Below are 54,894 nucleotides of genomic sequence, written 5' to 3' on the forward strand. Positions count from 1 at the left end.
GGACTCTAACCAAAAGCATGCATAATAATAGAGAGCATGTTTATCCTGGAACAGCAAGGATTATATGCTTATTCTTTAGCGCATAATTTGAGTAAATTTCACAAAATTCATTAACCTGACAACATTGGAGGTTATCCACCCAATAGCTTGGCGAATGATGTGTTTTCTAATATAATATAAAGCAGATATAGAATAGTACAGTTGTTTGTTGGAAGAGGTTGGAAAGGGGAGAGTTTAGTGAAACAGGAAAAAGAAACAAAGCTCGTTATTATTACGGGAATGTCAGGAGCCGGGAAAACAGTTGCGGTACAAAGCTTTGAAGATTTAGGTTATTATTGTGTAGATAATTTACCTCCTGCACTTCTTCCCAAATTTTTAGAATTAATGAAGGATGCTTCCAATACCATTCAAAAAGTGGCACTTGTCATGGATCTCAGAGGAAGAGAATTTTTCGATTCCTTATATAAGGCTTTAGACGCGATAAGCCATAAGCCATGGATTCAGAGCCATATCTTGTTTTTAGATGCTGCAGATGAAACATTAGTGTCGAGGTATAAAGAAACCAGACGTTCTCATCCTTTGGCGGTTGGCGGACTCCCCTTAAATGGAATCCATCAGGAGCGGGTGATTATAGATGAATTGCGAGGCCGTTCTCAACGGATTATTGATACATCAGATTTGAAGCCAAGAGATTTACGTGAGAAAATTCTCCAATTGTATAAAGAAGAAAAACAGGAAGTATTTTCGGTTCACTTCGTATCGTTTGGCTTTAAATATGGCATTCCGATTGATGCCGATTTAGTTTTTGATGTACGTTTTTTGCCAAATCCGCATTATGTATCTGCGCTGAAACCTTTAACCGGTTTAAATCAGGAAGTGGATTCCTATGTGTTTAAATGGTCAGATACGCAGCTGTTTACAGAGAAATTAAATGATTTATTCCGTTTTATGTTTCCCCAGTATAAAAAAGAAGGAAAGTCACAGTTAGTCATTGCTGTCGGCTGTACAGGCGGACAACATCGTTCCGTTGCTTTGGCTGAATATTTTTCAAAGCAATTCAGCGATGATTATATTACCCATGTTACTCATAGAGATATTGCAAAAAGAAAGGATCCATCGTCATGAGTGATGTTCCCAAAATTACAGCTATTGGCGGAGGGACAGGGATGCCGGTTTTACTTCGGGGGTTAAAAGATCTGCCCGTGGATTTGACAGCTATTGTCACCGTTGCGGATGACGGCGGCAGTACAGGCAGGATTCGTTCAGAAATGGAAATGCCTGCACCTGGAGATATTCGAAATGTCATTGCAGCTTTATCGGACGCAGAACCGATGCTGTTAGAGTTGTTCCAGCACCGGTTTCAACAAGGGAATGGATTGACAGGTCATTCCTTAGGCAATTTATTACTAGCAGCCATGACATCGATGACCGGCAATTTTAATCAAGGCATCAAAGAGATTTCCCGGGTGTTAAATGTAAAAGGGAATATATATCCGATATCAAATGAAAATATGTCTTTACATGCGATTATGGAAGATGGTGAGATTATCCACGGCGAATCAAATATCCCGCTGTCTGGTAAGAAGATTAAGCATGTCTTTTTAGAACCGCAGCCTCTGCAGCCGTTACCTAACGCTGTGGCATCGATTCAAAAGGCAGATTTGATTGTTATTTCTCCAGGAAGTCTCTATACTTCTATTATGCCGAATTTAATTGTTCCGGAAGTGAAGGAAGCATTATTGAATACAGAAGCTAAAATTGTATATGTTTGTAATATCATGACGCAGGACGGAGAAACAACCAATTATTCTGCAGCAGATCATGTGCAGGCGATTCATGATCATGTCGGCGATACTTGTATTGATTACGTAATCGTCCATGATCAGCCGATAGATGCAGAAACGCAGGAAATTTATAAAGAAGAGAAAGCAATTCCTGTAGAAGCGGACATTGGGCGCTTACAATCGATGAATGTAGAGGTCTTTCCCGGAAACATTGTTGTGAAGCATAAAGATGGAACACTCCGTCATAATAATGATAAAATAGCTGAGATGCTTTATCAGTTTTTATAGTATAGAGAGTGGGACGGCATACATCTCCCGCTCTTTAACGTGCAAAGTGCTCAAAAGGGGAAGGAGTGTGATACGATGTCCTTCGCATCAGATATCAAGAAAGAACTAACCGCTATTCAATCGGATTCTTGCTGTCAGTTTGCCGAGCTGGCTGCACTCGTTCGAATGAATGGCGTTATTTCTATATCAAAGCAAGGTTATGGCTTGGATGTCCAGACGGAAAACGCAGCAATTGCAAGGCGTATCTACACATTAATCAAACAAAACTATACGCTGCCGGTAGAACTGCTGGTACGTAAAAAAATGAAATTAAAAAAGAATAATGTTTATATTGTCCGTATGAAAGACGGTGTGCAATCTTTATTAGAGGATTTAGATTTAATTGAAAATCAATATCAAATCACGCGTGCTATTTCTCAAAAATACATCGATAAAGATTGCTGTCGAAAGGCTTATCTTCGCGGCGCCTTCCTGGCCGGCGGATCAATGAATAATCCGGAGACATCTTCTTATCATTTAGAAATATTTAATTATTATGAGGAACATGCGGAAGCGTTGAAATCCATACTTAATGAATATGACTTGCATGCCAGAACATTAGAGCGGAAAAACGGCTATATTGTATACATGAAAGAAGCGGAGAAAATTACTGCTTTTTTAAGCGTGATTGGGGCCCATCAGGCGTTATTAAAATTTGAAGATGTACGTATCGTCCGAGATATGAGAAACTCCGTAAACAGGCTTGTAAATTGTGAAACGGCAAATTTAAATAAAACGATCGGTGCAGCATTCCGCCAAGTAGAAAATATTAAATTGATTGAACGGACTGTAGGATTAGAACAACTTCCGGAGAAATTACAAGAAATCGCCAAATTGCGGGTTCAATATGAAGAGATTTCATTAAAAGAATTAGGTGAATTGGTCAGCAGCGGAAAGATATCTAAATCCGGTGTGAATCACCGTCTGAAGAAAATTGATGAATTTGCAGAAAAGATCAGAAGAGGAGAGTTACAGCTTGGTAATTAATGCTAGCATCCGCAGAATATGATATAATGCAGAGAACAGCATAATAAAACACCGCCCAAAATCAGATGCAGATGTTTATCTGCATGCAAAAAAATGGAGGCGTTTACTTACAGACAGGAGAGTGAATTTGTTGGTTGAAAAAACGGTGAAGATTGAATTGGATTCGGGACTGCAAGCGAGACCTGCTGCCTATTTTGTGCAAGAGGCCAATCGATTTGATTCACATATATTTTTAGAGAATGATCAAAAAAAAGTGAATGCTAAGAGCATTATGGGATTGATGAGTCTGGCTCTGACGAAAGGGGTAGAAATTAAGCTTATTATCGAAGGAGAAGATGAAGAAGAGGCGATGGAACATTTAACCAGCCTTGTCCGTGAGAAAGTTTGATAAAAGCATATGAATGAAGTGAACCGGTGTTAAACCCTTCTCTAAGAGAAGAATTCCTTTTTGCACCTTCTTGTGAGAAAATGCACGAGTTTTTTAAAGGGACATACTTTATTCAAATGTAAAAGATTGTACGTGTGTGACGTTGGTGAAAGAAATCTTGAACCTATATTAATAAGGGGTGGGATGAACATTCGCCAACGTCATTTCTTTTTTGTGATGTAAACAAATTGTATAATGATGATGAAGTTGTTTAATTTAATGCTTATAGAATTACAGACTGCAAACTGATGGAAGGGATAATAAATGGATTTAAAAATTAAATCTTTAATATCGCATCACTAATACAAAAATTACCATAAAAAAGAAAAACAGTATATCATTTTTAATCGTTGTTTTATTTTCAGAAAAAAATAAACGAATAATAATAATAGAGACAACCGGTACAACAATAATTCCTAAATAAAACAAAAATCCTTCTAGTTTTATACTGACAATGAACAAGCTGACAACCGAAGAAATTCTAAAAACTGAAAAAACCCAACTTGTTTTTACTTTTTCATCAAAAACAGAGTATACCACTTCAAGAATAGTAACATATATGATAATTATGATATAAGACATGATACGCTTCCTTACCTTACAATAATAACTTTTAATAAATTTGTGCCGTACTTTTGGCATCAAGGTACTGTTTGTAATAACCATTTGATTCATAAAGTTATTATTTGCTATACTTTGAGAAACGGCAGGTTGTTCCAATCTTAGTTTTTCTGTCTAATTCAGAGGATACCCCACCTCTTTTTTCTCAAATATACTATATCAACGGTTTTTCCTTACCTAATGACTCCGTTTTGAAGACCTCTCTGATTCAATTTAATAGGGGTGAGTTATAATACCTCTTCATCCATAATAAAAGAATCATTTGTATCATGAGAAGGGAATCTATTTAAATAATTTTCGAATCGATTTTCCAGCAGCACGCCCCGTTACACGTCTGCCGATTCGTTTTCCTACTTTTCCTTTTTTGACTGCATCAACATCATTCCATATACGCAATATCTTATAGATACTTGACTTTAGACTCATCATTTTTCCTCCTTCCGTATGGCATTTTCTTTCATGAGTTACGTATAGTATGACATTTACGTCGCCATGGGACAACTATTCTGAGAGAAATGGGGGAGGATTTAAATAAGTCAAAAGAACTTTTCACCAAAATATAGAAAAGGGCTTGTCTCCAAAGGGATTCATATGTATAATGAAAGTTGTGTTTTTAATAAATATCATGCGCCCATAGCTCAGTTGGATAGAGCACTGGTTTCCGGTACCAGGTTTGTCGGAGGTTCGAGTCCTCCTGGGCGCGCTTAATGAAGTTTAGAAAGACAAGGGATTGAGATGTTCTTATCCTTTGTCTTTTTTTATCCCTCATGTTTAACAAACATAAAATCGGGAATGATGGTTAAAGTATAAATTTGGCGAAACTTTTTGTTTGACCTTTATTGACCAATAAGCTATCATATGAAGTATAGAAAAAATCATCAGCCATTAAAATTGGCAACTTAAGGAGGATTTTTAAATGAATTTAGTACCTACAGTTATTGAACAAACAAATCGCGGTGAACGTGCATATGATATTTACTCCCGTCTATTAAAAGACCGGATTATTCTGCTTGGCAGCGGCATTGATGATAACGTGGCCAATTCCATTGTAGCACAGCTTTTATTCCTAGAAGCAGAAGATCCAGGAAAAGACATCTCGTTATATATTAATTCTCCTGGTGGTTCTATCACAGCTGGTATGGCCATTTTTGATACAATGAACTTTATTAAATCAGATGTATCTACTATCTGCATTGGTATGGCAGCTTCTATGGGAGCGTTCTTGCTTAACGCCGGCGAAAAAGGCAAACGTTTTGCATTGCCAAACAGTGAGATTATGATTCATCAGCCTCTAGGAGGTACGCAAGGTCAAGCAACAGACATCGAGATTCATGCTAATAGAATTATTGAAATTAAAAGACGTATGAACCGCATCATGTCTGAAAATACTGGTCAGCCTTTAGAAGTTATTGAGCATGATACAGAGCGTGATAAATTCATGAGTGCAGAACAGTCTAAAGAATATGGCTTGATTGACGACATCTTTGAGCGTAAAGAACAATAAGATAATAGCATAAAAAATAAGCCAAGGTTTTCAAACTTTGGCTTATTTTTATGCGCTCTTCGCTTTTACATGCAATCATTCATAAAGCTCCCAAGCTAATTTTAAGGACGCTACAATATAATCAGCCACTTCTTCTATTTCCTGGTTATCCGTTATAACGCGGGAATGATGTTGTTCATAAATTGGCTGACGGTCATCAAAAAGCTTTCTGATTTCATCCATATTTTTACCTTGTAAAACAGGGCGATTGTCCATTAATAAACTTATCCGTTCTTTCCAGTTTTCCCAAGACAAATCGAGGAAGAAAACAGTAGTAGTAGCAAAACAAATATCCTGAACTTCTTTTTGAAGAAAAGCACCGCCGCCTAATGAAATAACTTTTAATCGTTTATGGCATATTTCAGAAATGATTTCTTTTTCGTATTGACGAAAGGTTGCTTCTCCATGTTTTGCAAAAATTTCTTTGGGATGCATCTGAAATCTGCGTTCAATTTCTTCGTCAATATCAATAAAATCTCGGTATAGTTTTTGGGCAACAGCTTGACCAATCGTTGTTTTTCCAACTCCCATAAAACCAATTAATACAATGCTTTGTTCTTTCAATGGTATGTTCCTCATTTTACATTCCTCCCCTGCACGTCATCCTGCGCATCACGATGTTTGTTGGTGGATTGCTTTTCGTGCCAGTTGATCTGCTTTGCGGTTTTCTTTCTCGGGAATCCATTTAATAAATAAAAATGGAAAATCTGATGTTTGCGCCTGGATGGTTTCCAGTAAAGGAAGAAAGTTCTTGTTTTTTGTCTTTCCTTTATCGACCGCTTCTGCTGCTATCTTGGAATCTGTCCGGAAAGACAGGATTTCGCCCTTAAATTCTGTTTGGCAAATGGTTAATGCTTCTATGATAGCATAAAATTCTGCTTCATGATTGGACATATATGGCAGAGGAACAGCGTATTCCAGCTTCTTTTCCCCGGACTTTATATAAATGCCGGCGCCGCTTTTTTCTATTTTTTCGTTGGTGGCTCCGTCCGTGTACACCTGGATCAACATATATCCCTCCACTTGACTTTCTCGTTCATAGTATAACGAATTCTAAGTCAAAAAGGAACGTGCATCAGCTAGCAGAGTGAAATATATCCCTTATTCCTCTTCCTGCTCATCGTCGTCCTCATCAGTGCCGTGTTCGTGATGCTCGTGATCCATTTCGTCATGGGCATCTTCTTCAGATGGTTCGGCATCACCTGCGATAACAGTTTCTAAAGGCATAATATGCTGCCCTTCTGCGGTGGTGTGTGCATACATTTCGTAAACTGCTTCTTCTTCAAAGGTAAAACTTGCTGTATAGGTGCCGTTCTCTTGATGATCTCCTTCGAATTCTACACTGTCATCAGCGTTTCCTTGCGTCCAGATTTCGAATAATACTTCATTGGCATCTTCAACGGGCTCGTCGTCAAAGCTGACATGTGCAGTTAAATCAATTGTTTCTCCGACTTCTACATGTTCAGGAACATCAAAATCTACTTCCAAAGCGGCTAGTTCTGGTAACTCGTCGTCATCGTCTTCTGCTGTATCAGCATCATTACTTGCGCAAGCGGCCAGCATAGCCGTTAGAATAATCACGATAAAAAATAATTGCTTCTTCATTGGTTGTATCCCCTTTCTTTTACGTTTTCCCGATTCCCAGTATAGCACGAAAACACTCGAATAAGGTTGAAAAAATTATGACATATCTATTTACCGCAGTGTAACTGGCTGTAAGACTCCCACTTTAAAAAGTGAATGAAAATTATATCTCTAAGTGGGAGATCCAACACCCAGTAACGGCCCGATTCGCTCAACTAACCTTCCGTGGGGAAAGAACCCCCACGGAAGGAAGTTTCACTTTATTTCCCTGGGTTATCTCGACTATAATAAGAAGAAGGGAGGGAAAAAGATGAAATTAGTAGCCTATCAGAAAGAGAAAAATGAAAATTTGCGTGTTGGTGTTGTAACGGATTCGGATGCTGTTGCAGATGTGGAAAGGTTATCTGAACAATTTGGAGAAACAACGCTTCCTGCAGATCCGACTGCTTTTTATGCGCAGGCAGAGGAACATATCGAAGCATTACAAAAAATAATGCCTAAAGTAGCAGAGTATGAAACTTTTTCGCTTCAAGACGTCCATTTGGGTATGCCGCTTGGAAAAGCTAAAAAAGTCATTTGTGTCGGTAAAAATTATCAAGAACATGTCCATGAGATGCAATCGGATATTCCGGACTATCCCGTTTTATTTGCGAAGTTTGACAATGCGATAATTGGACCGGAAGATGCTATCTATTATCCGTCAATTACTGAAAAATTAGACTATGAAGTGGAATTGACTGTGGTTATCGGAAAAACAGCTTCTAAAGTCAGCAAAGAAGATGCTTTTGATTATATTGCTGGATATACACTTGGCAATGATACCTCGGCGCGGGATATGCAAAAACGGACACCGCAATGGCTGCAGGGGAAATCGTTGGATCATACAACGCCTGTCGGGCCGTGGATCGTTACCCAAGAAGAGGTAGACAATCCGCATACATTAGATATCCGTTCGTATGTCAATGGCGAAGTGCGCCAGTCTTCGAATACTGAGCATCTTATTTTTGATATTCCTTTCTTAATCAACTTTATTTCTGAAATCATGACCTTGGAGCCGGGGGATATGATTTTAACAGGGACACCAGATGGTGTTGGTTTGGCAATGGAACCATCCGGACTGCTTCAGGCAGGGGATTATGTAAGGTTAGAAGTTGAAGGAATTGGAACGATGGAAAATCAGGTAAAGAAAGTATAGGAGTTGTATCGTTCGGAAAGGCATATGATAACAATTCAATAGCATAATCTATTGAAAAAGGGAGGGGGAAGCATGCAGCAGAGCCTGGTATTACAGCAAGCACTGACCTGGAAAATGAATCAATCGCTCCACCAGTCTATTGAAATCCTTCAATTGTCTGGTATTGAATTATACGATTATGTACAGAAAATGGCGGAGGAAAACCCATTGATTGAAGATGTCCAGCCGATTGATAAGCAGGTCCTGACGCAATTTCATGGGGAAACCGATGCATTTGAAAATATGAATGCCTCGAAAAAAAACATGTACGAGCAGTTAAAAGAGAGTCTGTATATGCTGTCTATTCCAGAGGAAAGAATAAAACAAGCTGTTTTGTTCGGGATCGATTCTTTGGATGAAAATGGCTATTTGGATATATCAATGGAAGCATGGGCGGAAAGCTGCCAATTATCTATCGAAGACATAGAGCAGGCGCTGTCCTATTTGCAAGCGCTGGATCCGCCGGGAATCGGGGCCAGAAGTTTACAAGAATGTATTCGTTTGCAGTTGAAAGAAATGGATTGCGATTATCCTTTTCTGGATGACTTATTTGAAAATAACTTGTTTCTGATTGCAGAAGAGGATATCGACACTTTAGCTGAAACGTATGCGATTACAGCTGACGAGGCCGGCAGGTTGATTGCGAATATGAAATTATGTCATCCGAATCCTGGAAAACTATTGGATCAAGAAGAGACAGCGTATATTATTCCGGAAGCAGCTGTTTTTAAAGAAGATGGGGAATGGCGTTTATCCTTTTTTAATTGGTCAAGCCCGACCATTCAAATTCGGGATGATATGTTACAGATGACTATGCCAAAAGATGGAGCGGCTTATTTAAAAGAAAAGAAGAAAGAAGTAGAGATGCTGAAGCAGGCAATTCAATACCGCGGGAAAACGCTGGAACAGGTTTTGCGCATTATTGTAAATAAACAGCTGGGCTTTTTTGAAGAAGGCATAGCTGCTTTAAAACCTTTAACATTGCAGGAAATTGCGGATGCGCTGAACCTTCATGTTTCTACTATCAGCCGGACCATCAGCCATAAATATTTGCAGACAGATGCGGGTATTCTCCGGGTCAAATACCTCTTGCAGCGTGAAGCACGGAAGGGGGAAGGGGTTGCCCGCGTGGTGGTGAAACAGCATGTCCGCCAGATTATAGCTGAAGAAGACGAGACAAGCCCGCTCTCCGATGAAAAAATTCGTGAAAAGCTGGAGACGTTGTATCATATGTATGTAGCGAGAAGAACCGTAATGAAATACCGGGAAGAGCTGGATATTCCATCTTCCGCAAAGCGTAAAAGGAGAATGGATAGAAGAGATGATTAAGTTTTATACAAAAAAGAATTGTCCCCTATGTGTCGAAGCCCTTGAATTATTAGATGTACTGAATACGGATGACATACCTGTGGAAGAAATAGATATTTACCAATCAGATGCTTTACTGGAAACATACCAGCTGCTGATTCCGGTTATCGCTTATAAAGGAAGCGAAGTATATGGAAATGAAATAAACATAGAAAATATCAGCAGGCTGTTGACGGAATAATGAAGAGGCATTTTCTTTGAACGAATGGAATCGTTTTAAGGGAAATGTCTTTTTTATGTTGGGTCAATTTATGACCAGCTGTTTCTTAAGCGGGAGATTTTGTGTTTAAGTTCGCAGGCAATGGGAATAAATAAAGTGGGTGTACTTAATCATCATAAGGACTTTTCTTTGCTTTCTATAGAAGGTATGTTATAATGAAAAATGAATCGGGACATAAAACAACCACATGGGACGTTTTCGAACCCGTTGGAGGAGACTGGTTTAAATGGAATCCATCATGGCCCTGCAGAGAAAAATCGTACCTGAATTGGTCAGCGTAATGCAGGAAAGGTACACATTATTACAGCATGTGCACTTGCATCAGCCAATTGGCAGGAGGGCTTTAGCAGAGAGTGCAAATTTAACAGAGCGGCATGTTCGTGGAGAAATCGATTTTTTGCATGGACAAGGTTTGGTTGAAGTTACCGCAAAAGGTATGTTTATAACCAATGAGGGAAAAGTAGTCTTGGATCAGCTCGCCGCTTTGATTGGAGATTTGTCCCGGTTGGAAAACTTGGAAGACCAGTTAAAAAGCACTCTGTCTATCGATAATGTCATTGTAGTGCCTGGTGATAGTGACCATAACCCTCAAATAAAGACAGAGATGGGAAAGGCCTGTGCGACTTATCTGCAGTCCATTTTGCAAAGCGACAACACAGTTGCTGTAACAGGCGGAAGTACCATCGCAGCGGCAGCAGAGGCGATGAAGCCATTGCCTGAAGGAACGGATGTATTATTTGTTCCGGCAAGAGGCGGCATTGGGGAAAAAGTGGAGAATCAAGCATCCCGTATTGTTTCGGAGATGGCCAGAAGATCGAACAGTCAGTACAGAATGTTATATGTACCGGATCCGATCAGTGATTCCACTTATGAGTTAATCATGCAAGAACCCCATGTCATCGATGCACTCTCGGTTATAAAAAATGCTGACATTGTTTTGCACGGTGTCGGAGATGCACTGCGTATGGCAGAAAGAAGGAGATCTCCCCAAGAAGTTATCGATTTATTAAAAGAAGAGCAAGCTGTTTCAGAAGCTTTTGGTTATTACTTTGATGTCGATGGCCACATTGTTTATAAAGTGAAAACAGTAGGTCTGCAACTGGAAGATATCGATGCCTCTAAGCATGTTATCACTGTTGCCGGGGGAGCTTCGAAAGGGCATGCAATTGCCTCTTACTTTAAACAGAGCAAGGGCAATATGTTAATCACCGACCAAGGTGCTGCAGAAATGATATTAAGAGGATAGCCTCTTTATATAAATAAAAAATCAAGAAATTCTTAGGAGGAATTTAATATGGCTGTAAAAGTTGGTATTAATGGCTTTGGAAGAATTGGACGTAACGTATTTCGTCAAGCTTTAAATAATGATCAAGTGGAAATCGTAGCAATCAATGACTTAACAGATGCAAACATGCTTGCACACTTATTGAAATATGACTCTAACCATGGAAAATTAGAAGACGAAGTAAGTGTGAACGGCTCTAATATTGTTGTGAATGGAAAAGAAATTACTGTACTTTCTGAAAAAGATCCGGCAAATCTGGGCTGGGGAGACCTCGGCGTAGAAATCGTGATCGAATCTACTGGTATCTTCACGAGCAAAGAAGGCGCTGAAAAGCATATTCAAGCAGGAGCGAAAAAAGTTGTTATCTCTGCACCGGCTAAAGGCGAAGATTTAACAATGGTTATGGGTGTAAATGAAGATCAATATGATCCGGCTAAACACCATGTTATATCCAATGCTTCTTGTACAACAAACTGCTTAGCACCATTTGCGAAAGTATTACACGATAACTTTGGTATTAAGCGTGGCCTGATGACTACTATCCACTCTTATACCAATGACCAGCAAATCCTTGATTCACCGCATAAAGACTATCGTCGTGCACGTGCAGCTGCTCAAAACATTATCCCTACTTCAACAGGGGCTGCTAAGGCAGTTGGACTTGTATTACCAGAACTTGACGGTAAATTAAACGGTAACGCCGTACGCGTTCCAACTTCAGACGGTTCTTTAACAGACTTAGTTGCTGAACTTGATAAAAACGTAACTGCTGAAGATGTAAACAATGCAATGAAAGAAGCTGCACAAGGAGAACTGAAAGGAATCCTTGAGTATACAGAAGACCCAATTGTTTCTTCTGATATTGTAGGAAACACACACTCTTCTATTTTCGATTCTCTATCTACTATCGTGATGGAAGACAACCTTGTGAAAGCTGTTTCTTGGTATGACAACGAAATGGGCTATTCCAGCCGTTGTGTAGATTTAGCTGTATTCATGGCTGAAAAAGGACTATAAGTTTATAAATGACGTTCGTTGTAAGGTGAGCCTCTCCGAACGGTGTAAATAGAGGAGGGAGCGGATTCCTCCTCTATTTTCATTTTTATACGATAGAATTAGTAGTGAAGTAAGATAAAATGGTATAATAGCGAGAGTCGTATAGACCAAATTAGGAGGGATTCCGTTGAATAAGAAAACCATTTCTGATTTACAAGTAGAAGGAAAACGTGTATTTTGCCGTGTTGATTTTAACGTGCCTTTACAAGACGGTGAAATTACGGATGATACGCGTATTCGTGCTGCATTGCCGACGATTCGTGAGTTAACGGATAAAGGGGCGAAACTGATTTTAGCAAGTCATTTAGGACGCCCAAAAGGAACTGCTGTAGATGAATTGCGTCTGGATCCGGCAGCAAAAAGATTGAGTGAATTACTGGACAAAGACGTTCTGAAAACGGATGAAGTCTACGGAGAAGAAGTCAATAAAGCGATTGACCAACTAAACAATGGCGACATTTTACTCATTGAAAATGTTCGTTTTGAAGCTGGTGAAGAGAAAAATGATCCAGAACTCGTGAATGCATTTGCTGATATGGCAGATGTTTATGTGAATGACGCATTCGGAGCAGCACACCGTGCGCACGCTTCTACAACTGGTGTTGCAACAAAACTTCCTGCCGCAGCTGGTCAATTAATGGAAAAAGAAATAGAAATTCTCGGAAATGCACTGGAAGATCCGGAACGTCCATTCACAGCAATTATCGGCGGTGCAAAAGTAAAAGATAAAATTAACGTCATTGACAATCTGATTGATAAAGTAGATAACCTGATTGTCGGCGGCGGATTGGCATATACGTTTGTCAAAGCACAAGGGTATGAAATTGGAAAATCTTTATTAGAAGAAGACAAAATCGAGATGGCAAAAGAATTTATGCAAAAAGCAAAAGACAAAGGCGTGAACTTTGTTTTACCGGTAGATGCCGTTGTAGCTGATGATTTTGCAGAAGACGCCAATACAAAAATTGTAGCTATCGATCAAATCCCTGCTGATTGGGAAGCATTGGACATCGGTACGAAAACGCGCGATAAATTTACTTCGATTATCAAAGATTCCAATTTAGTGATTTGGAACGGACCGATGGGCGTATTTGAATTAAACGCGTTTGCCGGCGGTACCAAAGCAGTTGCTGATGCTGTCGCAGAAACAGAAGGATTTTCTATTATTGGCGGCGGAGATTCTGCAGCAGCTGTGGAAAAATTCGGCCTGGCAAGTGAAATGAATCATGTATCAACAGGCGGCGGAGCTTCCTTAGAATTTATGGAAGGGCAAGTGCTTCCTGGTGTTGATGCGTTAAACGATAAATAATAAAACAGATGAGGTGAACGTATGCGAAAAGTAATTATTGCAGGAAACTGGAAAATGAATAAATCATTGGCCGAGGCTACTGATTTTATGGACGCTGTCACTCCAAAGACACCGGACGGCAATACAGAAGCAATTGTTTGTGCACCTTTCGTACATTTACCTGCGCTTGTCGAAAAGGCTAAAGATACAAATGTAAAAGTAGCAGCACAAAACATGCACTTTGAAGAATCCGGAGCTTATACCGGAGAGGTAAGTCCTGCTATGTTAACGGATATTGGTGTTACCCACGTTGTTATTGGACACTCCGAGCGCCGTGAGTTATTTGCAGAAACAGATGAGTCTGTGAACCAGAAAACCAAAGCGGCTTTTGCACATGGCTTAACACCGATTGTTTGTGTAGGAGAATCGCTGGAACAACGGGAAGCAGACGAAACAATGGATGTTGTCGGCGGCCAAGTGAAAAAAGCATTAGCTGGATTATCCGATGAGCAAGTAGCACAAACCGTTATTGCGTATGAACCTATTTGGGCCATTGGAACTGGAAAAACAGCTACAAGTGAAGAAGCGAATGAGGTTTGTACGAAAACACGTGACGTCATTGCAGACATTACTTCCAAAGATATCGCAGATCAAGTCGTTATCCAATACGGCGGAAGTGTCAAACCGGCGAACATTGATGAACTGCTTTCGCAATCCGATATTGATGGCGCACTTGTCGGCGGCGCAAGCTTAGACCCTGAATCTTTTGTTCAATTAGTGGAGGCAGGTACAAAATGAGTCAAGATAAATTAGCTGCATTAATTATTCTGGATGGTTTTGCTATCCGTGATGAAGAAAAAGGAAATGCAGTCAAGCAAGCGAAAACACCAAATTTTGACCGTTATTGGAATGCTTTTGCCCATAATCAGCTGACAGCATCAGGAAAGTCTGTTGGCTTACCAGACGGTCAAATGGGAAATTCCGAAGTCGGCCATTTGAATATCGGAGCCGGTCGCATTGTTTACCAAAGCCTGACACGAGTGAACTTATCGATTGAAGATGGCGACTTTTTTGAGGTAGAAGAACTTGTGAATGCTGTAAAACATGCAAAAGAAAAAGGTAAAGCATTGCACCTGTTCGGTTTGTTATCCGATGGCGGCGTGCACAGCCACATCAACCATCTTTTTGCTTTATTGGAACTGGCAAAAAGTCATGATTTACAAGAAGTATATGTCCATGCCTTCTTGGACGGCCGTGATGTCGGTCCGCAAACAGCTGATGAATACCTGCAGCAGACAGAGGATAAAATGAAAGAGCTTGGTGTAGGTAAAATTGCAACGGTATCCGGCCGTTATTATTCCATGGACCGCGATAAACGTTGGGACCGTGTGCAAAAAGCATACGATGCAATGGTTTATGGTAAAGGTCCTTCTTATCGTCATGCTTCCGAAGTGGTAGAAGACAGCTATAAGAACGACATCTATGATGAGTTCGTCATTCCTTCTGTCATTACAGATGAAAATGATGAACCTGTTGCTACGATTGAGGACGAGGATGCTGTTGTTTTCTATAATTTCCGTCCGGACCGCGCGATTCAGATTTCCAGAACATTTGCGAATGATGATTTCAGAGATTTTGACCGCGGTGAAAATGCACCAAAAAATCTGGAATTTGTTATGATGACGAATTTCAGTGAAACAGTAAACGGAGATGTTGCATACAAACCGGTAAATCTGGACAACACAATCGGAGAAGTACTGGCACAGAATAATCTGAACCAGCTGCGTATTGCAGAAACAGAAAAATATCCACATGTGACGTTCTTTATGAGCGGCGGACGTGAAAAAGAATTTGACGGTGAAAAACGTGTGCTAATCGATTCGCCGAAAGTAGCAACCTATGACCTGCAGCCGGAAATGAGTGCGTATGAAGTAACGGACGCGTTATTATCAGAGCTTGACGGCGGAGAGCAAAATGCTATTATCTTAAACTTCGCCAATCCGGACATGGTTGGTCACTCAGGTATGCTGCAGCCGACAATCGATGCGATTGAAGCAGTGGACGAATGCTTGGGTAAAATTGTAGATAAAATTACAGAACTAGGCGGACATGCTATTATCACAGCGGATCATGGCAACTCCGATGAAGTTATCACATTGGAAGATAAACCAATGACAGCTCATACAACCAACCCGGTGCCTATCATTGTCACCAAAGATGATGTCGCATTACGAGACGGCGGTATTCTTGCTGATTTAGCTCCAACGTTATTAGATTTACTTGATGTAGAAAAACCGGAAGAAATGACCGGGTCATCTTTAATAAAAAAATAAAAAAACTTATAACCTACATGTAAAGGAGAGAAAAAATAATGCCATATATTACGGACGTTTACGCACGAGAAATATTAGACTCGAGAGGAAATCCTACTGTTGAGGTAGAAATTTTCACTGAATCTGGAGCATTCGGCTCGGCAATCGTACCAAGCGGTGCTTCCACAGGGGAATATGAAGCGGTAGAATTACGTGATGGTGACAAAGATCGTTATCTAGGAAAAGGTGTTGAAAAAGCAGTAGAAAATGTGAATGAAAATATCGCTCCTGAATTAATCGGTTTAGATGTTACCCGTCAAAATATTATTGATGCCTTAATGATTGATTTAGATGGCACGGAAAATAAAGGTAAATTAGGTGCGAATGCAATCCTGGGCGTATCCATGGCAGCAGCCCGCGCAGCAGCAAATCACCTGGAAGTTCCTTTATACAACTATCTTGGCGGATTTAATGCTAAAACACTTCCTACACCAATGATGAACATTCTAAACGGCGGAGAGCATGCGGATAATAATGTGGATATCCAAGAATTCATGATTATGCCTGTAGGTGCAGAATCTTTCAAAGAAGCATTGCGCACGGGTGCTGAGATTTTCCATGCCTTGAAAAAAGTATTGGGATCCAAAGGCTATAATACTGGTGTCGGCGATGAAGGCGGATTTGCTCCAGACCTTGGTTCCAATGAAGAAGCACTTCAAACCATTGTAGAAGCAATTGAAGCTGCCGGTTACAAAGTCGGGGAAGAAGTCAAGCTGGCAATGGACGTCGCTGCTTCTGAAATCTACAGCGATGGCAAATATAACCTAAAAGGTGAAGGCGTAGTACGTACTGCGGAAGAAATGGTGAACTGGTATGAAGAAATGATTTCTAAATACCCTATCATTTCGATTGAAGATGGTCTGGATGAAAACGACTGGGAAGGCTTCAAAGTACTGACAGAACGTCTCGGCGATAAAGTACAGCTGGTAGGAGACGACTTGTTTGTTACAAATACCAACAAACTTTCCAGAGGTATCGAGGAAGGAATCGGAAACTCTATCCTTGTAAAAGTAAACCAAATCGGTACACTTACCGAAACGTTTGAAGCCATCGAAATGGCGAAACGCGCTGGCTACACAGCAGTGATTTCCCACCGCTCCGGTGAAACAGAAGATACAAGCATTGCGGATATCGCAGTGGCTACCAACGCTGGTCAAATCAAAACAGGTGCGCCATCACGTACCGATCGTGTAGCAAAATACAATCAGTTACTTCGAATTGAAGATGAACTAGCTGGCATGGGTGTATATGGCGGATTAAGTTCTTTCTATAACTTGGCTGATAAATAATACATTTGTTTAAAATGTACGACCCTCTGCTTACGATGATGCATGCATTGTAGGCAGGGGGTTTTTAATGTCTTGTTTTTAGTTTTTAGGAATAGAGAGTTTACTGCAAAGTGCATGGTTCTCTGGTAGCTGTTGGAGGTTTATATCTTTTGAACAAATCAGGATAAATTGATATTACATTCATAGCGTTTAACAGAGGTTTAATGGTAAAATAACTGACATAATTTGCTGAAAAGGATGAGCAAAAATGAACGAACATTATCAAATAAAGTATCAAACACCAGCCATAGAAGCTTTTAATCAACTCCGTGTCGAGGCAGGGCTGAGCAATAAGGAAAAAGCGGCGATTGAAATCGGGCTTCCTAATACGTTATTTGCCGTCACAATATATGATGAGGAAACCTTAATTGGCATGGGGAGAGTTATCGGCGATGGAGGAATTGTATTTCATGTAGTAGATATTGTGGTAAAACCGTGCTATCAGGGAGAGGGACTCGGTAAAAAAATAATGGAAGAGATCACAACCTATTTAGATGAACATACATATAAAGGCTCTTTTGTCAGTTTAATTGCGGATATTCCTGCAGATAAATTATATGAACAGTTCGGATTCCGTTATGCAGCTCCGAATTCTGTAGGGATGTATCGGTTATATGAGTGATAAATATACAATATATATTGACTCAGGATGAAATGGAAGTAGAGGGGCCCCAAGAGTACCAATGAAAAGGTTTGGTGCTTTTGGAGCCAATACTGATAAGCTTTTTATGCTGAAATAACAGTGGATGGCTCTATTTTTGTAATGGAGGTCATTCCCATTGCTTCCATGATGCTTTGTATACGCTCAATGGTTGCTCCAAAATATTCGTTTTTCTCGTCACGTGAAACCTGAGAAGGGGAAACATCTAATTTTTCCGCCAATTCATTTTGGGACATACCAATATAAATTCTGAATGCTATTAAGGTTTTGCCAATTGTGTGTAAATTAATAACTGTTTCAAATTCTCCGCGTTTAATACATTCATAATAATCTACTTCTTCTTTCAATTGTTCATGAAATGATACATAGGGTTGGAGGGCCAATTCTATATGTTCATTTTCAAGGCCCATTTTTTTAAATTTTTCCTTTTCAGAAGCTATAAATTTCTCATCTTGTTTTAATTTTAATACGGCTTCTTTATAAGCATTTTCCGTTTTTATCATAAATATCCCTCACTTTAAAAGTTTAATAAATCCCTTAGGTCTATGCGAGTCTCTCGTCTGTCTAAATGCAGAAGAGAATAATAAGCTATTTCCATATTTATCAGAGATTCCAGTTTGTGGACCATCTCCATAATGCGGATATAATTCAACTCTGTATTTATGCCACATAGGCAATTGCTTTTTGGTATAACCTTTATAAGGTTTCCGAGTTTGACTATCCCATGTCCAAATCTTGTCTGGTTCCATTATATTTAATTCTCTTATTATTATTGGTAAATCCACAACATTACATTCAAACTATCCATCAATATCATTAGGATGTGCCTTATTTTCTACAAAAGATCCGTCAATAAATATTTCACTAATGCCTACGTTCCATAGTTGCTTAACCATTAATTCCAGTTGTCTAACCAAATGTTTTCTCCATTTTTTATCCCAAATTGTTCCATTTTGTGGGCCATTAACCAATAAAGATTCCTTTAATTCTTCTATAGTAAGCTCGTAATCATCTGGCGGCAATAATCCAAAACTGTTAAATTTCATTTATAGGGCACTCCCTTTTATAACATATATGTTTAATTAACTTATTTGTTAACTTGATTTTAGCATGAAAAGTTTATTTAAACAATAACGGTTGTAAAAAGGACAAAGTATAAATATCATTGCTTTATGAGACTCTTCAGCAAAAACGATAGGTGAGAAGTGGCTATATTGTTTCTTAGAAGCAACCGTTAAAAAAATTATGTTATTGCAAAAGAAAGAGGCTGTGAATTCTTTAAGAAATCACAGCCTCTCCAATAGATTTAGTTGTTCTCACCCAAGTGGTTGCAAAGAATTTCCGTTACCACCGAATGAAGCGTTCTTGACTTATTTATTAATCGTCTTTTCCGCCAATGCAAGAACTTCATCCGCAGTGCTTGCGGATAAGAATTGCTCTTTCAGGTTGGAAAGTTCTTTTTTATCCAGGTTGAGAATCTGCGTTCTTGCCGGCAGGATAGAAGTGGCACTCATGCTGAACTCGTCCAGGCCAAGGGCAAGGAGCAATGGAATCGCTGTAGAATCTCCAGCCATTTCTCCGCACATGCCGACCCATTTTCCTTCTGAGTGAGCCGCTTCAATCACGTTATTGACCAGATTCAAGATTGCTGGATGGTATGGTTGATACAGGTAAGAAACTCGTTCATTCATACGGTCAGCAGCCATAGTGTACTGGATTAAATCATTTGTGCCGATACTGAAGAAATCAACTTCTTTCGCAAATTGTTTGGCAATTACTGCTGTAGAAGGGATTTCTACCATGATACCGACTTCAATGCTGTCAGAAACTTCTACGCCGTCATTTTGAAGGTTTTCTTTTTCTTCAAACAGTAAAGATTTAGCTCGACGGAATTCTTCCAATGTAGCGATCATCGGGAACATGATTTTTAAATTGCCGTAAGCACTTGCACGAAGCAGTGCACGCAATTGCGGACGGAATACATGTTCATTTTCCAAGCAGAAACGGATGGCGCGGTACCCTAAGAATGGGTTCATTTCTTTTGGCAAATCTAAGTAACTGATTTCTTTATCGCCGCCGACATCAAGTGTTCTTACAACGACAGGCTTGTCATCCATTTTTTCTAATACGGATTTATACGCTTCAAATTGAACATCTTCTGAAGGTAATTCGGAATTGCCCATGTATAAGAATTCTGTACGATAAAGGCCGACACCCTCGCCACCATTGCTTATGACACTTTCCACATCGTTTGGTGTCCCGATATTTCCAGCCAAATCTACTTGTTCGCCGTCTGCAGAGAAAGTGGGTTCGTCTTTTAATTTTGCCCATTCTTCCTGCTGTCTGGCAAATGCAGCTTGTTTTTCTTCATATACTTTAATCTCTTCATCGGTTGGGTTAATAATAATTTCACCGTCAATGCCGTCTACGATAATTGGATCATCTTTTTTCACTGCGCCGGTAATTTCTTTGGTACCCACCACTGCAGGGATTTCTAAGGAACGGGCCATGATAGCAGAGTGAGAAGTTCTGCCGCCGATATCCGTTGCAAACCCTTTTACAAATTCGCGATTTAACTGTGCTGTGTCAGAAGGAGTTAAGTCTTTTGCCACCACAACAACCTGTTCATCGATAAGTGCCGGGTCCGGGAAAGAAACTCCCAGCAGATGAGACATCACACGTTTTGTTACATCGTTGATATCCGCTGCACGTTCGCGCATGTATTCGTTATCCATGTCTTTGAACATGCCGATAAACATGGTAGCGACTTCATCTAAAGCAGCTTCTGCATTGACTTTATCATTATTTATTTTATCTTTGATAGGACTGATAAGCTCCGGATCATCTAATACAAGTAAATGTGCAGAGAAGATTTCTGCATGTTCTTCGCCAATTTCTTTTAAAGTATGTGCTTTAATTTTCTCCAGTTCTTGTCTGGAGATTGCGAGTGCGCTTTCAAGACGCTCGATTTCTTGTTCTGGATTATCTACTGAGATCTTGTTAAAGTTTAGCTCGGGTTCTTTGAGTTCATATACTTTAGCAATGGCAATTCCACTAGAAGCAGCAATTCCATTCATTTTTTTCATGATAAGAGCATCCTTTCTTTAATAGAACTATAGTTATAATTATAACATACCTATCTTAAAATAGCCTGTGACAAATATGCAAGAATGGAGGGGACAAAATACCTGATAGAAGTTGTCTCTATTTTCCTCCATTCATAAGCCAATCTCCAATAAACGCAAATACCTCGTCGCGGCAGGTATCATGTAATAATTCATGTTTCCCGCCCTCATAAACTTGAACGAGGATATTTTCCAGTCCGCTTTTTTGAAAAAGAGCAGCTGTTTTCCATATACCTTTTCCGAATTGACCAATTGGATCCTCATTCCCGCTGATGAGAAGCAGAGGAAGGTTGTTCCGTATATGTTGGTAGCGGTATTGTTTTCTGGTTTGGTAAATACCGTCTAATAAATCATAGAAAAAACGGGCAGTCGGAATAAAACCGGTATAGGGATCTGCTTCATAAGCTGCTGCATCTGCTTTATCTCTCGTCAGCCATTCGTGCTTATGAAGTTTATCTTGTTTCCTATTCCGTCCTAAAACAAGCCAATTCATAAAAGGAGAGGTTTTCTTGGGCGGCAGAAGGGAAGCAATCATTTTTCCTGCTGTTGCGAGCACTTTGGAATAGTGCCCCGTTCCCATCAGTATTAATCCATCTACTTCGGTATTATGATGCTGAATGAATTGTCGCATTAAAAAAGAACCCATACTGTGCCCAAAGCAATAATAAGGAAGAGACGGAAAAGCTTTCTTGCCGTATTGCATAATTTCGTACAGATCTGTGACCACACGCTGAAAACCATTTTCTTCTGTGAAATACCCTTGTATTTCTGCATCACCAGTTCTGCCATGACCGCGGTGGTCATTGCCAATGACGATAAAACCTAACGAAGTACAATAAGAAGCGAAATCGTGATAACGTTCTATGTGCTCCACCATACCGTGGGCAATTTGCAAGATACCGATGGGTTTGTTGTCGGGTAACCATTGTTTGATAAAAATGCTTGCGCCGTCAGAAACCTCCAGCCAGTCGTTTTTTATTTCCACAAAAATCTCCCTCCTTTGGTAAGGTTGCAGGCAGGCTTCCTATTTTCATTAACACGTCATTTCTAATTTCATTATACGTGGAGGAGAGGTTTTGAACAAACGGGAAAAGGGAAGAAAAAAAACTGTTATCAACATGGATGAAGAGGATGTTCTCCAACTCCATCTTGCGCGATAAATGAAAAGTATGGTAAAGTATATGATAGCATTGTCGGAACATAGGAGGAGTTTGAAAACATGTGGTTAACTGTGGTTAATGTTTTATTAGTGGTAGATGTTATCGTGATGATTACGCTAGTGTTACTGCAGTCTGGAAAAAGCGCAGGCTTATCAGGTGCGATTTCAGGCGGTGCAGAGCAGCTATTTGGAAAGCAAAAGGCGCGCGGACTTGATTTAGTGCTTCACCGTTCAACAATTGTTACGGGTGTACTGTTTTTTATATTAGCTTTCATAGCAGCATACGTATTGCAATAAATACTACCCTTATCGCAGTTTTGTGATAAGGTTTTTTTATTTTCGCTTTTCGTGAAGCAGGGTATACTAGAAATAGAATAGGCTAAAATGATTTATGGAAGATGAAGGGAATGGATAATTGTGAAAATAAACTTACCACAACCGTTTACATTTGAAGCAGGTGAACGGGCTGTCTTATTATTACATGGATTTACCGGACACTCCGCAGATGTCCGTATGCTGGGACGTTTTCTCGAGAAAAAAGGATACACGAGCCATGCGCCAATTTATCGCGGACACGGGCTCCCGCCGGAAGAATTAATCAAAAGCAACCCGGATCAGTGGTGGGCAGATGTGAAGGCTGCATATAACCATTTGCGAGAGTTAGGTTATAAAGAAATTGCAGTGGCTGGTCTTTCTTTAGGCGGCGTATTAGGTTTAAAACTTGCCTATTCGGAAAACATTAAAGGGATGGTGTCGATGTGTGCACCGATGTATTTTGACAATGAGAAACAGCTGACAAAAGGTTTCAAGAAGTTTTCCAGGGAGTTTAAACAATTCGAGCAGAAGGACGAAGCGGTTATTGAAAAAGAAATGGATGCGCTTATAGAGCAATCAGAGAATCTCTTTCAAGGAGTAGGTGAAACCATAAAAGAAGTGAAATCAAATATTGATATGATTTATACACCTACCTTTGTGATACAGGCGGAGAAGGATGAAATGATTAATACCGATAGTGCGAATTACATTTACGACAATGTAGAAACTGCCGATAAAGAGATAAAATGGTATGCGAATTCCCACCATATTATTACGATGGATAAAGAAAAAGAACAACTGCATGAAGATATCTATAGGTTTTTAGAAAGCCTCGATTGGGAAGTATAGAGTATAAAGCAAAAAAGTTAAACAGAAAGAGGTGAAATAATGAAAGAACGCATTTTAAATTATATTAAAGAAAACAGCACCAAACCTTTATCTATACAAGAATTAGAAGAAGGTTTGGCACTAGAAGATGCGACAGAATTTAAAGAATTAGTTATTGCTCTAAATGAATTAGAATTAGAAGGAGAACTGGTTCGTACAAGGAAAAATCGGTTTGGTCTTCCCGATAAAATGAACCTTATCAAGGGAACGATTCAAATGCATGCTAAAGGTTTTGCTTTTCTTATTCCAGAGGATGAAAATAAAAGTGATGTGTATATTCATGCGAATGATATCGGTTCAGCAATGAATAAGGACACCGTACTTGTTCGTCCGGAAAAGAAAGACTCAGATGAAGGCCGCCCGGAAGGAAAGGTTATCCGTATTTTAGAACGAGCTGTCGTTACTGTAATCGGCACGTTTGAAGATAACCGTTCCTTTGGATTTGTTATCGCGGATGATAAACGGATTCCAAATGATGTTTTTATTTCAAAGGAAAGTATGCATGGAGCTGTGGATGGTCATAAAGTGCTTGCGCGCATCACCAAATATCCGGAAGGAAGGAAAAGTGCAGAAGGAGAAATTGTTCAAATACTAGGTCATAAAAATGACCCGGGCATTGATATTCTTTCCATCATTTATAAGCACGGCATCCCGATAGATTTTCCGGAAGAGGTTATCGAACAGGCAAATAACGTCCCTGAAGAAATTGATCCCGCTGATATACAGGGGAGAAAAGATTTACGGGACGAAGTGATTGTGACGATTGATGGCGCAGATGCCAAAGATCTGGATGATGCGGTAAGTGTTAAGCGTCTGGATAATGGCAATTACCAGCTTGGAGTCTATATTGCGGACGTCAGTCATTATGTAGAAGAAGGAACACCGCTGGATAAGGAAGCTTTCGAAAGAGGAACGAGCGTTTACTTAGTGGATCGCGTGATTCCAATGATTCCTCATCGTTTATCAAACGGAATATGTTCTCTGAACCCGCAGGTCGATCGTTTAACACTTGGCTGTCAAATGGAGATTGATACGAACGGACAAGTCGTGAACCATGAAATATTCCAAAGTGTCATTAATTCAAATGAACGCATGACCTATTCGGATGTAAACAAGATTTTAGTGGATAAGGATGAAGCACTGCGCAAAAAATATGAGCCGCTTGTTCCGATGTTTGAAGATATGGAACAGCTTGCATCTATCTTGCGCAAAAAGCGTTTTGATCGAGGCGCTATTGATTTTGATTTTAAAGAAGCCAAAGTACTCGTCGACGAAAAAGGACATCCAAATGATGTTATCATTATCGAACGCTCCGTCGGGGAAAAATTAATTGAAGAATTTATGCTTGCTGCCAACGAAACAATTGCCGAGCATTTTCATTGGATGGATGTTCCATTTATTCATCGTATTCACGAAGAACCGGATGAAGGAAAACTGGAGAAATTCTATGAGTTCTTAGCCGGTCTGGGTATTTCCGTAAAAGGAACAGCCAATGAGGTTCATCCGCAGCAATTGCAAAAAGTGCTTGATTCCATTAAGAATGACCCGGAGGAAATGATTGTCTCGAAATTAATGCTGCGTTCGATGCAGCAGGCGAAATATTCTCCGCAGAGTGTCGGACATTTTGGTTTGGCTACTGATTTTTATACGCATTTCACATCGCCAATCCGCCGTTATCCAGATTTAATTGTGCATCGCTTGATTCGCACTTATCTCATTGAGAAAAAAATGGATAAGAAAACGATGAAGCACTGGAAGGATAAAATGCCGGAAATTGCCCGCCACACTTCAGAAATGGAACGCCGGGCAGTGGATGCAGAACGCGACACCGATAATATGAAGAAAGCAGAATTTATGAAAGATAAAATTGGTGAGGAATTCACCGGTATTATCAGTTCCGTAACGAATTTTGGCATGTTTGTCGAGTTGGAAAATACGGTGGAAGGACTGGTTCACGTCAGCTACCTGACAGATGATTATTATCATTTTGATGAACGCAGTCAAGCAATGATTGGAGAACGGACGGCAAAAGTTTTCCGGGTTGGAGATGAAGTCGATATTAAAGTGGCTGATGTCAATCTGGAGGAATATACCGTTGATTTTGAATTGACATCCTTAGCTTCTCCGCGCCGGAAAGAAAGAAAACAGAAGCCTTCAGGAAAAGTTGTCCAGTCATCTTCAAAGACAAAAGACAAATCAAAAACGAACGCAAATGGCAAAGCAAAAGCTAAAAATAAGAAAAAGAATAAACCAAAACGATAAAATCTCTTTTATAGAGGTTTTATCGTTTTCAGCGGGGACACAAAAAAACGATATATTTTTGTGAAGAGGCAAGTTTTTTGGTAAAATATATAGAGGATTTCGTTGTGGATAATCTATTTCCCCACAGACGAACAGGGACTTTTAACAAGTTCAATGGAAGAGGATGATGTCAAATGCCAAGAGGAAACGGAAAAACCATTGCACAAAATAGAAGAGCTTCCCATGATTATTTTATTGAAGATACGTTTGAAGCAGGTATTGTTCTGCAAGGAACGGAAATCAAGTCTATTCGTAATGGCAGAGTGAATATCAAGGATTCACATGCGCGGATTGACAGAAAAGGGGAAGTACAATTAGTCAACCTGCATATCGCTGAATATGAACAGGGGAACCGTTATAATCACGACCCGACCCGCTCCAGAAAATTATTGCTGCACCGTAAGGAAATTGATAAATTAATCGGTTTGACGCAGCAGCAGGGCTATGCATTAGTTCCATTGAAGATTTATATTAAAAATGGTTATGCTAAGGTATTGCTTGGCCTTGGAAGAGGAAAGAAGAAATTCGATAAGCGTGAAGACATGAAAAGGAAGCAGATGAAACGGGATGTGGATCGGGCAATCAAAGAAAACATGCGCTAATTCGAGCGATGCTTGACTTTTTCACTACATTTGTTATAATGAAGAATACCTTGTTCACAGTATGTTGTTGCATATACAGACCATACGAAGGAAACAAGGAACAGTTGAATAATTGAAATGAGTTTCAATATTTCCTGTATTTTATACGGGGACGTTACGGATTCGACAGGGATAGATTGAGCTCAAGTTGCACGTCGAGGTTACGGCTCGTAAAACGTTACGCCTAAATATAACTGGCAAAGAAAACAATCAACCTGTTTTAGCAGCTGCGTAAGTAGCCTAAAACGATCCTTCCTGCCATCGCCCGTGTGGCAGATTGAAGGGTCTCAAATGAAGCGGGCTATACTGCCATCCACCGTCTGAGGATGGGCAGAAGAACGTAATCAGACTAGCTCCATGGAAGCCTGTTGGTAGGCTGACATGAGAGCGAATGACAATATACCAACTAAGCGTGTAGATACTTGAGTGGCGATATCCCTGGACGAGGGTTCAACTCCCTCCGTCTCCATAAATGAACTTGGGGAAACTTTTAAAAAAGATTCATGAGGTCAAAGAGTATCAACTTTTCTTAAATTTAAACACCTTCTACGATTTTTAAATCAAATTGTAGAAGGTGTTTTTTTGAATAAACACGGTTTTGAAACTTCTCAAAGCAGCTCTTGGAACAGGATTTAGATTTTAATCTTGAAAATGTTGAAAAACAATATCCTATCAATAAACGATTATATGTATTATAATTGTTATAATGAATATAATATAAGGAGAAATAAATTATGTCATTGGTGGTGAAAGATATGAATCGTAAAATCACAAAAATTGGAAGCAGTTATGGAATAACAATTCCTTTGGATATACTAAAAGAACAAGGGATAAATCCAGGAGATACAGTAAGAGTATCTGCAAAAGATGGAGAAATTTCTTTTAAGAAAAGCAGAAGTATAGAATTGCCGGATGGGATTAGTGCGGATTTCTTTGAAACACTGGAAAGCAATGTGAAAAAGCATGAAGAAACTGTAAAAGGTTTAATAGAACGTTAAATGAGATATGTGACAGTACAAGAAGCAGAAGCGATTAATAAATATGTTATAATGAAGTTTTCCCCTAAAGAGCAAGTTGGTGTGAAGGATTATTCATTATTAGAGTCTGCAGTTTATCGGCCTCAGCAATCTGTATTAGAGAACGAGGCATACCCGTTAATAGAAGAAAAAGCAGCTGCTCTTTTAGAATCTTTAGCACAAAATCATCCTTTTTATAATGCAAACAAGCGGACGGCATTTTTAGCAATGATGCAATTTTTATCTTATAATGGATATTCTTTTGGAATGCATTCACAAAAGGAACAAGAAGACTTCATCGTCGATATTGTTACACACCGATTAGCGTTTGCAGAAACGGTTCATATTCTAAAGAAAAATATTCGCTCACTTTAGTGTTTGTAAATATACATTCATATTAGGCTGTCTGAAAGGATGGCTTTTTATCTTATGCTGGTATATGCAGGTAAGCAAGAAACACAATTATTGTCCTTGGGCGAGGGTTCAACTCCCTCCGTCTCTATTTTCGTTTTATCAGACAATTTTATGAAAGTTCAATGAGTGTCAAAAACCTTGGTGTGATAGGATTTTTGACACTTTTTTTATTTCAATGAATTTCATTGGATTTCATCGTAACGTAGTCAAATGCGTAGTCAAAAATTGATTCTTTTTCTTTATACTTTCCTATCTTTCAAAATAGAAGCAGGCATTCATGGAAATCCATGAATGCCTGCTTCTTTAATATTGTCAAGCACCTTAAGTTAATGACATTGACATAAGGTTGGGTGCTTTTAGAGAATAATAAATTATTCAGCGTCGTCTTCATCAGTATCAACATCGTCTACTTCTGTGCCTTCAACTGTGTCACCTTCGCCTGCTGCAGTAATCTTATAAATTAGACCGCCATCAGTGATTGCTATAAGCGCGCCATCCTCAGTTACAAGAATATCACGGAAACGTTCACCTTCTTCAGTTAATAGACGTTCTTCTCCAACGATGAGGTCATTTTCAATAACGACACGTACAATATAGTTTGGCGCTAAACCACCGATGAACATGTTGTTCTCCCATTCAGGAATTGCATCGTTATCATAGAATGACATCCCACTTGGTGCACTTGTTGGATCCCAATAATATACTGGTTCAACAAAGCCATGTGCATCGTGTTCTGAAATACCATCATTGATTAACTCACCAGTGTACTCGATACCATAAGAAACAATTGGCCATCCATAGTTAGAACCTGGTTCAATAATATTCAGTTCATCTCCAGCTTGTGGACCGAATTCAACAATCCATAAGTCCCCTGTTTCAGGGTGGAAGTCAACACCTTGAATATTACGGTGACCGTAGCTGTAAATACCATCTAATGCGTCTTCATCTTCAATAAATGGATTTGTATCTACCGCTTCTCCATCTTGTGTAATGTGAATTACTTTACCTAAGTAAGCATCTAAATCTTGTGCACGTTCGCGAATTGGATCATCTGAACGCTCACCAGTTGTTAAGAATAGGTTGTCATCAGCATCAAAGATAATACGTCCACCATAGTGTAAGTCACCATCATATGCTGGTTCTGCTTGGAAGATTACTTCAAAATCTTCAAGGGAGGCTTCATCTTCTGATAAAACACCTTTACCGACAGCAGTTACAGTACCATCTTCAATATCTTGAGCAAACGTCATAAATACTAATCTTGATTCGTCAAAATCAGGTGCAATGGTTACATCAAGTAACCCGCCTTGACCTTCGTTATTTACTTCTGGTGTACCTTCGATTGGATCTGAAACAGAGCCATCTTCAAGGTTTATAATAAGAAGTTCTGCTGAATCTCTTTGCGTAACAAGTAAGCGGTTTGTATCAAACTCTTCCATACCCCAAGACACATCAAGACCCTCAACAACAACTTCCACATCAAGTTCTGCTTCAGTCTCTACTTCAGGTGCTCTTGTTTGTTCTGGAAATGCTGGTTCAAACTCAGTAACTGGTGGTTCAGATTCTGCATCTGCATCTGTATCTGTACTTTCATCAGTGCCTTCGTCAGCACTTTCTTCTGTTACAGCATCCGAGTCATCAGTTGATTCTTCGTCTGAAGTATCACCATTGCCACATGCTGCCAAAGCCAATACAAAGATCAGCATTGTAAAGAACATTAATCTTGACCACGAAACTTTCATCATTGTTTTTCCCCCTCATTTCTAAAATATTAAACTAAATATATATTAAAGTTCAGTCCTTTGGAACCTAGTACCAAAAATTGGTTAAGACTTTCATATCATAACTAAAAAAATAAAATTCATTTGGAAATAATTTTATCAAAATTATCTACAGATTTCAAATAATTTGAATTTTTAATTATGATTATTCCAATTTTAGTGGCGTTTATACTTATGAATTACATATCTTATGAGTCAGAGGGCGGTTTTTCGGAAGAACTTCCTATTTACATTTTTATATTGCCCTTATTTATTGTGCTAATAATTGGTTGGAAAGTAAATAATAATAGTAGACGAAATGGAATAGCGAATAGAGAGCAATGAGATTAACTTTTATTACAAAAAAGAATTCTGGTGAGCTGTTGCCAAATCATAGAGAACAGGGTATCGGCCTTCGTAATCTTTACATACGTGGCGGTTAGGGACAGTATTTGATAACCTGCTATGCTATTGACGGAAAAAACATCTTATTACATATTAATAATCAGGGTGAAAAAGTTATAAATTAAGCGGTTGGGAAGGAGCTCACGGGTTGGAGCACAAGGTGAACCTATCATTATAGGTAAAGGTAAGGACGTGGTGCGCTACATATGCTTCTGCGGCTAATTTAATTAGCCGAACTTGTAAAGATATACGGATACTACACTCATTTATATGAAAAGATATTAAAGATATTCGTTCTCAATAAAAATAAAAGACATATGGTACTTTTGTTTTTATTTTTTGCTCGGCGAGAACTATAGCCGTTGCTATCCTCTTTATATGAGATTTAATTATATTTTCCAACCATAGATTTTGGTGTTGACCCGTAAAAAATAATAAATAAAGTAAATTGAATTAATTAAATAAGATTAAGATGAGTGGAACTGAGAGACATCAATTATAAACATAAGATGATGAGTATGAGCATGTTTTCAATATCGCTTTCTTTACGGGTGAATCGAGATAGGGTGGTTTGAGCAATGCTCGTCTTTTTTGATACTTGATATTTAGTTAGCCCAGATTCAAAAAGCAATTTGTATACATTGTCCTTAATGTTTGTAATCTGTATAGCCACCTATTTCTTTTTATTTTGCATTACTATTATATAATAACACTGCCAATGAAATAACGAATGAAGCTATTGCCATAACAAGCGTTAGATTGATGTCCTCCTCATTATAATTTATAATAAAGGAAAGGAGTTATCGTTCCTTTCCTTTATTGCTTAATCATTCTCCTTGTCTTTTGACTTGGAAATTTTGTAAGCAACAATGGCTGTTATTAGTGAAGCACTTGCTGGGATGAGAGCTGCTAGTGCTCTCCTGGACATACAACGATATCAAGAAAGGGAGGAACTTATATGCCACAGCGTACTCAAGTAAAACTACACTTTGAAGAAAGAGGAGAGGGGACCCCGGTGCTGGCGGTGCACGGCTGGGAACCCGACCATCGCTTGATGCTCGGATGCCTGGAACCGATTTTTACCCAGCGCTCTGGATACAGGCGCTTATACCCGGATCTGCCTTCCATGGGCAATTCCCCGGCGCCGGCTGCTAAGATGAACTCTTCTGATGATGTACTCGCAGCTTTGGAGGACTTCATAGACGATCACATCGGGACCGAGCCTTTTTTGCTCCTTGGTGAGTCTTACGGCGGCTATCTTGCTCGCGCAATCGCACACACTCGTCGTGAACAGGTTCTTGGTCTAGCCTTGATCTGTCCATCTGCCCAACGTGTAGAAACTGCCGAGAGCCGTCCAGCCGAACGGAGAGTACTGCGCCCTGATCCTGATTTAATCGCTTCTTTGGATGAGCACACGGCCGAGATCTTCACTTCTATCGCCGTTGTCGAGTCACCAGAGGTTCTCCGACGGTTCTGCGAGGAGATTCTTCCAGGCCTAGAGATTGCTGACTACACAGCTATGGAACGTATCCGCCAGCAGTGGCAGCTCACCCATGAACCTGAAGACGACGATCCCGTCACCTGTCCTACACTGATCTTGACCGGGCGGCAGGATGACAGCGTCGGCTATCTCGACCAATTCGAGCTGTTAGGACATTATCCACGAGCAACTTATGTGGCCCTTGACTCTGCAGGGCATAACCTTCAGATTGAGCAGCCTGCGGTGTTCGAGGCGCTTGTCAGTGAATGGATCGACCGGATTACTGTCTAGTGACGTTCGTGCGGAGAGATAACGAACATCCTATTTTTAGTGTTTGTTTTATATGGTGGACTGCGATGTAAGCAAGGCATAGGTTTCTGAAAAAGACCCGAGATGTTATAGGTATTGACTCCTTACATTTTGATAAAGGAACAGAATCGGAACTAGCAGTGTTAAATGATAGAGGTCCGTCATTTTTAGCAATCATCATTTGTTATACATGAGACTTAAAATCACAGCGTGTTGAAACATAAAAATAAGCCCTCACGATTTGCAGGGCTTTAACAAATAAAATTTCTATTTTTCAATGTTATGAAAATCTGAAGTGTCGCATATGGACCAATTAATTATACCTGGGCCAATCACAGGCTCCGAATAGATGATCTTTTTATTTGAAACCTTTGCAAAGTATGCATTAGCCTCTTTTTGAGAATTAGCGACCACTGTATGGTGTACTCCATCTGTATAGATATCAAATGCTTCCATTTTCAATCCCTCCAAGTTATTAAACCTATTTTTCATTTTATATAGCAGTATGACCAATCTATCAATATATTAAACAAATCAAGAGAGACATTATTAAAAAACTCCCGCAATGGTGAGAAATTATTTGAATATTTTTCTTGTGATTTCCATCAGCACGGTCACATACCCTTCTTGGCTCGTTTATCAACTTTCCTTTTCTTTACAGCATCACCATCGTTCCATGTTTTTAAAAATGGATGTATGCTTGATTTAAAGAGTTTGATACTACTCTTTAAAGGGAAAGTTAATTTATAAAAGGTAACGTACATTTATAGATGAGCAGACAGGAGGGTTAATCGATGATAAGCAGACAAGATATTTTTGATTATGTAAAAGAAAAATATGATATTAGCCCGGATTATCCATGGAAGAAATTCTCAAACTTTGCTGCTTTAAGGCATAAGGATAATAAAAAATGGTTTGGCTTAATTATGGATATTACAGAAGATAAGTTAGGAATAAAAGGCGATAACAAAATTGATGTATTAAATGTAAAAGCCAGAAAAGAATTTATAGGTTCTTTAAGAGAAAATGAGAATATCTTTCCTGCATATCATATGGATAAAAATAATTGGGTTAGTATTGTGTTGGATTATACAAAAGATGTAGATGATATCAGGGATTTAATTGCAGAAAGCTATGAATTAACCATCAAATAATGTCATCTCACCTTTGACAGCAAAAACCGCCAAAAACGCTGTGGATGCAACGTTTTTGGCGGTTTTAAATTGCTACAAAACAGCGTACTATTTTCTTTGTTGGTTTGTTTTAAATATTCCAGACACAAACTGTTCAAAAAATCAATACAATTCAAAAAAGAAGTATGCTACACTATCATTAAAGGTAGTTACTTCTCCGGAAAAAAGAGATGTAACTATATATTTTAACACTAATTGTGAAGTTATTCACATTATTATTTTTAACACAACATGTGAAATATTTCACAATAACTCGGAGGGTTGTATCATGAAAAGAAAGCTCGTAATGATTGGAAATGGGATGGCAGGAGTCAGGTGTATAGAGGAAACTATAAAAAGAGATAAAGAAGCTTTTGATATCACGATTATAGGGGATGAACCTTATCCAAACTACAATCGGATCATGCTTTCACATGTTTTACAGGGAGACACAGAAGTCGGTGATATTAAAATAAATGACTGGCCATGGTATGAAGAGAATGAAATTACGTTGTTTACCGGTGAAAAAGTAACGGAGATGCTGCCGGAAGAGAAGATCATTAAAACAGATAAGGACAGCGTGATTTCTTATGATGAATTAATTATCGCTACAGGTTCCAGCGCCTTTATTTTGCCTGTGCCGGGGAGGAATCTGGAAGGTGTTATCGGCTTTCGTAATATTCAGGATACAGAGTATATGGTGGACGTTTCCAAAAAATATAAGAAAGCAGTTGTTATCGGTGGAGGACTTCTTGGCTTGGAAGCTGCCAGAGGCTTAATGGATCGGGGGATGCAGGTGCAAGTGGTCCACTTGATGCCGTGGCTGATGGAGCAGCAGTTAGATAGGTCAGCAGCAAAAATGCTGAAGAAGGATTTAGAAGCGCAGGTAATGGAATTTTTAATGGAAAAAATGACGACGGAAATTTACGGGGAAGATCGTGTGGAAGGCATCACATTCTCAGACGGTACTTCTACAGAATGTGATTTGGTTGTCATGGCAGTTGGAATTAGTCCGAATATAGATTTAGCAAAACAGGCTGATTTAGATGTTAATCGGGGAATTATTGTGAATGATTACATGCAGACCTCTGTTCCTTCTATTTATGCTGTGGGTGAATGTACCGAACATAACGGGATGACTTATGGGCTGGTTGAACCGCTTTATGAGCAGGCGGTGGCATTTGCGAAATATATAACAGGCGAGAAAACGGAAGGGTATCGTGGCAGTATTTTATCTACACAGTTAAAAGTTGCGGGATGTGAACTGTTTTCTGGAGGGAAAATGGAAGAGGATGAAAAAACCGATGCAATTATTGTGCAAGATCAGTTTTCCGGTGTGTATAAGAAAGTGCTTGTTTCGGATAACAAAGTAGTCGGTGTGATCCTTTATGGAGATGCTTCAGATGGAACGCGGCTATTCAGTATGCTGAAGAAGGAAACGGATATCAGTGAATTTACAAGCGCGGCGGTGATGCAAAAAGCAGGAGAAGATGCTGTAGATGAGATGATTGCTGAGATGAGTCCAGATGAGACAGTCTGCGGTTGTAATGGGGTTACAAAAGGGACGATTGTTCAATCTATCTTGGAACAGGATTTAAAATCATTTGAAGAAGTCAAAACCTGTACAAAGGCCGGTGCTTCCTGCGGGAAATGTAAGGGCGTTGTCGAAGGGATTCTAGCTCATACGCTGGGAGACAGTTTTGACCCGGCTGCGGTGAAAACAGGCATGTGTGGATGTACAACCTTAACACGCGATGAAGTAGTTCAGGAGATGAGAGAGAAAGGTTTGCAATCTCCGAGAGAAGTACGTAATGTACTTGGATTTGCAAGTGAAGAAGGCTGTCATGTCTGCCGTCCGGCGCTCAATTATTATATGCGAATGATCAGACCGGAAGAATACGAAGATGATAAAGCTTCCCGCTTCGTCAATGAACGAATGAACGGCAATATTCAAAATAACGGGACATTCTCTGTCGTCCCGCGGATGTATGGCGGTACAACAACAGGGGATGACTTGATCCGGCTTGGCGAAGTGGCAAATAAATATAATGTGCCTTTAGTAAAAATCACCGGCGCGAGCAGAGTTGGTTTATACGGTGTAAAAAAAGAAGATGTGCCGCAAGTTTGGGAAGATCTCGGCATGCGTTCCGGATATGCTTATTCTAAATCATTGCGAAACGTAAAATCTTGTGTCGGCGAACAGTTTTGCCGCTTCGGAACCCAAGACTCGCTAGGGCTTGGAATCCGCCTTGAGAAAGAATTGGAAATGGTGGATACCCCGCATAAAATGAAGATGGGCGTGTCAGGCTGTCCTCGTAACTGTGCCGAAGTACTAACAAAAGATTTTGGGGTTGTCTGTGTGGAGAATGGATTTCAGCTTTACTTTGGAGGAAATGGCGGTACAGAAGTCCGCGAATGTGATTCCTTTACAACGGTGGAGACGGAAGAAGAAGTCATTACCATGGCAACAGCTTATATGCAATATTACCGGGAAACAGGTATTTATAACGAGAGAACTGCGCCTTGGGTTGACCGGATCGGTGCAGAAAATATTCAATTGGTCCTTTTAAATGAAAAACAGAATGCGGAACTGGTCGAACGTTTCCATCAAGCAAAAAATACGTATGAGGAGGCGTGGAGCAGCACCCTTAAAAGTTTAAAAGAAAAAGAAATGTATGAAATTGTGAAAAAGTAAACAATTAGGTGATTGAAAGTGATCATTTTTTCGATAAAGAGGAGGTTTTATCATGGAAGCAAATAAAGAACGAATAAAAATCATCAAACTGGAAGAGTTGCCAAAGCAAATTGGGAAGGAAGTCCATGTGAATGGCATGCCGATTGCCCTTTTTCATCTAAGCAATGGAGAGGTGCAGGCAATTGGGGGCAGATGCCCGCATGCAGGAGGCCCTTTAGCGGAAGGGATTGTCTCGGAAGAATTTGTTTATTGTCCGCTGCATAATCGGAAAATTTCACTTGTTACCGGGGAAGTGCAAGAGCCGGATGATGGTTGTGTGAAAACCTATGAAACAGAAGTTATTGACGGTTATGTACACATCGTGGTGTAGCTTATGGAAACGCAAAAAGGGTTTGTTTCATTTGTCGGAGCCGGTCCTGGAGATACAGGACTGGTAACGAAAAAAGGGATGCAGCGTGTACAAGAGGCGGATATCATTTTATATGACCGCCTTGCTAACCCGAGGCTGCTGCGGGATGCAAAAGATTCCTGTGTATTTATTTACTGCGGGAAGCTACCAGAAAGGCATACGATGCGGCAAGAGAAAATTAATAGGTTGCTTGTGCAGTATGCAGGACAAGGCTATCGTGTTGTCCGTTTAAAAGGGGGAGATCCTTCTGTATTTGGCAGAGTCGGTGAAGAGGCGGAAGAACTTGTGGCCAATCATCTTGCATTTGAAATGATTCCGGGCATCACATCCAGTATTGCAGCAGCAGCCTATGCCGGTATTCCTGTGACGCATCGGGATTACAGTACCAGTCTGACCCTTCGCACCGGGCATACTTGTCAAAGTAATGCTGCTTTGCGAGAGGATGGACAGCTTCTGGGAGATACAGTAGCCTACTATATGGGTATGAAGAAAATGCTGACGAATTGCAGGGAATTGATCTGTCAGGGAAAACCGTCGGATACCAAAGTGGCCATTATTCAATGGGGAACGTTAGGAAAGCAAAAAGTAGTCGAGGGAACATTAGAAACGATTCAAACCAGTATTGAAAAAGAACATATTAAGAGTCCTGCGATGATGATTGTCGGTGATGTCGTGGGCCTAAGGGAAAAACTCACCTGGTTTGATAACAAAAAGTTCAGCGGAAGAAGGATTTTGATTGCGAAAGCAACAGGGTATTCCTGTACTTTAGAAGATTATTTTACGGAACGTGGAGCAGAAGCGTATTCCTTTCCTGTGCTTAAACAAAAGGAATATGCATTTACAGCGGAAGTATTCCAAACAATATTGGAGACAAATCGGCTGATTTTTACAAATGCTTCCAGTGTCGATGTGTTTTTTCGGCAATACAGACAAGCGCATTATGATATGCGCGACCTGCCGCGGAATATCGCATATCAGACAGAAGGGACAAGAAAAGCATTGGCTGCAAGAGGGGTTATGGCAGACCGTGTACAGGATGGGAACGCGCCTGCGATTGTGGTTGGATCACAAATCGATATACGCCATGGGCAAGCAGGTTATCCGACGCATAAATGGCTGGTGGATGAACGTTTTGATGCCATTCATACACGAATGCTGTCTGAAAATGATTGGGAAACGGTTATTTTCCCGAACAAAGCAGCAGTGACACGTTTTATCCAAGCATTGCAAAAACTTGGTATCACGCATCTTTCAGATATCAAATTTGCCTATATAGGAGAGAGTGTCAAGGAATATGCGATAGAGCAAGGGTTCTGTCATATGGATGAAGCGGTTCAAGCGGAATTGAAACAAATCAATTGGAGGGGTGAACATGTTTGATGCTGTAGTCTATATTGGTCATGGAAGCCGTCGTGAGGAGGGGAATACACAGTTTAAGCGTTTTATTGCATCTGTGATGGAAGAAGTCGATGTGCCAAATCAGGAAATAGCATTTTTGGAATTAACGAACCCGACCATTGCGGAGACGCTTGAAAAATTAATAACGCAAGGCGCAAAACGATTTTTAATTGTGCCAGTGCTTCTTTTTTCAGCATTGCATCATAAATTAGACATTCCTGAAGAAATAGCAGCAGTGCAGAAGGAATATCCTTTTATCTCGTTTAAAATGACAGCCCCTTTTGGAACATATCCTTATATGGTGGATCTGGCAGTAAAACGAATTCAAGCGGAAAATCATGAACCGGATACGGCCATTTTACTGGTCGGCAGAGGAAGCAGCCATATTGAACCGATTCAAGGATTGCAGCAGATAGGAAGAAAAATCGAACAAAGGCTGGATATCCCTGTGTACACTGCTTTTTTAAAACTCGGGAAACCAAGTATGGAAGAGGCATTGGCATTTCTTCCTTATCGATATAAAAAAGTCTATGTCATGCCGTATTTGTTATTTACAGGCCTGCTGCTGGAAAAAATCGAACAGATGGTTTTCTCTTCCAAGGATACATTTGCTATCTGTCAAAACTTAGAATTTGATCCGTTGATGAAAAAAACGTTAATCAAGCGAATGGAGGAAGCACGTGATGGAGAAGATGTATCCGGTCATAAAGAGCCTGAACAGAGAAAAGGCAGTGATTATCCGAGGTGGGGAAACAGTTCGGCGTAAAAGAAAAGGAACAGGCACTGATATAACGGTTATCAGCCCTTGGAATACGAGGAGGTACAAAAAATGATGGAGACCATAACCACTTTCAGTAATACAGCTGTTGCCAAGGTGAAGCAGCTGAATCATAGTAAAAGTAAATATCTGATGATGACCATGTTGGCAGGATTTTTCGTCGGATTGGGTATTATTTTGATTTTTACGATTGGCGGCATGCTTGGTCCGACTGGATTTGCCGGCACATCTATTGTGATGGGCGTCTCCTTTGGGATAGCTCTGAGTCTGGTCATTATGGCTGGGTCGGATTTATTTACAGGAAATAATATGATTATGACGATTGGTTTTTTAACGAAACAAACAAAGGTATTAGATGTGTTGCGCATTTGGGTATTCAGTTATTTTGGCAACTTTGCCGGGGCGGTTCTGGTTGCAGGTTTGTTCTTCTACTCCGGGCTGGCAACGGGAGGGACAGCTGATTTCATTATTTCTTCAGCAGGAACAAAGATGAATAGTCCTTTTATGGAATTGTTTGTCCGCGGTATTCTGTGTAATATTCTTGTCTGTCTTGCTGTCTGGTGTTCTGTGAAACTGAAAGATGAAACAGCAAAACTTATCATGATTTTCTGGTGTCTGTTTGCCTTTATTACTTCCGGGTTTGAACATAGTGTAGCTAATATGACTTTGCTTTCCACTGCTTTAATGATTCCTCATCCGGAGACCATCTCCTTTGCAGGTCTCGCAGCAAACTTGATTCCAGTATCACTTGGGAATATTGTCGGTGGAGCAGTTTTCATCGGAGCTGCTTATTGGTACGGGATAACAGAGAAAACATCAAATGTGCAGTCAGCTGTAGAAAAGAAACTGAAGAAAGAAGCATAGATGGCGGGAAAAAGATATAGTGTTCTATCATTTTTGACAGCTTACGCACAAGATATCAATCTTATTTCAGCTGCAAGTTTCTTCTTTATGACTTATGCAGCAAGTACATTGGTTTCACGTCCATTTACAGTGTGTGTTCAAAAAGTCCGATAAACAGGACCAAGTCGGCTAAGTTCGCGACGTCCTACCGGAAAAGCAAGCCAACGCAGAAATTCGCCGTGTCATTTTTATTGGACTTTTTGAACAACCTCTTACAGGGAAAATATTTGGCCGTTTTGGAGAAAACAAAATCATCTATCCATCTTTTTTCTGTTTTATGACCTTTTTCATCATTTAGAAGCAGATGGTGAAAAGGTTTTTTAGATGATTGCCTGAGTCAGATACAACGATTCTTTGCAAGATGCAAGCTTAAGATTGCTTGACATAGTGCGTCGAATATAACTTTTCCATATGCGGATTTCCAGTTTTGGAAAATCGCAATGTTTTTTTGCCCTTTTCCCCATGATTTATACACCGTTTGGGAAGGCTTTAATTGGTTTTCTTTGCCATACTTTTTAAAAGTTTGGAGGAAGTAATTTAATTTTCCAAGATTAAAGTGAATCACCTTTTCCAAATAAGGAATGCGTTTAAAGCGCCAATCCTCTACTTGTTTCTTCGACAATTTATTCATTTTCAGCAAAATATCAATTGGACTGACATAACCTTTCTCGGTAAGTACCTCTGTGGCATACTTGTATATATTTTTCTCTAACTGTTGTCTATTCATTTAAATCTTCCTTACTTTATCTATTTCTATCATAATATAATATCATTTTAACAAAAAGCTGTTCGAAATGGCGAGATTTGATATGATGATAGAGAGAAGTATTAGTAATTTGAAAAAACTTGGCCTTTTTTTCTAGAGAAATAGGTATATACATAGAATAATTCACCTGTATATCCTGTTTCTGTATCATTTCTACCATTTGTGGCAATTTCATGGTAAATCAGCAACAACGCTTTTGCTCTCGCAACAAATTTGAAATAAGAATGTAAGTTTACAAAAGCGCTTTCTAAGGAATAATGTAGATAATAGCATGACCTATGTTTCAAAGTTATTAAAATAAATTTAATTCGATGGAGGGTGTGTATCATGAAAGGAATTATTCTGGCTGGAGGAAGTGGAACACGTCTGTCTCCGAGTACGGATAGTATGAATAAGCACCTGCTGCCCGTTTATGATAAGCCGATGATTTATTATCCGTTATCTGTTTTGATGCTTGGCGGTATTAAAGAAGTGATGATTATTAGTACACCGGAAGACATTGCCCGTTTTGAAATGTTGCTAGGGGACGGCTCTTCCTTGGGTATTCGTATTGACTATAAGGAACAGGCGGAACCAAAAGGGATTCCGGAAGCATTTATTCTTGCCGAAGATTTTATTGGCACAGATGATGTCACACTGATTCTTGCGGATAATATATTTTATGGCCAGGGCTTTACCACATTATTGCGAAATGCTATTAAAAACCATAAATATGCAACAGTTTTCGGCTATCGTGTGAAAGATCCGGAGCGTTTCGGAGTGGTTGAATTTGACCATCATCAAAAAGCAATTTCCATCGAAGAAAAACCGGACGATCCAAAGTCTGATTTTGCGGTGACTGGCCTGTACATCTATGATGCCAGAGCGGTGAAGATTGCCAAAAAACTCAAACCTTCCGATCGTGGAGAATTAGAAATTACTGATTTAAACAAAGCCTATTTAAAATGGAATCAGCTGAATGTAGAGCTTTTAGGCAGAGGTTTTGCCTGGATGGATACGGGAACGCAGGAATCCTTGTTTGACGCGGCGGAATTTATTAAAACAACCCAGCAGCGTCAAGGGTTTAAAATTGCCTGTCTCGAGGAAATTGCTTTTTATTTAGGTTATATATCACGAGATGTACTGTATGAAAAAGGGAAATCGATGGAAAAAACCGACTATGGTCAATATTTAATGGAAATTGCCAATCGGAAACACAGTCAGCAGTACTGGGATTCCATCGATCATCACCCGATGTTGGGACTGGTGGAAAATGAGTAAAGCAATATTAATTACAGGGGGAGCCGGTTTTATCGGTTCAAATTTCATCCAATATTTTCAAGAGCAATATCCGGAACAACAGCTGATTAATGTAGATAAGCTGACCTATGCCGGTTCTTTAAACAATGTAACCGAAGCAGCGAATAATAAGAACTATCATTTTGTTCACGGGGATATTGCCGATATGAAAACAGTGACAGCGATATTTGCGGATTATGATATTGAAGGCGTGATTCATTTTGCGGCGGAGTCTCATGTAGACCGTTCTATTCAAGATGCAAGCCCATTTATTGATACAAATATCGTGGGCACGCTGAATCTTTTGCAGGCGGCAAGGGCCGATTGGGAGGAAAAAGGAGAGCTGTCTGAGCGTAGGTTTCATCACATTTCAACTGATGAAATCTATGGCTCTTTAGGTGAATCTGGTAAGTTTACCGAAGAGACACCTTATGATCCGAGAAATCCGTACAGTGCATCGAAAGCCGGCGCAAACTTTTTAGTGAAAAGTTTTGGCCATACGTATGGGATGAATGTGATTATTTCTTCTTGTTCTAATAATTATGGACCCCGCCAGCATGAAGAGAAGCTGCTTCCGACGATTATCCGGCAGGCCTTGGCAAAAGAGAAGATTCCCATTTACGGAGACGGAAAAAACATTCGTGATTGGCTGTTTGTCGAGGATCATTGTAAAGCTATCGATTTGGTTTATCACCACGGTAAAACGTTGGAGACTTATAACATCGGCGGCAATAATGAACAAGAAAATATCCTTATTACACATACGGTTTGCCGGCTGTTGGATGAGCTGAGGCCTGATTTACTGCAAACTTATGGATTGCAGCACTTTTCTGATTTGGTTACGTTTGTGGAAGATCGAAAAGGCCATGACAAGCGATACGCTATTGATGCAAGCAAAATTCAAAATGAGCTGGGCTGGCAACCGGAAGTAGATTTAGAGAATGGGCTGAGAAAAACAGTGGAATGGTATTTGCAAAAATGGAAAACCAACGTCCCGACTTAATTTCTGTTGTTGTCCCGGTATATGGCTGTGAACGCTGCCTGGTCGAGCTCGCTAATCGCATTATTCAAACAATCCAGTCCATTCCTGCAGATTATGAAATCATTATGGTAAATGATGCGAGCCCGGATCACGCCTGGGGGACGATACTGCAACTTCATCAGAAAGATAAAAAAATTAAAGGGATCAACCTTTCCCGCAATTTTGGACAACATCATGCCATCACAGCCGGTCTGGACTATACAGCCGGGGATTGGGTGGTCGTGATGGACTGTGACCTGCAAGACCGCCCGGAGGAAATCGCCTCTCTGTATGGACGGGCGCAGGATGGTTATGATGTCGTTTTTGCACAGCGTGTAGAGAGACAAGACAGGAATTTTAAGAAATTGTCATCGAAAGTTTTCTATAAAGTCTATGATTATTTTACCGGGGAAAAAACAGATGCTTCGATTGCCAATTACAGCATCGCCCGGAAAAAGGTCGTAGAAAGCTTCCGGAAACTGCGTGAGCAAAACCGCTACTTTCCTTTCTTTATCCAATGGGTGGGATACAAACAGACAAAAATAGAAGTACAGCATGACGCCAGAAAAGAAGGAAAATCATCGTATCAATTGAAAAAATTATTCGCTTTGGCGACCGATGCGATTGTTTCCCAGTCGAATAAACCGCTGCGGCTTTCGATTGGTGTAGGTTTTCTGATGGCATTAGTTTCTTTCATTTATGCCCTGTACTTATTTTCCCGTTATTTCTTTTTGGATGAGACCGTGCAAGGCTGGACCAGTGTCATGGTATCGATTTTCTTTATTGGCGGTTTATTATTCTTCCAATTAGGTATTATCGGCCTTTATCTAGGGAAAATTTTTAATGAAACAAAAAACAGGCCAATTTATTTAATTAAAGATCTAAAAGGAACAATGCATGTTGAGAGAGAGGAAGAGGAAAATGAGTGAATATTTAAAGTCAACCCCATGGGACAGCCGTAATTTTCCGCTTGAAACATTTCAAATAACATCTTACAGTGAAGCGGCATTCGAAGCGACGAAAGATATTGAGGGACATTTTACGGTGAAAGTAGATCCGCTTGCCGATAAAGGTTTGCTGCATAAATACGGTTTTTATTATGCCGATACGTTAATGGAGCCTTATTGCTATCGTGATAAGTTTTTAGAAGCGGAGGCCGGGGATGTCACCTTTCATGAGAATTATGATGCAGATGAGATATTAACGATTGCAGAAGAAGCATTTCAAGGCGGAAGGTATCATCGTGACTTTCAAGTTCCCAATGAACTGGCTGATTTACGTTACCGGAATTGGGTGAAGGACTTGATTGATCAGGAACGTATTCTTGCTTATAAACAGGATGGCCGGGTAAAAGGTTTCTTCGCTTACCAGGAAGAAAATGTGCTGCTTTTAGCAATGCATCAAGATATCCGCGGACAAGGATTTGCCAAGCCTTTTACAGCAGCCTGTGTCAAAGAACAATTTGAACGGACAGGCAAAGAACAGCTGGTTACATCTATTTCTCCAAGCAACCCGGCATCGTTAAATGTCTTTATCGGTTTAGGTTTCCGGTTACGCGCTGGGAAGGATATTTATCATAAAGTAAATGGTTCTTTCTATTCGTAGTGTTTAAAAAATATGGGTTTAAATTCAAAATCAATGGTAAATAAATGTGTCAATAAAACTAATTAGCGTAGTGTTTTTCCGCACCGGTCGCTGCACTGCCATTTAATTTACCAACCTTTTGATAAAGAGCCTTTAAATAATAGAAATACAAACATACCGAGCGTTGTTAGGGGGAGGAACTTTGGGCTATTTTTATATTGCCGGAACTATCCTGTTTACGGTTTACGGGCAATTAATCATTAAGTGGACAATGGATCGGCAAGGGGAGCTGCCAGATGGTTTATTTGATAAATTTATGTTTCTGTTTCAGCTCGTCTGGAATCCCTGGATACTTTCCGGCTTTGTTGCTGCTTTTTTAGCGGCATTAAGCTGGATGGCAGCTATGACAAAATTTGATATCAGCTATGCTTATCCATTTATGAGTCTTTCATTTATACTTGTTTTTGTTATGTCGGTTCTTTTATTTGGAGAACCAATCAGTACACAGAAGATCATCGGCTTTGCATTTGTCGTGATAGGTATTCTGATAATGAGGTGATACCATGATACCATTCAATATACCATGTTATATAGGAGAAGAAGATACAGCAATACGTGATGCCATCGGAAAACAGAAATTATCAGGAAACGGTGCTTACGGAAAAAAATGTATTCAATGGCTGGAAGAAAAGATGCATGTCCAAAAAGCCATGCTCACCCCTTCCTGCACAGCAGCACTGGAAATGGCGGCATTACTGACAGAGGTAAAAGAAGGAGATGAAGTCATCATGCCTTCTTACACCTTTGTGTCGACAGCAAATGCATTTGCTTTGCGGGGCGCGAAAATTGTCTTTGTGGATGTCGAACCGGAAACAATGAATGTCGATCCGGAACAAATTGCAGCAGCAATTACAGAAAAGACAAAAGTAATTGTGGTTGTTCATTATGCCGGAGTGTCCTGTGATATGGACAGCATCATGGCACTTGCCGAAAAACATCATCTGTGGGTTGTAGAAGATGCCGCTCAAGGTTTAATGAGTTTTTATAAAGGCAAGGCTTTGGGAACAATTGGACACTTAGGAACCATCAGTTTCCATGAAACCAAAAATTATGTTTGCGGGGAAGGAGGGGCATTATATATTAATGATCCTTCTTTTGTCGAGCGCGCAGAAATGATTCAAGAGAAAGGAACAGACCGTTCTCAATTTATCCGCGGTGAAGTGGATAAATATTCATGGAGAGATATTGGATCCTCGTATTTGCTCAGCGAACTGAACGCAGCTTATCTTTCTGTACAGCTGGATCACGCAGAAGCAATAAATGAAAATCGCCTTGAAACATGGAAAATGTATCAAGATGGGTTGGCTGATCTTGCTGATGCAGGGAAATTGGAGCTGCCTTATATCCCGGAGGACAGAGCCTTCAATGGACATATTTTCTTTATCAAAACCAGAAATGCAGAAGTCCGGGGATTATTAATCGATTATTTAAAGCAACGTGACATTATAACGGCAACGCATTATGTTCCACTGCATTCATCTGTCGCAGGAAAACAATGCGGCGTCTTCGCGGGAGAAGACAGATATACAACGATAGAAAGTGAACGTTTAGTACGGTTACCACTTTACTATGGAATCAGTAAAGGGGATGTGGAATATGTCATTCAAAGCATTCAGCAATTTTATGCACAATAAATGGATATGGGTGGGCTGCCTAGTTTTGCTGGCCTACTTGTCTCCTTATGTGATTTATGGTGAAGATGTACATATTAGAGTCCATGACAACATGGACTCTAATGTTGTCTGGTATAAACTGCTCGCAGAGAGCGGGTCTATTTTTACGTTAACAGATGTTGCTTTGCCGTATACGATAGATGGGCTGCCGAGAAGTACTTTACCATCTGCTTTTGATGCAGCGCTTTGGTTATATGTGTTGTTTGAACCAATCACTGCGTATACCATCAGTCAAGGTCTTATGCGCTTTGCAGCGTTTTTTGGCATGTATTTATTATTAACACGCTTTGTTGTGAAAAAAGAGACAACACCATGGATAACGGTTGGTGTTTCTTTAGCTTTTGCAATGCTGCCATATTGGCCGTCCGGTGTCCTTTCCATTGCCGGAATACCACTGGCATTGTATGTGTTTTTAACAATCCGGAAATATCGGACGAAAGCCCCGAAGCATGCGTGGATACTGCTGTGCTTGATTCCATTTTTTGCAAATTTTGTCCTCAGCTACGTGTTCTTTTTGGCGATCATTGGTTTGCTGTGGCTGATTGACTGGATTCGTACAAAAAATTGGAATGGTGCTTTTTTCGCCTCAATTGCTATCATGACTAGTATCTTTGTGATGAAAAATTATTTATTAATTACATCCATGTTTTTTGATGACAGTTTTACCTCTCACCGAGAAGAGCTGGCGTTGAGCGGAAATAGTTTTGAACGAAGCTATGAACTTTCATGGGAAAACTTTTTATATGGACATACCCATGATGAAGCGGTCCAGGCTTATATTATTATCCCGGTTATTTTATTAGCTGTTTTGCTGGCTTTATTTAAAAATAGGCAGCCGAAATGGTTGTTTAGCCTGTTTTTGATTAATTTAGCTTTGTCTTTCTGGTACGCATTCTGGTACTGGGAAGGCTGGGAACCGTTGAAAGAGAATATTTCTGTGCTAAATACATTTAATTTTGCACGGATTCATTTTATGGACCCGCCTATTTGGTATATAGCCTTTGCGCTGGCTCTGCTGCTCTTTTGGCAATGGCGGCGACTCGGAAAAGTACTCGTTGTTGCCCTGATTTTAGGGCAATGCCTGTTGTTATTCGGACAGGCAGAAGAGTTTAAATACAGGGAAGCAAATACACCGACCTTTAAAGAATTTTATTCGGAGGAATTGTTTTCTTCTATTCAGAACTACATTGGAGAAGACCCGAGTGATTACCGTGTGGTCAGCATCGGCCTGCATCCGACTATTGCACAATTCAATGGTTTCTATACGCTTGATACGTATAACAATAGCTTTCCGCTGCAATATAAACATGCATTCCGTGAAGTAATTGCCGGCGAGCTGGATAAAAGTCCAAACCTGGAACACTACTTTGATACATGGGGCGGAAGATTGTATATGTATGTAGCCGAGCATGGAAAGAATTATATGTATACCAAAGACAGGAATGAACCGATTGAAGAATTGGCGATAGATACAGATGCTCTAAAGGAATTAGGAGGAGACTATATTTTATCTGCAGTCCCAATTGAAAATGCGGATGACATTGGACTGGATTTGGAGGAAACCTTTACGGATCCGGATTCGCCGTGGGAAATTCATTTATATTCTGTTTTGTAATTAGAATGTAATATTACATTCGCAAGCATTCGTATGACAGGATTTAGAAGTATTTTTCCTTTGTTCGGATATAAAAATGTAATATTTCTATAATCTCCCTGCAATCTGTAGATGTTACACTTCATTAGGAATTTATATTGTGTTAAATTTATCCTATGATTCACAAAACTGCATAATAGCAAAAGGGACAAACGTCCTTTTACAGAGAAAAAGCTATGTAGTAGTGATGCAGGAACAGGGGGAGTAGAATTGAAGAAATCATTTTTGCTAGCGATAGTAATGATAGTTGGTTTCATGAGTTCAAGTATTATACCAGTTCAAGCAGAAACTGCTGATGACCTTGAAGAAATTCGCGATGAGCGTTCAGATGTTAAAACAGAATTATCTGATTCTGAACAACAAGTTGCTTCCGTACTAGAAGAGTTGGAGCAGTTAAAAGGCGAGATTGCAAGTAAAGAAAATGAATTAGAAGAGAAGCAGCAGGAAATTGATGAGACTGATCAACAGATAGATGCTTTATTAGACGATATTGTTGTTTTGGAAGAGGAAATGGAAGAGCTTGAAGAAAAGATAGAGGAACGTTTTGAGATATTACAAGATCGGATGGTAGCTGTGCAGCAATCCGGCGGAGACATCAATTACCTGGAAGTTCTCTTCGGTGCACAGAGCTTTGAAGACTTTATTTCACGCGCGAATGCAGTGAATAAAATAGCCGATTCCGATGCGAAGTTAATCGAACAGCAGGAAACGGATATTGCTGCGTTAGAAGACAAGCAAGATGAAGGAACAGAGAAAATGAGTGCTTTGAATGATTTAAAAGAAGATCAAAGTACAGCAAAAGATAATATGGAAGTTGCGCTTGCTGACAGCAATGCTCAAAAAGATGACTTGGAAGCAAAGCAATCTGATTTAGAAGCGCTTGTAGAAGATCTGGAAATCACAGATTCACAATTAGCCTCTTTAGAAGCGGATACGCAAGCAGAGATGGCTGCTGCGGAAGAAAAAGCGAAAGAAGAGGAAGCAGCTAAGCTTGCAGCAGAGGAAGAGAAAGCAGAAGAAGCTGAAGCTGCAGAGGAAGCTGATAAAGAAGAAGAAACCAAGATTCATCAGGAACAAGAAACAAGTGTTGCGTCTAAAACGATAACAAATGAGCAGGAAGCCGAAAAAGAAGAGAACGAAGAAAAAGAAGAAGCTCCTGCTGAAGATAATACATCAGAGAAAAAAGAACAGACGAAAGAAGAACCAAAAGAAGAACCGAAAGATAACAAGAAAGAAAAATCTTCTCAGCCGAAAGAAAAACCGGCAGAAAAAGAAGAGAAGAGCTCCGATAAAGAAGATCAAAGTTCAAATGAAGAAAAGGAAAGTTCCGGAAAATCATTTACCGTTTCATCAACAGCTTATACAGCTGACTGTGCTGGATGTACCGGTATTACAACAACTGGTTTTGACTTAAATAAAAACGCAGGTGCAAAAGTAATTGCGGTTGATCCGAGTGTTATTCCGCTCGGCAGTGTGGTAGAAGTAGAAGGCTATGGTGTAGCTGTAGCACGCGATACTGGTGGGGCAATCAAAGGAAACAAAATTGATGTGTTTGTTCCAGATACGTCTCAAGCACACAGCTGGGGAAGAAAAGACGTAAAAGTAACGATACTAAGATAAAATAAAGCATGTGTTCCAAAAATTTGGAGCACATGCTTTTTGTATACATATTGTCTTAAAACCAATCAGTTAATGACGATGCTTTGAATAAAAGCAAAGTAACCCATAACAACGAAAACGAGAGAGGCAAGCCAGGATAGAGCCGGGTGTTTTTTGATTTTGAAAATGTAGATACTGCCTGCGAGACAGATAAGTGCTAAGGCAATAAAGAAGAACACCGATCCTTCCAATGCTAAACCAATACGAACGCCGTCTATGGTTCCGTTATAAAACATATTGAGTATAGGAGCGTAGCCGCTGTGTTCAATCAAACTGTCCATATAAAGCGGCGGTGACTGCTCATTCATAATACCTGTCAGCACCAGGATAGATAGAATAATAAAGAATTCTACACGCATCCAAGGTCTTGCTTGAAAGTTTGCATCAACTTTTAAGCGGCGTTTCATCCAAATCCCATTAAAAATGGCATATAGGAATAATGGAATGATAAATAATTGTTTTAAGAATAAGCTTTGCCCATAAGAAACCAGTAAAGCTTCATCATATTGGCGGAGGTCAACGGTGAATTGTGCTAGTACAATGCCGCTAATGACAACAATAATAAAACAGATGAGCGCAAAAGGGTGATACTTATTGATAAAACGCAGCCAATCTATAGACTTTGGTACAAACCAAGCGACCATCATCAGTGTCCCGATCCAGGCACTTACTGCGAGCATATGCACACCGTGTGTGAATACACCGAGAAATCCCTCAAAAGAACCGGCATGGCTGGCCCAGCCAACCCCAAATGCTGCAAAGCCGGTGAAAACCATTCCGACCCATGCTGTTTGTTTGCTGCTTGCATCTTTGACAGAGGCAATATACACACTGAAAAGAATACAAATGATAAATAGAAATAGCCATGCATTACCAATTCGAAAGGATAATAAAACGTCTTCAAACGCGGAGCCCAAGGAAGAGCGGCCGGCAATATGACTGATGAGCTGGATAAGCGGAACAAATGCAAATAAAGCAATCCCCCATACAGCTGCAAGCTGCAGGCTGGAAGGTATTTTAACTTTGATATGAGAAGTGGCAGGAAGCAATCGAATGAGAAAGCTTCCTGCTAAAAAAGCAAGGCAAAGATATAAAAATGTTTCTGTAAGAATCGTTACATAAAACATACATTATTTCTTCCTTCTTAGTAGTACAATGGCAATGATAGCGACAATAGCGAGAACCAGCACAGCGATGAGTAATGTATTGGAATTCGTGTCATCCGCTGCTTCTTCCTGTACATTATTTTCTGCGTCTGCTTCATTTTCATCGGATTGCTCGCCGGATGCATCTTCTGAATTCTCAGCAGCGTCCGTGCCTTCTTCTTCCGCTGCTGTTTCCTCTGCATCCACTTCAAATGAAATAGAATCTTCCATCGGATGACCATCTACACCGATAATATCCCAGCTGATCGTATATGTTCCATTTTCTAATGGCTCCGCTATATCCGCTGAAAATTCATCATCATTGACGGTCTGATTATCAAGGGCAATCTCTGTACCGTCTTCGTGATGTAACTCCATTACAGCACTCTCTTCAATCACTGTTTCAAAATACAGTGTAATATTGTCTAACGGCTCAGTGACCGTGGAATCTTCCTCTGGGTCAGACGTATCGAGATGTGTATGTGCAAAGGCAGGGCTTGCACTGAATGCGAAGAGTAAAACAGCAAATGCGAGTACTCCCGTAAATTTCTTCATCGTTTTTCCTCCTCTGTAATGAATTCAGTATAATTTCTCACAGCCTTTAGCTTATAGGAGAATACGATTTACGACAAGGTTCATCGAAGTATAAAAAGTAACATTTCTATGAACTATGAACAATTAATGACAATGCTTTTTTGGAGGTGAATAAAGTAGAAGACTTCCCATTTTATACTTGCAGAATCTCGTTATTTTAATGACGAGTTGTTCAATTCCTTTGCCCCGCGCGTAGAAACAACAGAATCCGGCTTTATCAAATCCCGTCATTTAGATGATAAAGCAAGTGTAGCGATTTTGCTCAAAGTAATTGAAAAGCTTACAGCAGATCAGACGGAATTGCCCTATACGACACATTTTCTCTTTTCCAATAATGAAGAGATCGGCTATGGCGGCAACTCGAATATCCCGCCAGAAACCGTTGAATACTTAGCAGTGGATATGGGAGCAATCGGAGACGGACAGCGGACCGATGAATATACGGTATCGATTTGTGTGAAGGATGCTTCCGGGCCATACCATTATGGCCTGCGCAATCATCTCACAGAAATTGCAAAAGCAAATGACATTGCATATAAATTAGATATCTATCCGTATTATCAATCGGATGCATCGGCAGCAATTTATGCCGGCAATGACATGGTTCATGGACTGATTGGACCGGGAATTGACGCGTCCCATGCGTTTGAGCGTACACATGAATTATCTCTGAAACATACGGAGAATTTGGTGTATCATTATGTGCAGTCGGAAATGGTTGAGGAATAATGGAGTGGAAAATAAGACTGGGTACCCTACCTGGTCTTATTTTTTTATGTAAAAAATGAACTGATCAACTGAAACAACGCATTTTAAAATTAAGCATTTAAACCTGAGGGAATGTATGCATACCTGGTTTTTCGCTCTATATCAGATGATTATTTTAAAAAAATAAGTTGACTTTATAAGGTTTATGTTATAGGGTTAGTTACATAAGTAATTAACCAATTAAGGGATGAGGCTATGAAAAAAGAATTGGATGAAAACAGACCGATTTTCCTGCAGATAAAAGAGCAAATTGAAGATGCGATTATCGACGGCTCATTGAATGGCGAAGAACGAGCACCTTCCACCAATGAATTTGCTAAATTTTATCAGATTAATCCAGCCACGGCGGGCAAGGGGATCAATGAGCTTGTCTCAGAAGGTATTTTGATAAAGAGACGAGGTGTTGGCATGTTTGTGACGGAGGAGGCAAAAGCGATTGTGATTGAAAAAAGAAAACAGACGTTTTATGAGAATTATTTCCTTCCCATGAAAAGGGAAGCAGAGAAGCTGGAAATGAGGACGCAGGAGTTAATGGATATGTTAAAACGGGAGGATGAGACAGATGGAAATTAAAGTGAATCAATTGAGTAAAGTCTATGGTGACAATCATGCGTTAGATCATGTTTCCTTTACGTTAGAGGGAAATAAAATTTATGGGTTGTTAGGCAGAAACGGAGCAGGAAAAACGACCTTTATGGATATTTTAAGCGGCCAAACGTTTGCGTCTTCGGGTGAAATCACCATTAATGGCGAAAACCCATTTGAAAATCAGCGGTTAACCGAATCCATCTGTTTGATCAAAGAAGCGAATAATTTCAGCCCGGAGTTAAAAATCAAGCAAGTACTGAAGATTTATGCTTATTTTTACCCGAACTGGGATCAGGAAATGGCAGAAGAATTATTAGAGACGTTTAACTTAAAACAATCCGCAAAAGTAAAAACACTATCCAAAGGTATGGAGTCTGCATTAGGAATTACAGTCGGTCTGGCAAGCAGAGCACCGATTACGGTATTTGATGAGCCTTACATTGGTATGGATGCCCCTTCCCGTAAAACATTCTATGACATACTTTTAGAGGATTACCAGGAGCATCCGCGGACGATTATTTTTTCTACCCATTTGATTGATGAGGTCAGCTTAATGTTTGAAGAAGTCATTATTCTAAGAGAAGGTTCTGTTATTCTTCAGGAAAGCTCAGAAGATTTGCGAGCAAAGACGGTTGCTGTATCTGGGCCAAAGAACAAGGTGGATGCCTTTTTAGAAGATAAAGACATTATTCAGCGTACAAATTTAGCAGGCAGCACCATGGCATATGCTTTCGGCAGCAGGAAAGAAGCAGAGGAAGCCGGTCTGGAAGTAGAGGGCGTGCCGGTTCAAGAGCTGATGATTCATTTAACAGAGAAGAAGAGAGGGGCATAGTTCATGAACAATCAAATCAAAGGGATGTTTTATTATTATGCTGTTGATGTAACGCGTACCGCTAAAATATTTTTCACCATCTTGATAGGTATCATTCTTGCATCAGCTGTTGTTTGTTATTTATTATTAGGAATCGATGAATTTGAAATGTATTGGGCTATCCCGTTTGCAACATATGTTAACGTCGGGGTTGTCGGTTTTCAATTAGTGAAAGGGAATGTTCCGTTTGGATTAAAAATGGGAGCAACCCGTAAAAACATGTATGTGATGCAGCTGTATTTTATGTTTATATACTCTTTTGTGATTGCTTTTCTCGGAAGTACCCTGCAGCAGGTCACGGAATGGTTATTCCAGGCAGTTGGCGTGACGAACTACATCTATGTTCACCCGGCCATGCTTGTGACAGATAACTGGGCGATGCGGATTGTCGTGGATACCCTTGTCATGTTCTCTATTATGGCTTTGTTATTATTGATTGGATTAATATATTATCGTACGGGTTTAACAGGTGTCGGAAGTTTGTTGGGAATGCTGCTTGTCGTTGTGCTGTATGGCGTCTTTGAAGGCTGGCTGATTGAAGCATTCATCAATGTATTTTCCGATGCAACGATGATGACTTTTGTAAGCATGTTTTTCATTGGTATCGTGTTTTATTTGTTAGGTTTTCCGTTTATGCGGCGGATTACGATTGTGAACCGGCGTTGAAGTTAAGAAAGTAAGAAATCATTCTTTTGTGGAATAGAAGATAGGGAGAGATGATGGGTGTCCGTTTTATCGTAATGATTTTTGGTGGGGCTGCGGTTATTTTCTTCACTGAAAACCATTGTGGTTACTCGCCCGGAGCAGCCGCCAAGGTTGGAAATCTAATGGAGTGAAAGTCTCCTGTCATCAATTGACCGGTTCGGATGACTAGCATATCCAATGCGTGGGGAGGTAACGAACCACGTTCTGCTTGGAAGTAAAAGCCATTGCGGCTCACCCCTGCGCAGAAAGAGGAAGAGTCGGAACAGTTAGAGTGGCAAGCAAACCTAGAGGCTAAAAGGCTTTAACGAATACTGCAGCCCCGAAATATCGCCCTTTGAGAAGCTGTTTGAAAGGATAGTTGTGAAGCGCCGACCTGATAGGCGAGCAGGCAAGGCCGACGTTCTATGGGAAGAAATGGTCAAAAGCACCATAAAAGCAACCGGGGTAGGGGATTTGGCATCTGGGGGAAAGATTTCCAGAGATAACGACGGGAACATCCTTCTCCCAGCTGGAACAGACACGAACCAGCAAAGACCAAATCTATAGAGTAATATCGAAGTGATTTGGAGGGGTAAGGATGGGCGCATGAGACCGTAGTAGCGATGACGTAAGGGTAATGCCTTAGGAAGCTTAGCGATAAACTTCCACAGGAGGTAACGCCTCCTGTGGAGCAAAGGGTCTCTGGGCACTTGGACGTCGATGATAAATCGTAGACACGGAGCTACAATAGAATAAAATCAAAGACTAACGTTAAAGTAAACTGCAAAGCCCATGGGGGGGAATATAGTGTCTCATTTAATCCTGGGGAGATGCAGAAAAGCTTTAAGGTGATTGTTCCAAGGTCAAAACCGGACTCGGGAAATCCGACCGTCCGGGATTGTAGGGGGATGCAGGAAACGTGGTTCATGAGATGAATGCGCGCGCCTGTCTTCTACCCGACCATCGAAGGGCTTTGTAAGAGTCTCACTACAAGAAATGAACGAAAATTTTTCTGAGTGGGCCAGTAAAGGCCCAATTTGTTCAATTAATCGCCAGTGGGGGATGAAAGAAAAACTCCACTGAAAAAAGTTTCACTTTATTCTTTATAAAGCTATTTGTCATAGCGTCATATTATTTCCCACTTATGTTGTTATATTTTGCTTAAGTAATGATTATTGCCATTCAATTGATCCAGCTCTGCCATCTTTTTGACCCATGCTTGCCATGATTTTGATCCACTTAAGACATTACTGCCCACTTCCTATATAATTAAGGAGCACAAATGTGCAAATTTAT

53 protein-coding genes, 1 tRNA gene, 1 other RNA gene and 1 pseudogene are annotated in these 54,894 nt (G+C 40.0%); 42 read left to right on the forward strand and 14 right to left on the reverse strand.

The features are described 5' to 3' along the window. The first annotated feature begins 237 nt into the window (after positions 1–237). From rapZ to ACFQ19_RS17095, 4 genes are all read left to right on the forward strand, one after another. Positions 238–1,125 (forward strand): RNase adapter RapZ, encoded by an 888-nt coding sequence (rapZ, locus tag ACFQ19_RS17080; RefSeq protein WP_379593877.1) that lies wholly within the window; start codon positions 238–240, stop codon positions 1,123–1,125. Beyond that, the gene (locus tag ACFQ19_RS17085; protein WP_379593878.1) at positions 1,122–2,072 is read left to right on the forward strand and encodes a gluconeogenesis factor YvcK family protein; all 951 of its coding nucleotides are present in this window, start codon (positions 1,122–1,124) and stop codon (positions 2,070–2,072) included. Before rapZ ends, ACFQ19_RS17085 begins: the two co-directional genes overlap by 4 nt. A gap of 75 nt (positions 2,073–2,147) precedes the next feature. Continuing rightward, a complete protein-coding gene (whiA, locus tag ACFQ19_RS17090; RefSeq protein WP_379593879.1) occupies positions 2,148–3,098 on the forward strand; it encodes a DNA-binding protein WhiA in 951 nt (316 codons plus the stop codon). A 130-nt stretch (positions 3,099–3,228) separates the two neighbouring features. Continuing rightward, positions 3,229–3,486, forward strand: a complete 258-nt coding sequence (locus tag ACFQ19_RS17095) for an HPr family phosphocarrier protein (RefSeq protein ID WP_379593880.1) — start codon at positions 3,229–3,231, stop codon at positions 3,484–3,486. A gap of 324 nt (positions 3,487–3,810) precedes the next feature. Here ACFQ19_RS17095 and ACFQ19_RS17100 read toward each other — a convergent pair whose 3' ends face one another. Further along, positions 3,811–4,107, reverse strand: coding sequence for a hypothetical protein (locus ACFQ19_RS17100; RefSeq protein WP_379593881.1), 297 nt, complete (start codon positions 4,105–4,107; stop codon positions 3,811–3,813). A gap of 321 nt (positions 4,108–4,428) precedes the next feature. Next, positions 4,429–4,572, reverse strand: coding sequence for a hypothetical protein (locus tag ACFQ19_RS17105; RefSeq protein ID WP_379593882.1), 144 nt, complete (start codon positions 4,570–4,572; stop codon positions 4,429–4,431). A 201-nt stretch (positions 4,573–4,773) separates the two neighbouring features. Here ACFQ19_RS17105 and ACFQ19_RS17110 point away from each other — a divergent pair. Together ACFQ19_RS17110 and clpP are read left to right on the forward strand one after the other, a co-directional pair. Then, a tRNA-Arg gene (locus ACFQ19_RS17110) sits at positions 4,774–4,849 on the forward strand. 213 nt (positions 4,850–5,062) lie between these two features. Further along, a complete protein-coding gene (clpP, locus tag ACFQ19_RS17115) occupies positions 5,063–5,650 on the forward strand; it encodes an ATP-dependent Clp endopeptidase proteolytic subunit ClpP (protein ID WP_379593883.1) in 588 nt (195 codons plus the stop codon). A gap of 75 nt (positions 5,651–5,725) precedes the next feature. Here clpP and ACFQ19_RS17120 read toward each other — a convergent pair whose 3' ends face one another. The 3 genes from ACFQ19_RS17120 to ACFQ19_RS17130 all read right to left on the reverse strand — a co-directional run bounded on the left by ACFQ19_RS17120 (position 5,726) and on the right by ACFQ19_RS17130 (position 7,294). Next, positions 5,726–6,268, reverse strand: coding sequence for a shikimate kinase (locus tag ACFQ19_RS17120; protein WP_379593884.1), 543 nt, complete (start codon positions 6,266–6,268; stop codon positions 5,726–5,728). 33 nt (positions 6,269–6,301) lie between these two features. Continuing rightward, a complete protein-coding gene (locus ACFQ19_RS17125; protein ID WP_379593885.1) occupies positions 6,302–6,700 on the reverse strand; it encodes a ribonuclease HI family protein in 399 nt (132 codons plus the stop codon). Between the two features lie 90 nt (positions 6,701–6,790). Then, on the reverse strand, positions 6,791–7,294 hold the full coding sequence (locus ACFQ19_RS17130) for a FixH family protein (protein WP_379593886.1): 504 nt from the start codon (positions 7,292–7,294) through the stop codon (positions 6,791–6,793). 289 nt (positions 7,295–7,583) lie between these two features. On the opposite strand from ACFQ19_RS17130, the gene ACFQ19_RS17135 reads away from it, so the two are divergent. The 10 genes from ACFQ19_RS17135 (at position 7,584) to ACFQ19_RS17180 (ending at position 18,046) form a co-directional block, all read left to right on the forward strand. Then, on the forward strand, positions 7,584–8,468 hold the full coding sequence (locus ACFQ19_RS17135) for a fumarylacetoacetate hydrolase family protein (protein WP_379593887.1): 885 nt from the start codon (positions 7,584–7,586) through the stop codon (positions 8,466–8,468). Positions 8,469–8,540: 72 nt separating this feature from the next. Then, the gene (gene rpoN / locus ACFQ19_RS17140; RefSeq protein WP_379593888.1) at positions 8,541–9,836 is read left to right on the forward strand and encodes an RNA polymerase factor sigma-54; all 1,296 of its coding nucleotides are present in this window, start codon (positions 8,541–8,543) and stop codon (positions 9,834–9,836) included. Further along, the gene (locus tag ACFQ19_RS17145; protein ID WP_379593889.1) at positions 9,829–10,056 is read left to right on the forward strand and encodes a glutaredoxin family protein; all 228 of its coding nucleotides are present in this window, start codon (positions 9,829–9,831) and stop codon (positions 10,054–10,056) included. Before rpoN ends, ACFQ19_RS17145 begins: the two co-directional genes overlap by 8 nt. A gap of 265 nt (positions 10,057–10,321) precedes the next feature. Further along, the gene (locus tag ACFQ19_RS17150; RefSeq protein WP_379593890.1) at positions 10,322–11,341 is read left to right on the forward strand and encodes a sugar-binding transcriptional regulator; all 1,020 of its coding nucleotides are present in this window, start codon (positions 10,322–10,324) and stop codon (positions 11,339–11,341) included. Between the two features lie 48 nt (positions 11,342–11,389). Further along, a complete protein-coding gene (gap, locus tag ACFQ19_RS17155; protein ID WP_379593891.1) occupies positions 11,390–12,397 on the forward strand; it encodes a type I glyceraldehyde-3-phosphate dehydrogenase in 1,008 nt (335 codons plus the stop codon). A 166-nt stretch (positions 12,398–12,563) separates the two neighbouring features. Further along, positions 12,564–13,745: a phosphoglycerate kinase gene (locus ACFQ19_RS17160; protein ID WP_379593893.1), complete on the forward strand. Its 1,182-nt coding sequence runs from the start codon at positions 12,564–12,566 to the stop codon at positions 13,743–13,745. A gap of 21 nt (positions 13,746–13,766) precedes the next feature. Continuing rightward, a complete protein-coding gene (gene tpiA, locus ACFQ19_RS17165; protein WP_379593894.1) occupies positions 13,767–14,522 on the forward strand; it encodes a triose-phosphate isomerase in 756 nt (251 codons plus the stop codon). Then, positions 14,519–16,057 (forward strand): 2,3-bisphosphoglycerate-independent phosphoglycerate mutase, encoded by a 1,539-nt coding sequence (gene gpmI / locus ACFQ19_RS17170; protein WP_379593895.1) that lies wholly within the window; start codon positions 14,519–14,521, stop codon positions 16,055–16,057. The genes tpiA and gpmI overlap by 4 nt, the downstream gene beginning before the upstream one ends. A gap of 38 nt (positions 16,058–16,095) precedes the next feature. Beyond that, entirely contained in the window at positions 16,096–17,385 is a 1,290-nt protein-coding gene (gene eno, locus ACFQ19_RS17175; RefSeq protein ID WP_379593896.1) for a phosphopyruvate hydratase, read from the forward strand. A 247-nt stretch (positions 17,386–17,632) separates the two neighbouring features. Further along, complete coding sequence (locus ACFQ19_RS17180) at positions 17,633–18,046, forward strand: GNAT family N-acetyltransferase (protein ID WP_379593897.1); 414 nt, start codon at positions 17,633–17,635, stop codon at positions 18,044–18,046. A gap of 104 nt (positions 18,047–18,150) precedes the next feature. On the opposite strand, the gene ACFQ19_RS17185 is transcribed toward ACFQ19_RS17180, so the two are convergent. From ACFQ19_RS17185 to ACFQ19_RS17200, 4 genes are all read right to left on the reverse strand, one after another. Continuing rightward, on the reverse strand, positions 18,151–18,588 hold the full coding sequence (locus ACFQ19_RS17185) for a helix-turn-helix domain-containing protein (RefSeq protein WP_379593898.1): 438 nt from the start codon (positions 18,586–18,588) through the stop codon (positions 18,151–18,153). A gap of 297 nt (positions 18,589–18,885) precedes the next feature. Further along, entirely contained in the window at positions 18,886–19,131 is a 246-nt protein-coding gene (locus ACFQ19_RS17190) for a DUF6932 family protein (RefSeq protein WP_379593899.1), read from the reverse strand. Positions 19,132–19,455: 324 nt separating this feature from the next. Next, positions 19,456–21,171, reverse strand: a complete 1,716-nt coding sequence (gene ptsP, locus ACFQ19_RS17195; protein ID WP_379593900.1) for a phosphoenolpyruvate--protein phosphotransferase — start codon at positions 21,169–21,171, stop codon at positions 19,456–19,458. 118 nt (positions 21,172–21,289) lie between these two features. After that, entirely contained in the window at positions 21,290–22,195 is a 906-nt protein-coding gene (locus ACFQ19_RS17200; RefSeq protein WP_379593901.1) for an alpha/beta fold hydrolase, read from the reverse strand. A 234-nt stretch (positions 22,196–22,429) separates the two neighbouring features. Between ACFQ19_RS17200 and secG the strand changes: the two genes are divergently transcribed. From secG to ACFQ19_RS17235, 7 genes are all read left to right on the forward strand, one after another. Next, on the forward strand, positions 22,430–22,666 hold the full coding sequence (gene secG, locus ACFQ19_RS17205; protein WP_080873394.1) for a preprotein translocase subunit SecG: 237 nt from the start codon (positions 22,430–22,432) through the stop codon (positions 22,664–22,666). Between the two features lie 120 nt (positions 22,667–22,786). Then, positions 22,787–23,533 carry an alpha/beta hydrolase gene (locus ACFQ19_RS17210; protein WP_379593902.1) on the forward strand — a complete coding sequence of 249 codons (747 nt, stop codon included), beginning with the start codon at positions 22,787–22,789 and terminating at the stop codon, positions 23,531–23,533. A 39-nt stretch (positions 23,534–23,572) separates the two neighbouring features. Then, positions 23,573–25,834, forward strand: coding sequence for a ribonuclease R (gene rnr / locus ACFQ19_RS17215; RefSeq protein WP_379593903.1), 2,262 nt, complete (start codon positions 23,573–23,575; stop codon positions 25,832–25,834). Between the two features lie 173 nt (positions 25,835–26,007). Further along, positions 26,008–26,475 carry an SsrA-binding protein SmpB gene (gene smpB, locus ACFQ19_RS17220; protein WP_379593904.1) on the forward strand — a complete coding sequence of 156 codons (468 nt, stop codon included), beginning with the start codon at positions 26,008–26,010 and terminating at the stop codon, positions 26,473–26,475. Positions 26,476–26,622: 147 nt separating this feature from the next. Further along, positions 26,623–26,986, forward strand: a transfer-messenger RNA (tmRNA) gene (ssrA, locus tag ACFQ19_RS17225). A 262-nt stretch (positions 26,987–27,248) separates the two neighbouring features. Next, on the forward strand, positions 27,249–27,512 hold the full coding sequence (locus ACFQ19_RS17230) for an AbrB/MazE/SpoVT family DNA-binding domain-containing protein (RefSeq protein WP_379593905.1): 264 nt from the start codon (positions 27,249–27,251) through the stop codon (positions 27,510–27,512). Then, complete coding sequence (locus tag ACFQ19_RS17235; protein WP_379593906.1) at positions 27,513–27,905, forward strand: type II toxin-antitoxin system death-on-curing family toxin; 393 nt, start codon at positions 27,513–27,515, stop codon at positions 27,903–27,905. A 410-nt stretch (positions 27,906–28,315) separates the two neighbouring features. Here the strand turns inward: ACFQ19_RS17235 and ACFQ19_RS17240 are convergent, their stop codons facing one another. After that, a complete protein-coding gene (locus tag ACFQ19_RS17240) occupies positions 28,316–29,689 on the reverse strand; it encodes a PQQ-dependent sugar dehydrogenase (RefSeq protein WP_379593907.1) in 1,374 nt (457 codons plus the stop codon). Positions 29,690–31,067: 1,378 nt separating this feature from the next. Here ACFQ19_RS17240 and ACFQ19_RS17245 point away from each other — a divergent pair. Then, on the forward strand, positions 31,068–31,880 hold the full coding sequence (locus ACFQ19_RS17245; RefSeq protein WP_379593908.1) for an alpha/beta fold hydrolase: 813 nt from the start codon (positions 31,068–31,070) through the stop codon (positions 31,878–31,880). A gap of 285 nt (positions 31,881–32,165) precedes the next feature. Here ACFQ19_RS17245 and ACFQ19_RS17250 read toward each other — a convergent pair whose 3' ends face one another. Further along, the gene (locus tag ACFQ19_RS17250) at positions 32,166–32,354 is read right to left on the reverse strand and encodes a hypothetical protein (RefSeq protein ID WP_379593909.1); all 189 of its coding nucleotides are present in this window, start codon (positions 32,352–32,354) and stop codon (positions 32,166–32,168) included. A gap of 338 nt (positions 32,355–32,692) precedes the next feature. Here ACFQ19_RS17250 and ACFQ19_RS17255 point away from each other — a divergent pair, with 338 nt between their 5' ends. The 6 genes from ACFQ19_RS17255 to ACFQ19_RS17280 all read left to right on the forward strand — a co-directional run bounded on the left by ACFQ19_RS17255 (position 32,693) and on the right by ACFQ19_RS17280 (position 39,214). Continuing rightward, a complete protein-coding gene (locus ACFQ19_RS17255) occupies positions 32,693–33,052 on the forward strand; it encodes an MmcQ/YjbR family DNA-binding protein (protein ID WP_379593910.1) in 360 nt (119 codons plus the stop codon). Between the two features lie 307 nt (positions 33,053–33,359). Beyond that, complete coding sequence (gene nirB, locus ACFQ19_RS17260) at positions 33,360–35,765, forward strand: nitrite reductase large subunit NirB (RefSeq protein WP_379593911.1); 2,406 nt, start codon at positions 33,360–33,362, stop codon at positions 35,763–35,765. Between the two features lie 52 nt (positions 35,766–35,817). Beyond that, positions 35,818–36,135 carry a nitrite reductase small subunit NirD gene (gene nirD / locus ACFQ19_RS17265; RefSeq protein ID WP_379593912.1) on the forward strand — a complete coding sequence of 106 codons (318 nt, stop codon included), beginning with the start codon at positions 35,818–35,820 and terminating at the stop codon, positions 36,133–36,135. 3 nt (positions 36,136–36,138) lie between these two features. After that, positions 36,139–37,554 carry a uroporphyrinogen-III C-methyltransferase gene (cobA, locus tag ACFQ19_RS17270; protein WP_379593913.1) on the forward strand — a complete coding sequence of 472 codons (1,416 nt, stop codon included), beginning with the start codon at positions 36,139–36,141 and terminating at the stop codon, positions 37,552–37,554. Beyond that, on the forward strand, positions 37,547–38,338 hold the full coding sequence (locus ACFQ19_RS17275) for a sirohydrochlorin chelatase (RefSeq protein ID WP_379593914.1): 792 nt from the start codon (positions 37,547–37,549) through the stop codon (positions 38,336–38,338). The genes cobA and ACFQ19_RS17275 overlap by 8 nt, the downstream gene beginning before the upstream one ends. Before the next feature lie 63 nt (positions 38,339–38,401). Continuing rightward, complete coding sequence (locus tag ACFQ19_RS17280; protein ID WP_379593915.1) at positions 38,402–39,214, forward strand: formate/nitrite transporter family protein; 813 nt, start codon at positions 38,402–38,404, stop codon at positions 39,212–39,214. A gap of 376 nt (positions 39,215–39,590) precedes the next feature. Here the strand turns inward: ACFQ19_RS17280 and ACFQ19_RS17285 are convergent, their stop codons facing one another. Then, positions 39,591–39,980 carry a hypothetical protein gene (locus ACFQ19_RS17285; RefSeq protein WP_379593916.1) on the reverse strand — a complete coding sequence of 130 codons (390 nt, stop codon included), beginning with the start codon at positions 39,978–39,980 and terminating at the stop codon, positions 39,591–39,593. A gap of 366 nt (positions 39,981–40,346) precedes the next feature. Between ACFQ19_RS17285 and rfbA the strand changes: the two genes are divergently transcribed. The 8 genes from rfbA (at position 40,347) to ACFQ19_RS17325 (ending at position 48,909) form a co-directional block, all read left to right on the forward strand. After that, the gene (rfbA, locus tag ACFQ19_RS17290) at positions 40,347–41,279 is read left to right on the forward strand and encodes a glucose-1-phosphate thymidylyltransferase RfbA (protein WP_379593918.1); all 933 of its coding nucleotides are present in this window, start codon (positions 40,347–40,349) and stop codon (positions 41,277–41,279) included. Continuing rightward, entirely contained in the window at positions 41,272–42,300 is a 1,029-nt protein-coding gene (gene rfbB / locus ACFQ19_RS17295) for a dTDP-glucose 4,6-dehydratase (RefSeq protein WP_379593919.1), read from the forward strand. Before rfbA ends, rfbB begins: the two co-directional genes overlap by 8 nt. Next, positions 42,261–43,247 (forward strand): glycosyltransferase family 2 protein, encoded by a 987-nt coding sequence (locus ACFQ19_RS17300; protein WP_379593920.1) that lies wholly within the window; start codon positions 42,261–42,263, stop codon positions 43,245–43,247. The genes rfbB and ACFQ19_RS17300 overlap by 40 nt, the downstream gene beginning before the upstream one ends. Next, positions 43,240–43,923 (forward strand): GNAT family N-acetyltransferase, encoded by a 684-nt coding sequence (locus ACFQ19_RS17305; protein ID WP_379593921.1) that lies wholly within the window; start codon positions 43,240–43,242, stop codon positions 43,921–43,923. The genes ACFQ19_RS17300 and ACFQ19_RS17305 overlap by 8 nt, the downstream gene beginning before the upstream one ends. 181 nt (positions 43,924–44,104) lie before the next feature. Beyond that, positions 44,105–44,461 carry an EamA family transporter gene (locus tag ACFQ19_RS17310; RefSeq protein WP_379593922.1) on the forward strand — a complete coding sequence of 119 codons (357 nt, stop codon included), beginning with the start codon at positions 44,105–44,107 and terminating at the stop codon, positions 44,459–44,461. 4 nt (positions 44,462–44,465) lie between these two features. After that, positions 44,466–45,596, forward strand: a complete 1,131-nt coding sequence (gene rffA / locus ACFQ19_RS17315) for a dTDP-4-amino-4,6-dideoxygalactose transaminase (protein ID WP_379593924.1) — start codon at positions 44,466–44,468, stop codon at positions 45,594–45,596. Continuing rightward, a complete protein-coding gene (locus tag ACFQ19_RS17320) occupies positions 45,559–47,250 on the forward strand; it encodes a DUF6044 family protein (protein ID WP_379593925.1) in 1,692 nt (563 codons plus the stop codon). The genes rffA and ACFQ19_RS17320 overlap by 38 nt, the downstream gene beginning before the upstream one ends. Before the next feature lie 249 nt (positions 47,251–47,499). Further along, positions 47,500–48,909 (forward strand): PcsB-like coiled-coil domain-containing protein, encoded by a 1,410-nt coding sequence (locus tag ACFQ19_RS17325; RefSeq protein WP_379593926.1) that lies wholly within the window; start codon positions 47,500–47,502, stop codon positions 48,907–48,909. A 65-nt stretch (positions 48,910–48,974) separates the two neighbouring features. On the opposite strand, the gene ACFQ19_RS17330 is transcribed toward ACFQ19_RS17325, so the two are convergent. After that, complete coding sequence (locus ACFQ19_RS17330) at positions 48,975–50,075, reverse strand: copper resistance D family protein (RefSeq protein WP_379593927.1); 1,101 nt, start codon at positions 50,073–50,075, stop codon at positions 48,975–48,977. A gap of 3 nt (positions 50,076–50,078) precedes the next feature. Further along, entirely contained in the window at positions 50,079–50,648 is a 570-nt protein-coding gene (locus ACFQ19_RS17335) for a copper resistance CopC family protein (RefSeq protein ID WP_379593928.1), read from the reverse strand. A gap of 210 nt (positions 50,649–50,858) precedes the next feature. Between ACFQ19_RS17335 and ACFQ19_RS17340 the strand changes: the two are divergent. The 4 genes and pseudogenes from ACFQ19_RS17340 to ACFQ19_RS17355 form a co-directional block, all read left to right on the forward strand. Then, positions 50,859–51,416: pseudogene (locus ACFQ19_RS17340) on the forward strand (M20/M25/M40 family metallo-hydrolase); the annotation flags it as partial. Between the two features lie 234 nt (positions 51,417–51,650). Next, on the forward strand, positions 51,651–52,028 hold the full coding sequence (locus tag ACFQ19_RS17345; protein ID WP_379593929.1) for a GntR family transcriptional regulator: 378 nt from the start codon (positions 51,651–51,653) through the stop codon (positions 52,026–52,028). Beyond that, entirely contained in the window at positions 52,018–52,875 is an 858-nt protein-coding gene (locus ACFQ19_RS17350; protein ID WP_379593930.1) for an ABC transporter ATP-binding protein, read from the forward strand. Before ACFQ19_RS17345 ends, ACFQ19_RS17350 begins: the two co-directional genes overlap by 11 nt. A gap of 3 nt (positions 52,876–52,878) precedes the next feature. Beyond that, positions 52,879–53,580 (forward strand): hypothetical protein, encoded by a 702-nt coding sequence (locus ACFQ19_RS17355; protein WP_379593931.1) that lies wholly within the window; start codon positions 52,879–52,881, stop codon positions 53,578–53,580. Positions 53,581–54,894 lie beyond the last annotated feature (1,314 nt).

The sequence above is a fragment of the Oceanobacillus locisalsi genome (assembly GCF_042675985.1).
Taxonomy (GTDB): domain Bacteria; phylum Bacillota; class Bacilli; order Bacillales; family Amphibacillaceae; genus Oceanobacillus; species Oceanobacillus locisalsi.

Excerpts from the sequence above, each read along its gene's own strand:
- smpB (WP_379593904.1), top strand. The coding sequence starts at position 26,008 with ATGCCAAGAGGAAACGGAAAAACCATTGCACAAAATAGAAGAGCTTCC.
- clpP (WP_379593883.1), top strand. The coding sequence starts at position 5,063 with ATGAATTTAGTACCTACAGTTATTGAACAAACAAATCGCGGTGAACGT.
- ACFQ19_RS17250 (WP_379593909.1), bottom strand. The coding sequence starts at position 32,354 with ATGGAAGCATTTGATATCTATACAGATGGAGTACACCATACAGTGGTC.
- ACFQ19_RS17255 (WP_379593910.1), top strand. The coding sequence starts at position 32,693 with ATGATAAGCAGACAAGATATTTTTGATTATGTAAAAGAAAAATATGAT.
- ACFQ19_RS17105 (WP_379593882.1), bottom strand. The coding sequence starts at position 4,572 with ATGAGTCTAAAGTCAAGTATCTATAAGATATTGCGTATATGGAATGAT.
- secG (WP_080873394.1), top strand. The coding sequence starts at position 22,430 with ATGTGGTTAACTGTGGTTAATGTTTTATTAGTGGTAGATGTTATCGTG.
- ACFQ19_RS17345 (WP_379593929.1), top strand. The coding sequence starts at position 51,651 with ATGAAAAAAGAATTGGATGAAAACAGACCGATTTTCCTGCAGATAAAA.
- rnr (WP_379593903.1), top strand. The coding sequence starts at position 23,573 with ATGAAAGAACGCATTTTAAATTATATTAAAGAAAACAGCACCAAACCT.
- gap (WP_379593891.1), top strand. The coding sequence starts at position 11,390 with ATGGCTGTAAAAGTTGGTATTAATGGCTTTGGAAGAATTGGACGTAAC.
- ACFQ19_RS17305 (WP_379593921.1), top strand. The coding sequence starts at position 43,240 with ATGAGTGAATATTTAAAGTCAACCCCATGGGACAGCCGTAATTTTCCG.
- rfbA (WP_379593918.1), top strand. The coding sequence starts at position 40,347 with ATGAAAGGAATTATTCTGGCTGGAGGAAGTGGAACACGTCTGTCTCCG.
- ACFQ19_RS17240 (WP_379593907.1), bottom strand. The coding sequence starts at position 29,689 with ATGATGAAAGTTTCGTGGTCAAGATTAATGTTCTTTACAATGCTGATC.
- ACFQ19_RS17125 (WP_379593885.1), bottom strand. The coding sequence starts at position 6,700 with ATGTTGATCCAGGTGTACACGGACGGAGCCACCAACGAAAAAATAGAA.
- ACFQ19_RS17085 (WP_379593878.1), top strand. The coding sequence starts at position 1,122 with ATGAGTGATGTTCCCAAAATTACAGCTATTGGCGGAGGGACAGGGATG.
- ACFQ19_RS17275 (WP_379593914.1), top strand. The coding sequence starts at position 37,547 with ATGTTTGATGCTGTAGTCTATATTGGTCATGGAAGCCGTCGTGAGGAG.
- ACFQ19_RS17280 (WP_379593915.1), top strand. The coding sequence starts at position 38,402 with ATGATGGAGACCATAACCACTTTCAGTAATACAGCTGTTGCCAAGGTG.
- ACFQ19_RS17320 (WP_379593925.1), top strand. The coding sequence starts at position 45,559 with ATGTCATTCAAAGCATTCAGCAATTTTATGCACAATAAATGGATATGG.
- rfbB (WP_379593919.1), top strand. The coding sequence starts at position 41,272 with ATGAGTAAAGCAATATTAATTACAGGGGGAGCCGGTTTTATCGGTTCA.
- ACFQ19_RS17130 (WP_379593886.1), bottom strand. The coding sequence starts at position 7,294 with ATGAAGAAGCAATTATTTTTTATCGTGATTATTCTAACGGCTATGCTG.
- ACFQ19_RS17285 (WP_379593916.1), bottom strand. The coding sequence starts at position 39,980 with ATGAATAGACAACAGTTAGAGAAAAATATATACAAGTATGCCACAGAG.
- ACFQ19_RS17100 (WP_379593881.1), bottom strand. The coding sequence starts at position 4,107 with ATGTCTTATATCATAATTATCATATATGTTACTATTCTTGAAGTGGTA.
- ACFQ19_RS17190 (WP_379593899.1), bottom strand. The coding sequence starts at position 19,131 with ATGAAATTTAACAGTTTTGGATTATTGCCGCCAGATGATTACGAGCTT.
- ACFQ19_RS17300 (WP_379593920.1), top strand. The coding sequence starts at position 42,261 with ATGGTATTTGCAAAAATGGAAAACCAACGTCCCGACTTAATTTCTGTT.
- ACFQ19_RS17145 (WP_379593889.1), top strand. The coding sequence starts at position 9,829 with ATGATTAAGTTTTATACAAAAAAGAATTGTCCCCTATGTGTCGAAGCC.
- ACFQ19_RS17245 (WP_379593908.1), top strand. The coding sequence starts at position 31,068 with ATGCCACAGCGTACTCAAGTAAAACTACACTTTGAAGAAAGAGGAGAG.
- ACFQ19_RS17120 (WP_379593884.1), bottom strand. The coding sequence starts at position 6,268 with ATGAGGAACATACCATTGAAAGAACAAAGCATTGTATTAATTGGTTTT.
- ACFQ19_RS17355 (WP_379593931.1), top strand. The coding sequence starts at position 52,879 with ATGAACAATCAAATCAAAGGGATGTTTTATTATTATGCTGTTGATGTA.
- ACFQ19_RS17350 (WP_379593930.1), top strand. The coding sequence starts at position 52,018 with ATGGAAATTAAAGTGAATCAATTGAGTAAAGTCTATGGTGACAATCAT.
- ACFQ19_RS17230 (WP_379593905.1), top strand. The coding sequence starts at position 27,249 with ATGTCATTGGTGGTGAAAGATATGAATCGTAAAATCACAAAAATTGGA.
- ACFQ19_RS17135 (WP_379593887.1), top strand. The coding sequence starts at position 7,584 with ATGAAATTAGTAGCCTATCAGAAAGAGAAAAATGAAAATTTGCGTGTT.
- whiA (WP_379593879.1), top strand. The coding sequence starts at position 2,148 with ATGTCCTTCGCATCAGATATCAAGAAAGAACTAACCGCTATTCAATCG.
- ACFQ19_RS17185 (WP_379593898.1), bottom strand. The coding sequence starts at position 18,588 with ATGATAAAAACGGAAAATGCTTATAAAGAAGCCGTATTAAAATTAAAA.
- cobA (WP_379593913.1), top strand. The coding sequence starts at position 36,139 with ATGGAAACGCAAAAAGGGTTTGTTTCATTTGTCGGAGCCGGTCCTGGA.
- ACFQ19_RS17150 (WP_379593890.1), top strand. The coding sequence starts at position 10,322 with ATGGAATCCATCATGGCCCTGCAGAGAAAAATCGTACCTGAATTGGTC.
- ACFQ19_RS17235 (WP_379593906.1), top strand. The coding sequence starts at position 27,513 with ATGAGATATGTGACAGTACAAGAAGCAGAAGCGATTAATAAATATGTT.
- ACFQ19_RS17180 (WP_379593897.1), top strand. The coding sequence starts at position 17,633 with ATGAACGAACATTATCAAATAAAGTATCAAACACCAGCCATAGAAGCT.
- ptsP (WP_379593900.1), bottom strand. The coding sequence starts at position 21,171 with ATGAAAAAAATGAATGGAATTGCTGCTTCTAGTGGAATTGCCATTGCT.
- nirD (WP_379593912.1), top strand. The coding sequence starts at position 35,818 with ATGGAAGCAAATAAAGAACGAATAAAAATCATCAAACTGGAAGAGTTG.
- eno (WP_379593896.1), top strand. The coding sequence starts at position 16,096 with ATGCCATATATTACGGACGTTTACGCACGAGAAATATTAGACTCGAGA.
- rpoN (WP_379593888.1), top strand. The coding sequence starts at position 8,541 with ATGCAGCAGAGCCTGGTATTACAGCAAGCACTGACCTGGAAAATGAAT.
- gpmI (WP_379593895.1), top strand. The coding sequence starts at position 14,519 with ATGAGTCAAGATAAATTAGCTGCATTAATTATTCTGGATGGTTTTGCT.
- rffA (WP_379593924.1), top strand. The coding sequence starts at position 44,466 with ATGATACCATTCAATATACCATGTTATATAGGAGAAGAAGATACAGCA.
- tpiA (WP_379593894.1), top strand. The coding sequence starts at position 13,767 with ATGCGAAAAGTAATTATTGCAGGAAACTGGAAAATGAATAAATCATTG.
- ACFQ19_RS17330 (WP_379593927.1), bottom strand. The coding sequence starts at position 50,075 with ATGTTTTATGTAACGATTCTTACAGAAACATTTTTATATCTTTGCCTT.
- ACFQ19_RS17335 (WP_379593928.1), bottom strand. The coding sequence starts at position 50,648 with ATGAAGAAATTTACGGGAGTACTCGCATTTGCTGTTTTACTCTTCGCA.
- nirB (WP_379593911.1), top strand. The coding sequence starts at position 33,360 with ATGAAAAGAAAGCTCGTAATGATTGGAAATGGGATGGCAGGAGTCAGG.